This window comes from Vitreoscilla stercoraria DSM 513, assembly GCF_000382305.1.
GTDB lineage: Bacteria > Pseudomonadota > Gammaproteobacteria > Burkholderiales > Neisseriaceae > Vitreoscilla > Vitreoscilla stercoraria.
Genome location: NZ_KB908030.1, coordinates 13,454 through 71,124 on the forward strand (window position 1 = coordinate 13,454; position 57,671 = coordinate 71,124).

Annotated in this window: 54 protein-coding genes and 2 pseudogenes (1 of these 56 cut by a window edge); 36 read left to right on the forward strand and 20 right to left on the reverse strand. The window is 45.4% G+C overall.

Annotation, left to right across the window (positions count from 1 at the left end; translation table 11 throughout):
• The 5 genes from H150_RS0110030 to H150_RS0110050 all read left to right on the forward strand — a co-directional run.
• On the forward strand, positions 1–1,126 hold a 1,126-nt coding region (locus tag H150_RS0110030; RefSeq protein WP_169708876.1), incomplete at its 5' end, for a hypothetical protein.
• 76 nt (positions 1,127–1,202) lie between these two features.
• Complete coding sequence (gene phoU / locus H150_RS0110035; protein WP_019958929.1) at positions 1,203–1,913, forward strand: phosphate signaling complex protein PhoU; 711 nt, start codon at positions 1,203–1,205, stop codon at positions 1,911–1,913.
• Between the two features lie 101 nt (positions 1,914–2,014).
• Positions 2,015–2,269, forward strand: coding sequence for a DUF4031 domain-containing protein (locus H150_RS0110040; protein ID WP_019958930.1), 255 nt, complete (start codon positions 2,015–2,017; stop codon positions 2,267–2,269).
• Positions 2,270–2,312: 43 nt separating this feature from the next.
• Positions 2,313–2,633, forward strand: a complete 321-nt coding sequence (locus H150_RS0110045) for a YbjQ family protein (protein ID WP_019958931.1) — start codon at positions 2,313–2,315, stop codon at positions 2,631–2,633.
• A gap of 15 nt (positions 2,634–2,648) precedes the next feature.
• Positions 2,649–3,077, forward strand: a complete 429-nt coding sequence (locus H150_RS0110050) for a YbjQ family protein (RefSeq protein ID WP_019958932.1) — start codon at positions 2,649–2,651, stop codon at positions 3,075–3,077.
• Positions 3,078–3,665: 588 nt separating this feature from the next.
• On the opposite strand, the pseudogene H150_RS14230 reads toward H150_RS0110050, so the two are convergent.
• A pseudogene (locus H150_RS14230) lies at positions 3,666–5,015 on the reverse strand (DEAD/DEAH box helicase); the annotation flags it as partial.
• Positions 5,016–5,752: 737 nt separating this feature from the next.
• On the opposite strand from H150_RS14230, the gene H150_RS0110065 reads away from it, so the two are divergent.
• Together H150_RS0110065 and H150_RS0110070 are read left to right on the forward strand one after the other, a co-directional pair.
• Positions 5,753–6,706 (forward strand): class I SAM-dependent methyltransferase, encoded by a 954-nt coding sequence (locus tag H150_RS0110065; protein WP_019958935.1) that lies wholly within the window; start codon positions 5,753–5,755, stop codon positions 6,704–6,706.
• 59 nt (positions 6,707–6,765) lie between these two features.
• Positions 6,766–9,240 (forward strand): heavy metal translocating P-type ATPase, encoded by a 2,475-nt coding sequence (locus tag H150_RS0110070; RefSeq protein WP_026353638.1) that lies wholly within the window; start codon positions 6,766–6,768, stop codon positions 9,238–9,240.
• Between the two features lie 233 nt (positions 9,241–9,473).
• Here H150_RS0110070 and H150_RS0110075 read toward each other — a convergent pair whose 3' ends face one another.
• The 3 genes from H150_RS0110075 to rph all read right to left on the reverse strand — a co-directional run bounded on the left by H150_RS0110075 (position 9,474) and on the right by rph (position 11,841).
• Positions 9,474–9,701: a hypothetical protein gene (locus H150_RS0110075; RefSeq protein WP_019958937.1), complete on the reverse strand. Its 228-nt coding sequence runs from the start codon at positions 9,699–9,701 to the stop codon at positions 9,474–9,476.
• 76 nt (positions 9,702–9,777) lie between these two features.
• Positions 9,778–11,019 carry an aspartate kinase gene (locus H150_RS0110080; RefSeq protein WP_019958938.1) on the reverse strand — a complete coding sequence of 414 codons (1,242 nt, stop codon included), beginning with the start codon at positions 11,017–11,019 and terminating at the stop codon, positions 9,778–9,780.
• Between the two features lie 84 nt (positions 11,020–11,103).
• Positions 11,104–11,841: a ribonuclease PH gene (gene rph, locus H150_RS0110085; protein WP_019958939.1), complete on the reverse strand. Its 738-nt coding sequence runs from the start codon at positions 11,839–11,841 to the stop codon at positions 11,104–11,106.
• A gap of 175 nt (positions 11,842–12,016) precedes the next feature.
• Here rph and H150_RS0110090 point away from each other — a divergent pair, with 175 nt between their 5' ends.
• The 5 genes from H150_RS0110090 to H150_RS0110110 all read left to right on the forward strand — a co-directional run bounded on the left by H150_RS0110090 (position 12,017) and on the right by H150_RS0110110 (position 17,053).
• Positions 12,017–12,886, forward strand: coding sequence for a YicC/YloC family endoribonuclease (locus H150_RS0110090; RefSeq protein ID WP_019958940.1), 870 nt, complete (start codon positions 12,017–12,019; stop codon positions 12,884–12,886).
• 96 nt (positions 12,887–12,982) lie between these two features.
• Positions 12,983–13,966 (forward strand): 3-oxoacyl-ACP synthase, encoded by a 984-nt coding sequence (locus H150_RS0110095; RefSeq protein ID WP_019958941.1) that lies wholly within the window; start codon positions 12,983–12,985, stop codon positions 13,964–13,966.
• A complete protein-coding gene (locus H150_RS0110100) occupies positions 13,963–14,961 on the forward strand; it encodes an NAD-dependent epimerase/dehydratase family protein (RefSeq protein WP_019958942.1) in 999 nt (332 codons plus the stop codon). Before H150_RS0110095 ends, H150_RS0110100 begins: the two co-directional genes overlap by 4 nt.
• 8 nt (positions 14,962–14,969) lie before the next feature.
• Positions 14,970–15,776, forward strand: a complete 807-nt coding sequence (locus tag H150_RS0110105; protein ID WP_019958943.1) for an MBL fold metallo-hydrolase — start codon at positions 14,970–14,972, stop codon at positions 15,774–15,776.
• Positions 15,773–17,053, forward strand: coding sequence for a F390 synthetase-related protein (locus H150_RS0110110; protein WP_019958944.1), 1,281 nt, complete (start codon positions 15,773–15,775; stop codon positions 17,051–17,053). The genes H150_RS0110105 and H150_RS0110110 overlap by 4 nt, the downstream gene beginning before the upstream one ends.
• Before the next feature lies 1 nt (position 17,054).
• On the opposite strand, the gene H150_RS14235 is transcribed toward H150_RS0110110, so the two are convergent.
• The 4 genes from H150_RS14235 to H150_RS0110130 form a co-directional block, all read right to left on the reverse strand.
• Positions 17,055–18,173, reverse strand: a complete 1,119-nt coding sequence (locus H150_RS14235) for a hypothetical protein (RefSeq protein WP_019958945.1) — start codon at positions 18,171–18,173, stop codon at positions 17,055–17,057.
• 2 nt (positions 18,174–18,175) lie between these two features.
• Positions 18,176–19,294 (reverse strand): ATP-grasp domain-containing protein, encoded by a 1,119-nt coding sequence (locus tag H150_RS14830; protein WP_019958946.1) that lies wholly within the window; start codon positions 19,292–19,294, stop codon positions 18,176–18,178.
• A 62-nt stretch (positions 19,295–19,356) separates the two neighbouring features.
• The gene (locus tag H150_RS0110125) at positions 19,357–19,917 is read right to left on the reverse strand and encodes an rRNA large subunit pseudouridine synthase E (RefSeq protein ID WP_026353639.1); all 561 of its coding nucleotides are present in this window, start codon (positions 19,915–19,917) and stop codon (positions 19,357–19,359) included.
• Positions 19,918–20,182: 265 nt separating this feature from the next.
• Positions 20,183–20,884, reverse strand: coding sequence for a GntR family transcriptional regulator (locus H150_RS0110130; protein ID WP_019958948.1), 702 nt, complete (start codon positions 20,882–20,884; stop codon positions 20,183–20,185).
• Positions 20,885–21,125: 241 nt separating this feature from the next.
• Between H150_RS0110130 and H150_RS0110135 the strand changes: the two genes are divergently transcribed.
• The 11 genes from H150_RS0110135 to H150_RS0110185 all read left to right on the forward strand — a co-directional run bounded on the left by H150_RS0110135 (position 21,126) and on the right by H150_RS0110185 (position 31,886).
• The gene (locus H150_RS0110135; RefSeq protein WP_026353640.1) at positions 21,126–22,205 is read left to right on the forward strand and encodes a phosphotransferase; all 1,080 of its coding nucleotides are present in this window, start codon (positions 21,126–21,128) and stop codon (positions 22,203–22,205) included.
• Positions 22,202–23,461: an aspartate aminotransferase family protein gene (locus H150_RS0110140; protein ID WP_019958950.1), complete on the forward strand. Its 1,260-nt coding sequence runs from the start codon at positions 22,202–22,204 to the stop codon at positions 23,459–23,461. The genes H150_RS0110135 and H150_RS0110140 overlap by 4 nt, the downstream gene beginning before the upstream one ends.
• 242 nt (positions 23,462–23,703) lie before the next feature.
• Complete coding sequence (locus tag H150_RS0110145) at positions 23,704–24,819, forward strand: ABC transporter substrate-binding protein (RefSeq protein ID WP_019958951.1); 1,116 nt, start codon at positions 23,704–23,706, stop codon at positions 24,817–24,819.
• Between the two features lie 77 nt (positions 24,820–24,896).
• Positions 24,897–25,967, forward strand: coding sequence for an ABC transporter ATP-binding protein (locus H150_RS0110150; RefSeq protein WP_019958952.1), 1,071 nt, complete (start codon positions 24,897–24,899; stop codon positions 25,965–25,967).
• Positions 25,964–27,139, forward strand: a complete 1,176-nt coding sequence (locus H150_RS0110155) for an ABC transporter permease (protein WP_019958953.1) — start codon at positions 25,964–25,966, stop codon at positions 27,137–27,139. The genes H150_RS0110150 and H150_RS0110155 overlap by 4 nt, the downstream gene beginning before the upstream one ends.
• The gene (locus H150_RS0110160) at positions 27,139–27,915 is read left to right on the forward strand and encodes an ABC transporter permease (RefSeq protein WP_019958954.1); all 777 of its coding nucleotides are present in this window, start codon (positions 27,139–27,141) and stop codon (positions 27,913–27,915) included. Before H150_RS0110155 ends, H150_RS0110160 begins: the two co-directional genes overlap by 1 nt.
• Before the next feature lie 76 nt (positions 27,916–27,991).
• Positions 27,992–28,726, forward strand: coding sequence for an SDR family NAD(P)-dependent oxidoreductase (locus tag H150_RS0110165; RefSeq protein ID WP_019958955.1), 735 nt, complete (start codon positions 27,992–27,994; stop codon positions 28,724–28,726).
• Between the two features lie 69 nt (positions 28,727–28,795).
• Positions 28,796–29,548 (forward strand): class II aldolase/adducin family protein, encoded by a 753-nt coding sequence (locus tag H150_RS0110170; RefSeq protein ID WP_019958956.1) that lies wholly within the window; start codon positions 28,796–28,798, stop codon positions 29,546–29,548.
• A gap of 176 nt (positions 29,549–29,724) precedes the next feature.
• Positions 29,725–29,982, forward strand: a complete 258-nt coding sequence (locus H150_RS0110175; RefSeq protein ID WP_019958957.1) for a hypothetical protein — start codon at positions 29,725–29,727, stop codon at positions 29,980–29,982.
• Positions 29,983–30,120: 138 nt separating this feature from the next.
• Positions 30,121–30,963 (forward strand): SDR family NAD(P)-dependent oxidoreductase, encoded by an 843-nt coding sequence (locus H150_RS0110180; protein ID WP_019958958.1) that lies wholly within the window; start codon positions 30,121–30,123, stop codon positions 30,961–30,963.
• 95 nt (positions 30,964–31,058) lie between these two features.
• A complete protein-coding gene (locus H150_RS0110185) occupies positions 31,059–31,886 on the forward strand; it encodes a PhzF family phenazine biosynthesis protein (protein ID WP_019958959.1) in 828 nt (275 codons plus the stop codon).
• 41 nt (positions 31,887–31,927) lie between these two features.
• Here H150_RS0110185 and nusB read toward each other — a convergent pair whose 3' ends face one another.
• The 6 genes from nusB to H150_RS0110215 all read right to left on the reverse strand — a co-directional run bounded on the left by nusB (position 31,928) and on the right by H150_RS0110215 (position 37,822).
• Positions 31,928–32,356: a transcription antitermination factor NusB gene (gene nusB, locus H150_RS0110190; protein ID WP_019958960.1), complete on the reverse strand. Its 429-nt coding sequence runs from the start codon at positions 32,354–32,356 to the stop codon at positions 31,928–31,930.
• Between the two features lie 14 nt (positions 32,357–32,370).
• Positions 32,371–32,838: a 6,7-dimethyl-8-ribityllumazine synthase gene (ribH, locus tag H150_RS0110195; RefSeq protein ID WP_019958961.1), complete on the reverse strand. Its 468-nt coding sequence runs from the start codon at positions 32,836–32,838 to the stop codon at positions 32,371–32,373.
• A gap of 95 nt (positions 32,839–32,933) precedes the next feature.
• Positions 32,934–34,028, reverse strand: coding sequence for a metallophosphoesterase (locus H150_RS14245; protein WP_019958962.1), 1,095 nt, complete (start codon positions 34,026–34,028; stop codon positions 32,934–32,936).
• A gap of 28 nt (positions 34,029–34,056) precedes the next feature.
• The gene (locus H150_RS0110205; protein ID WP_019958963.1) at positions 34,057–34,719 is read right to left on the reverse strand and encodes an HAD hydrolase-like protein; all 663 of its coding nucleotides are present in this window, start codon (positions 34,717–34,719) and stop codon (positions 34,057–34,059) included.
• 76 nt (positions 34,720–34,795) lie between these two features.
• Positions 34,796–37,120: a YgiQ family radical SAM protein gene (locus H150_RS0110210; protein WP_019958964.1), complete on the reverse strand. Its 2,325-nt coding sequence runs from the start codon at positions 37,118–37,120 to the stop codon at positions 34,796–34,798.
• A 189-nt stretch (positions 37,121–37,309) separates the two neighbouring features.
• Positions 37,310–37,822 carry a hypothetical protein gene (locus H150_RS0110215; protein ID WP_019958965.1) on the reverse strand — a complete coding sequence of 171 codons (513 nt, stop codon included), beginning with the start codon at positions 37,820–37,822 and terminating at the stop codon, positions 37,310–37,312.
• Between the two features lie 202 nt (positions 37,823–38,024).
• Here H150_RS0110215 and gshA point away from each other — a divergent pair, with 202 nt between their 5' ends.
• From gshA to H150_RS14250, 3 genes and pseudogenes are all read left to right on the forward strand, one after another.
• Entirely contained in the window at positions 38,025–39,335 is a 1,311-nt protein-coding gene (gene gshA, locus H150_RS0110220; protein ID WP_026353642.1) for a glutamate--cysteine ligase, read from the forward strand.
• 246 nt (positions 39,336–39,581) lie between these two features.
• Complete coding sequence (gene trpS, locus H150_RS0110230) at positions 39,582–40,595, forward strand: tryptophan--tRNA ligase (RefSeq protein WP_019958968.1); 1,014 nt, start codon at positions 39,582–39,584, stop codon at positions 40,593–40,595.
• 202 nt (positions 40,596–40,797) lie between these two features.
• Positions 40,798–42,787, forward strand: a pseudogene (locus H150_RS14250) (UvrD-helicase domain-containing protein).
• Positions 42,788–42,902: 115 nt separating this feature from the next.
• Here H150_RS14250 and glnD read toward each other — a convergent pair.
• Together glnD and H150_RS0110245 are read right to left on the reverse strand one after the other, a co-directional pair.
• A complete protein-coding gene (gene glnD / locus H150_RS0110240; RefSeq protein ID WP_019958970.1) occupies positions 42,903–45,467 on the reverse strand; it encodes a [protein-PII] uridylyltransferase in 2,565 nt (854 codons plus the stop codon).
• Positions 45,468–45,478: 11 nt separating this feature from the next.
• A complete protein-coding gene (locus H150_RS0110245; protein WP_019958971.1) occupies positions 45,479–46,585 on the reverse strand; it encodes a tRNA nucleotidyltransferase/poly(A) polymerase-related protein in 1,107 nt (368 codons plus the stop codon).
• A gap of 270 nt (positions 46,586–46,855) precedes the next feature.
• Here H150_RS0110245 and H150_RS0110250 point away from each other — a divergent pair, with 270 nt between their 5' ends.
• From H150_RS0110250 to H150_RS14260, 5 genes are all read left to right on the forward strand, one after another.
• Positions 46,856–47,773: a branched-chain amino acid ABC transporter permease gene (locus H150_RS0110250; RefSeq protein ID WP_019958972.1), complete on the forward strand. Its 918-nt coding sequence runs from the start codon at positions 46,856–46,858 to the stop codon at positions 47,771–47,773.
• A gap of 11 nt (positions 47,774–47,784) precedes the next feature.
• Positions 47,785–48,879 (forward strand): ABC transporter permease subunit, encoded by a 1,095-nt coding sequence (locus H150_RS14255; RefSeq protein ID WP_019958973.1) that lies wholly within the window; start codon positions 47,785–47,787, stop codon positions 48,877–48,879.
• Positions 48,880–49,650 carry an ABC transporter ATP-binding protein gene (locus tag H150_RS0110260; protein ID WP_019958974.1) on the forward strand — a complete coding sequence of 257 codons (771 nt, stop codon included), beginning with the start codon at positions 48,880–48,882 and terminating at the stop codon, positions 49,648–49,650.
• On the forward strand, positions 49,647–50,357 hold the full coding sequence (locus H150_RS0110265; protein WP_019958975.1) for an ABC transporter ATP-binding protein: 711 nt from the start codon (positions 49,647–49,649) through the stop codon (positions 50,355–50,357). Before H150_RS0110260 ends, H150_RS0110265 begins: the two co-directional genes overlap by 4 nt.
• A 180-nt stretch (positions 50,358–50,537) precedes the next feature.
• Entirely contained in the window at positions 50,538–51,011 is a 474-nt protein-coding gene (locus H150_RS14260; RefSeq protein WP_019958976.1) for an HD domain-containing protein, read from the forward strand.
• Between the two features lie 107 nt (positions 51,012–51,118).
• Here the strand turns inward: H150_RS14260 and trxB are convergent, their stop codons facing one another.
• The 4 genes from trxB to H150_RS0110290 form a co-directional block, all read right to left on the reverse strand.
• Complete coding sequence (gene trxB / locus H150_RS0110275; RefSeq protein ID WP_019958977.1) at positions 51,119–52,072, reverse strand: thioredoxin-disulfide reductase; 954 nt, start codon at positions 52,070–52,072, stop codon at positions 51,119–51,121.
• A 100-nt stretch (positions 52,073–52,172) separates the two neighbouring features.
• The gene (waaF, locus tag H150_RS0110280; RefSeq protein WP_019958978.1) at positions 52,173–53,189 is read right to left on the reverse strand and encodes a lipopolysaccharide heptosyltransferase II; all 1,017 of its coding nucleotides are present in this window, start codon (positions 53,187–53,189) and stop codon (positions 52,173–52,175) included.
• Positions 53,190–53,192: 3 nt separating this feature from the next.
• Positions 53,193–53,381: a zinc-finger domain-containing protein gene (locus H150_RS0110285; RefSeq protein WP_026353644.1), complete on the reverse strand. Its 189-nt coding sequence runs from the start codon at positions 53,379–53,381 to the stop codon at positions 53,193–53,195.
• Positions 53,382–53,432: 51 nt separating this feature from the next.
• Positions 53,433–53,696: a hypothetical protein gene (locus tag H150_RS0110290; protein WP_019958980.1), complete on the reverse strand. Its 264-nt coding sequence runs from the start codon at positions 53,694–53,696 to the stop codon at positions 53,433–53,435.
• A 310-nt stretch (positions 53,697–54,006) separates the two neighbouring features.
• On the opposite strand from H150_RS0110290, the gene H150_RS14265 reads away from it, so the two are divergent.
• The 5 genes in view from H150_RS14265 to rfaD are tightly spaced (at most 23 nt apart) and all read left to right on the forward strand, a layout consistent with a single transcriptional unit that may run on beyond the window.
• Positions 54,007–54,348: a LapA family protein gene (locus H150_RS14265; RefSeq protein WP_081619579.1), complete on the forward strand. Its 342-nt coding sequence runs from the start codon at positions 54,007–54,009 to the stop codon at positions 54,346–54,348.
• A gap of 23 nt (positions 54,349–54,371) precedes the next feature.
• Positions 54,372–55,550, forward strand: a complete 1,179-nt coding sequence (lapB, locus tag H150_RS0110300) for a lipopolysaccharide assembly protein LapB (protein ID WP_019958982.1) — start codon at positions 54,372–54,374, stop codon at positions 55,548–55,550.
• A 5-nt stretch (positions 55,551–55,555) separates the two neighbouring features.
• Positions 55,556–56,299 carry an orotidine-5'-phosphate decarboxylase gene (gene pyrF / locus H150_RS0110305; protein ID WP_019958983.1) on the forward strand — a complete coding sequence of 248 codons (744 nt, stop codon included), beginning with the start codon at positions 55,556–55,558 and terminating at the stop codon, positions 56,297–56,299.
• A 20-nt stretch (positions 56,300–56,319) separates the two neighbouring features.
• A complete protein-coding gene (gene rfaE1 / locus H150_RS14270; protein ID WP_019958984.1) occupies positions 56,320–57,282 on the forward strand; it encodes a D-glycero-beta-D-manno-heptose-7-phosphate kinase in 963 nt (320 codons plus the stop codon).
• A 21-nt stretch (positions 57,283–57,303) separates the two neighbouring features.
• On the forward strand, positions 57,304–57,671 hold the 5' end (the start) of the coding sequence (gene rfaD, locus H150_RS0110315) for an ADP-glyceromanno-heptose 6-epimerase (protein ID WP_019958985.1). It continues 637 nt past the right edge of the window; only the first 368 of its 1,005 coding nucleotides appear in the window; it begins with the start codon at positions 57,304–57,306; the stop codon falls past the right edge of the window.

The window sequence follows — 57,671 nt, forward strand, 5'->3', positions numbered from 1 at the left end:
AGCTGAAACCGAAACAGCTGAAACCGAAACAGCTGAAGTGTCTAAGTCCACTCAAACATCTAATGAGATGGTATTTGCTTCGATACAAGAAGTGACCGATGATTTAAATCAATTGGTATTGGAAACCTTGGCGCAATCGAATGAAGCGGCCGTCGATGTGGTGGTGACTGCGGCACCTTTGATCGAGTCTAAGGATGTGCCAGCTGCGTTAAGTGCATCTAAACCCAAAGCCAAGCCGCAAACACAACCACTGATTAAATTATTGGTGGATGTTGAAGAGGTGGCTCAGCCACTGGTTGAACAAGAGCACCATTTGATTGAGCCAACTGCGGCGCCTGTGCGAACCGACTCTTTGCTATTGGATGAATCGGCTGGATTGTCTTTGCAAATGCAGATGAAACAATTGAAAGAGGCTGCTAAAAACGTACCGATTGATCCTTGGTATGTTGAACCAGCGCCATTGACCCCAAAAGCAATGAAACACGAGCCAACCGAAACGGATGAAATTGATCCTGCATTATTGGCTAAAGCCGAAGAGGTGGCACAAAAAACCGCGTTGACACCAGAAGAAAAAGTGACTTTGTTAGATGGCTTTTTGTCTTTGTGGCAAGACCGCCAAACATCGAAACACACCAAGGCAAGCAAAGCACACATTGTGTTTAAAGAAGATTGGCAGCAACACAATGAATCTATTTTGCAATCTGATGTGGCAACAGGCACCAATACTGAAACGGTCATGTGGCTGAAGACACAGCCTGAAGCGGTTGAGGGCGACGAAGCAGCAGTGACGGTTGTACCTGAAATTGTAACGCAGCCTGATGCATTGGCCCACAACGCCATGTATGCACCGATTCATGTGCATCTTCATATGCCAGTTGAAGAGGACGATGCCGTCATCAGTGTGATTAGTGAAGCGGATTTGTTGTCACAATTGACCGAACGCTTGCAGCCTTATTTTGTGGACATGTTAACCGGTTTGGTGAAAACAGAATTGACCAAGCAAACCCATTTCTTGGTTCAGCGTTTACAAGAAAATTTGGCCGCAGAAATTCCAACGATGGTGGATGAATTGTTACAAGAGAATTTGAGCAAAGCCTTAAATGACATCAAAAAACAACCTGCTTGATGGTCTGTCATAAATATGTCACTGAGTGTCCTTATACTGCCAAACAGTATTGAAACCATGCAAAGGGAATTTGAATATGTCAGAACACATTTCATCTCAGTTTAACCAAGAGTTGGAAACGGTGCGCACGCAAGTGATGAAAATGGGTGGCTTGATTGAGCAGCAATTGCAACAAGTGATGCACGGTTTGGAAACAGGTCAAATTGCCATCTTGGAGGAAGTTTCTGCTGCTGATGCCCAAGTTAATGCGATGGAAGTGAGTATTGATGACCAATGTCAATTGATTATTGCCCGTCGTCAACCTGCGGCAGGCGATTTGCGTTTGGTGTTGACGGTAACTCGCATCATCACTGATTTGGAACGCATGGGAGATGAAATCAAAAAGATTGCTTTGTATGGCAGAGATTTGCTTGCAAAACATGGTGTATTGCCGCATCAATTTCAAGATTTACAACGTTTGGCACAACGCTCATTGGGCATGGTGCACAGTGCATTGGATGCGTTTGCACGTTTGGACGCCACGGTTGTTGTGGCTTTGAGTAAAGAAGACATTGTGCTCGATCGTGAATATGACAATTTATTGCGTCAGCAAATCACTTATATGATGGAAGATCCACGCACTATTGGTACCAGCTTGGATTTGTTGTTCATGTTCAAAGCGATTGAACGCATTGGTGATCATGCTTTGAATGTGTCGGAACATGTTGTGTATTTGGCCAAAGGCATTGATATTCGCCATTCTTCGATAGAACAAGTGAAAAAAGTTTCGGGTGCCGTAGACGAATAAAGCACCAAGATGTTAAAGCGGCTTACAGGCCGCTTTTTTTATGCTTGTCGTTCAGCAAAACAGTGTGCCATGATGTGTTTTTAGCCAGAAAGGTGGTGTGTATGACGGTTTGGGTAGACGACATGCGCATTGTCAAAAACGGTCAAGATTGGTGTCATTTGTTGGCAGATTCTTGGGAAGAAATGCATGCATTTGCTTTACAGCAGTTGCAATTGCCCAAGCAACGTTTTCATGCGGCTTCACGTTTGCCGCATTATGACATTACTTGGGCCGAGCGTGATCGTGCCATCGCATTGGGAGCAATCTTGATTCATAGGCGCGAGTTGGTGAAAAAAGCCCATGTTTTATTGGCATAAAAGCCTTTTTTAACAGATGAAAATTAATCGTACAGGAGAGAACATGTTATTGAGCAATTTGGAAACCGTGCCGGGACATGAGATTGTCCGTCAGTTGGATGTGGTTTATGGCAGCACGGTGCGCAGCAAGCATGCGGGGCGAGATTTTTTGGCGGGACTGAAAAATATTGTGGGCGGTGAGCTGATGGCCTATACCGAATTATTAGAAGAATCACGCCAAGAAGCGATGGATCGGATGGTGGCCAAAGCGCAAACCTTGGGTGCCAATGCCATTGTCGGAATTCGTTTTTCGACATCCAATATTGCCCCGGGGGCATCGGAATTGTTCGTGTATGGTACGGCTGTCATGGTCACTGCACGTTAACATGGGAGAAGCCAGATGTTATTGGAAATCATTGTTTTTTTGAGTTTGTTTGGCATAGGTTGGTTTTTTGGTCGCAAAGCCGAACGAGACCATTGGCGCTCTTTGGATGAGCAAGAAAAAGCCTTGGCACACATCAGCATAGACACCAATAAATTCAGCCGCAGTGATGAAGCAGGTTGTTTTGTCAGTGGCAATGTGGTTTTGGCGAACGATTATTTCAAATTGGTTTTGGCCAATATTCGCAATTTTTTGGGTGGTCGAATCGGCAGTTATGAAACAGTGGTCGAACGAGCCAGACGTGAAGCCATTTTGCGCGTCAAACAAGATGCGCAAGCCGCAGGTTTAAACCACATTATGGGTTTGCGCTTAATCACCACGCAATTGACTGAAACAGGTGGTGTGGTTGAGGTGTTGGCATATGGTACGGCGGTGAGAAAGCAGTGATTTGAATGTTGGATGAATCATTCCATCGAAAAACAAGCGTCCTGTAAACATGAATAAGACGTTTTTTAGACAATACCATTCATCTTGGATTCATGTAATGGCTCGCTAACAACTGCTTTGGATACAGTTTTACAAGGAACGAAGACCCCATCAGGATTTGGGTATGAAAACGCCTATTGAGGTTTATTTTGTAAGCTGGTGACTGGTGCAGAAAGTGCTAGGTCATGGTATTTATGCGTGAACATATCAAAAAGCGTCCTGTAAATATTTACAGGACGCTTTTTAGATTTCAAACAGCCGTTTTAATTAACCGCGGTCAGAAGAAGGACGACGGTTGCCGCCTTTGTAGCCGCCTTCGCGTTTTTCACCGTTACCGCTGAAAGGTTTGCGTGCGCCATCACGTTGGCCGCCGAATGATTTGCGTGGTGCGCCGCCGTCTTCGCGACGACCTTGATAACCACCTTCGCTGCGGCGATTGTCTTCACGACGACCTTGGTAACCACCTTCGCTGCGACGGCTGTCTTCACGACGACCACCTTCGCGTTTTTCACCTTGGGATGACGGATGGTCATTGTTGTAGCTGCGACGTTCATCACCGCCACGACGCTCATCGCTGCTGCGACGTTCATCACCACCACGGCGTTCGTCACGACCACCACCGAAACCGCCTTGAGGACGTGAATCACGGTTGCCATCACGGCTACCGAATGAGCGGCGTTTGTCACCACCGAAACCACCATTAGGACGGCCACCACGACGACCATTACCACCAGCACCACCTGCTTTTGGTTTGCGGCGAGTGGGTTCCATGCCTTCAATCGCAGTTTCTGGCAATTGGCGTTTTAAGTAACGCTCAATTTTAGACACTTTCATGTATTCTTTGACTTCGGCAAAGCTGATCGCGATACCGCTGCGACCTGCACGACCAGTACGACCAATACGGTGAACGTAGTCTTCGGCTTGTTTTGGCAAGTCGTAGTTGATGACGTGAGTAATCGTTGGAACGTCAATACCACGGGCAGCCACGTCGGTTGCTACCAAGATTTTGGTGCGACCTGTACGCAAGTTGTTCAAAGTACGGTTACGCCAGCTTTGTGGCATGTCGCCATGCAAACATTCTGCTGCGTAGCCTTTTTCGTACAATTGGTCAGCCAATTGTTCGGTAAATGCTTTGGTTGCTGTAAAAATCACACATTGGTCGATGTTGGCATCGCGCAAGATGTGGTCTAACAAACGGTCTTTGTGGCGGAAGTCATCGCAATACATCAATTGTTCTTCGATGCGGCTTTCTTCTTGCACGCGTTCGATTTCGATGCTTTGTGGTTCGTGGGTGATTTTGCGAGCAATATTACCCACAACGCCATCCAAAGTAGCAGAGAACAACAAAGTTTGACGGTCTTCAGGAGTTGCAGCCACGATGGTTTCGATGTCTTCTACAAAACCCATGTCCAACATGCGGTCCGCTTCGTCCAAAATCAACAACTCTAAACGAGAGAAGTCAATACGACCTTGACGCATGTGGTCCATCAAGCGGCCTGGAGTGGCAACAATGATATCAATCGGACGGCTCAAGGCACGAGTTTGGAAGCCAAAAGAGGTACCACCCACCAAAGTCACGGTGCGCAACCATTTCATGTTTTCGCCGTAAACTTGGGCATTTTTTTCAATTTGTTGCGCCAATTCGCGTGTTGGCGTCAAAATCAATACGCGAGGACCTTTGCCGGGTTTGTCGCTGCGTGCTTGTAATTTTTCTAATGATGGCAATAAGAATGCTGCGGTTTTACCGCTGCCTGTTTGCGCAGAAACCAATAAGTCATGGCCTTCCAACGCAGCAGGAATCGATTTCATCTGTACTGGTGTTGGAGAGACGTAGCCAGCTTCAGTAATTGTTTGAACTAAGTTTGCGTTTAGATTTAAATCTGCAAATGTGATGGTCATAATACCATTCCTGTGTATAGAAAACAGCAAAAGCAAGGCATAAGCATGAAATGCTTAACCGAATGGTTTTTGCCGAAAAGCCCTATGGCTTTAGGTTACGAATGTCGGCGACAACCCATCGGTTGAGAGTTCAGCTTGCTCGAGAGTCTGATTTTTCTAAGAAAATCACGAGGAAAAGGCAGGCAGAGGTTGAAGACGACAGCTTCAATATGGAATTTGAGGGCAAATAGTAATGGATGTAGTCAGGCTTATCAAGTGTATTTGTGTAAAAAAGCAATATTTACTTAACTTAGCAATTGATTTTTTATTTTAATGGGATATAGGTATATTTCAAAAATATAAAAGTGGATTAAAAAATAACCATATAGAAAATGGATTACCTATAAATGTATGATTGCCGACTATGACATGTTGAGTTTTAACTGTACCGTTGTATGAAGTCATTACAAAGAAAGTTGCTTAAATTCTTAATTTATCCAGTGTGGAAAACCTCATTGCGGCAACTGTCATATATCTTTTTGTATCTATTTCGCGATGAAATATGTAATCGTCCATTTTTGGGTCAATAAGGCGTTTGCTTGGCTGAAAAAAAGAAGCTCAAAGACTTTGTGTCTAAGGTTGGTTTGGGCATATTGCAGCGTCCTGTAAGATGTGTATGGCGTTTTTCAAGCTGTTTTTTTGTGTCTTCAGGACGCTTACGTTAAAATAGCACACTCTTTTTTTGAAATAGATGCTACATGTCTGAAATCACCGCTTTTGCCAATCGTTTGGGGAAAAATGCCAAACATTTGATTAAATGGGCACGTCGCCAAAACATTGAAGCGTTTCGTTTGTACGAACGTGACATTCCTCAATATCCCTTGATTGTGGATGTGTACAAAGACAAAGTGCATTTGCAAGAATTTGACACGGGCTGGTTGATGCACAAAGACGACCACGATGCTTGGCTCAAAGAAGCCATTGAGGCAATTTGTTTCATCACGGGTTTTACGCCTGAAGACGTGTATGTCAAAGTGCGCAAACGTCAAAAAGGCGAAGAGCAATACGAAAAAACAGGGTTGGCAGGCGAAGACTTTGTGGTGGTAGAACAAGGTCGCCAATTTTGGGTGAATTTGGGCAAATATTTGGACACAGGTTTGTTTTTAGACCATCGCAATACGCGCAAAGCGGTGGGTGATGCGGCACAAGGCAAACGCTTTTTGAATTTGTTTGCCTATACCGGCAGCTTTACGGTGTATGCAGCCACAGGCGGCGCCATCAGCAGTGAAACTGTGGATTTGTCTAACACGTATTTGGCTTGGGCCAAACGCAATTTTGAACTCAATGGCATGGATGAAAACCGCCACCAAATTGTTCGCCAAGACGTATTTCAATATTTGGACGATGCATTTTTTGATCGCAAAGAGTTTGACATGATAGTGATGGATCCACCGAGTTTTTCTAACAGCAAAAAAATGTTGGAAATCTTGGATGTGCAGCGCGACCAACAACGCTTAATTGATGGCGCGATGAAATTGTTGGCGCAAGACGGTGTATTATATTTTTCAAACAATTTGCGCACGTTTGAGTTGGATGCGGTTTTGAGCGAACGTTATGTGGTCAAAGACATTTCCAAGCAATCTGTGCCTGAAGATTTTCGCAATAAAAAAATTCATCAGTGTTGGAAAATCCAACATCGCCCTAAGATATAAACCATCTTAGCCAAGACAAACACCCGCCGAGTGCGGGTGTTTTGACAAGTGAGTAAGCCATGACATCAACAGACTCTGTAAATAAAACCTTATCCTCCAATGCTTCTATCATCCAGTTACATGTTGAAGGTATGACGTGTGCCTCTTGTTCGGCACGAGTGGAGCGGACATTGAACCGTTTGCCCGAAGTAAGCCATGCCCAAGTGAATTTGACAACTGAAATGGCCACGATTGAAATGGATACCGCGCAACTGCCTCTTGCGGTTGATGCGATTGAGGACGCAGGTTACCACGTGGTGGTGCCGCAGATGATTTTGGATGTTGAAGGTATGACGTGTGCCTCTTGTGTGGCGCGGGTGGAGCGTGTGGTTAAGCGTTTGCCTAATGTGGTAGATGCCCAAGTGAATTTGGCGACTGAGCAAGCGGTGGTACAAGGCTGGGCAAGCCAAGCTCATGTCATCGCTGCGATTGAAGATGCAGGTTATGTTGCCAAGCCTTTACAGGCCGCTCTTCATCGTATGGACGAGGACAAGCAAGCACGCAAAGCGGCGGAACAACAACAATTGCAGCGAGATTTTAAATGGGCGTTAGGCTTGAGTGTGCCTGTGTTTGTTTTGGAAATGGGCGGGCATTTGTGGTCTGATTTTCACCATTGGATTTCACACCATATTGGCATGCAAACATCGTGGTTATTGCAATGCGTATTGACTGCTTTGGTTTTATTATTGCCAGGACGTCGTTTTTGGCAAACAGGCTTGCCTGCATTGTTCAAAGGCGCGCCTGACATGAACAGTTTGGTGGCAGTTGGTTCTTTGGCGGCATTTGGTTTTTCATTGGTCGCCACATTTTTGCCTGATGTATTACCGCCGCAAGCGCGACATGTGTATTACGAGTCGGCAGTGGTCATCATCACTTTGATTTTGTTAGGTCGGGTTTTGGAAGCACGTGCCAAAGGACGCACTTCTGAAGCCATTCGCCGTTTGGTCGATTTGCAATCTAAAACGGCCACGATTGAACGCGATGGACAAATATTGACTGTCGACATTGCTCAAGTGCAAAGGGATGATGTGGTGTTGGTGAAGCCAGGTGAGCGTGTGGCGGTCGATGGTGTGGTGGTGGGAGGGCAGTCGTGGGTCGATGAGGCGATGATTACAGGCGAGCCGATGCCAGTTGAAAAAAACTTGGGTGCAAACGTTACAGGCGGCACCATCAATCAGCAAGGCAGTTTGCGTGTACAAGCATCAGCAGTGGGTGACGCGACTGTGTTGGCGCAAATCATTCGCATGGTCAGCGAAGCGCAAGGCAATAAATTGCCGATACAGGCCGCTGTGGACAAAGTGACGTTGTGGTTTGTGCCTGCGGTGATGGTTTTGTCGTTGTTGACATTTGCGTTGTGGTGGTTATTGGGTGGCGAGGCGGCTTTGAGTTTGGCTGTGGTCAATGCGGTGGCGGTGTTAATCATTGCATGCCCTTGTGCCATGGGCTTGGCGACACCGACTTCAATCATGGTGGCAACAGGTCGAGGTGCTGAGTTGGGTGTTTTGTTCCGTCAAGGCTCGGCGCTACAAAGTTTGCAAGAAGTGAGCGTGGTGGCGGTAGACAAAACAGGCACACTGACCGAAGGCAAGCCGCAATTGACGGATATGGTGTTACAGGACGCTTTTGAGCGTGAACACGTTTTGTCATTGGTGGCGGCCGCAGAATCACCATCTGAGCATCCGATTGCTCAAGCTTTGTTACAGGCCGCTCAAAAAGCCCATCTTGATATACCCTCGTTGCGTCATTTTGAATCACACACAGGTTTGGGCATTGCCGCTTTAACCGATGCACACCACATTCACATTGGTGCAGACCGTTATATGCAGCAATTGGGTTTGGATGTGAGCGTGTGGCAAGTTCAAGCCAAGGCTTTGGCAGCGGCAGGCAAATCGCCTTTGTATGTGGCGATAGATGGGGTGTTGGCGGCAATATTGGCGGTGTCTGACCCGATTAAGCCCAGCACTCCTGCGGCCATCGCGGCTTTGCATGCACAAGGCTTAAAAGTGGTGATGGTTTCAGGTGACAATCGCGTCACAGCTGAAGCGATTGCCCGGCAATTGGGCATTGATGAAGTGGTGGCTGAAGTGATGCCTGATGGCAAAGTGGCGGTAATTCAAGACTTGCAGCATCAAGGCAAAGTGGCTTTTATTGGTGATGGCATCAACGATGCGCCTGCTTTGGCACAAGCCGATGTGGGTTTGGCTGTGGGAACAGGCACAGACATCGCCATAGAATCGGCTGATGTGGTGTTGATGAACGGGCGTTTGACAGCAGTAGCGGATGCCATTGCTTTGTCGCGCGCCACCATGCGCAATATTCATCAAAATCTATTTTGGGCGTTTGCTTATAATATCGCGTTGATTCCGATTGCTGCGGGCATTTTATACCCATTTTTCGGTATTTTGCTGTCGCCGATGCTTGCCGCTGGAGCGATGGCGTTGAGCTCGGTGTTTGTGTTGAGCAATGCGTTGCGCTTGCGCTGGTTTCAAGCTTGAGATTGTTTGGGTGAAACAAGCGTCCTGTAAAAAGTTTACAGGTCGCTTGAAACATTGAGTTTGAATCCAACCTAATGGGTAAGTTTGAACGCTGCGTTCATTTTGTGGTTGAATGTCAGTCTGTCTTATGTGTATTTTTGGCTGTAATGTTGTGATTCATTTTGAATCATTTGATAAGCGTCCTGTAAAAGTTTACAGGACGCTTATCAATATATTAAATGATACAAATGATATTATACCGTTTGTGTAAAATTGCCACCGATTACCAATAAAATGAGGCCTGCCAATTGCAAGAAAAAGGGGTTTTTAGCGTCTTGCCAATGCAATATTAAAAATACCAAACTGGCGGGTGCCAAAAGCAAGCAGGCCAAAAACCAACCAATATGCACTTTAAAAGCCGCAATCAACGAACCGATGCCGCCAATCATGAAAATGGCCAAACCAATATAAGCTAAAATCATTGTGAGTCTTCTGTGCACGAGTATAAAAAAACAGGGTTGCTTGTGTGTGAGCAACCCTGTTCGATTTTCATGTCAATTAAGCTTGAGCGACTTTTTCAGGGTCATCCAAACCAAAGGCAGAGTGCAACACGCGGGTTGCCAATTCCAAATATTTCTCGTCAATCAATACCGATACTTTGATTTCAGAAGTGGAAATCATTTGGATGTTGATGCCTTCTTCAGCCAAAGTACGGAACATGGTTGACGCCACGCCCACGTGTGAACGCATGCCCACGCCAACGATAGACACTTTGCATACGGTGTTGTCGCCGTCTACGGTTGCTGCGCCAATGTTTTTCTGAACTTCGTTCAAGATAGACAAAGTGCGTTGGTAATCGCCACGAGGTACGGTGAATGAAAAATCGGTTGTGCCTTCGTCACCCACGTTTTGGATGATCATGTCCACTTCGATGTTCGCGTCCGCTACTGCACCCAAAATTTGGTATGCAATACCTGGTTTGTCAGGTACGCCGCGTACATTGATACGTGCTTGGTTTTTATCGAAGGCAATACCTGCCACTGCTGCTTTTTCCATGTCTTCGTCCTCTTCAAAGGTGATCAAGGTGCCATCGCCACCTTCTTGTAAACTGCTCAATACGCGCAAACGCACTTTGTATTTGCCTGCAAATTCAACCGAACGAATTTGCAAAACTTTTGAACCCAAGCTCGCCAATTCCAACATTTCTTCAAATGAAATGGTTTTCAAACGACGTGCTTCTGGAACCACACGAGGGTCAGTGGTGTAAACACCGTCTACGTCGGTGTAAATTTGGCACTCGTCCGCTTTCAAAGCCGCTGCCAAAGCCACCGCTGAGGTGTCAGAACCGCCACGACCCAAAGTGGTGATGTCATTGTTTTCATCCACACCTTGGAAACCTGCCACAACAATCACACGACCTTCTTTTAAGTCAGCGTGAATGTGGTCAGCATCGATGCTATCGATGCGGGCTTTGGTGTGAGAAGTATCTGTTTTGACAGCCACTTGCCAGCCTGTATAACTCTTAGCGTCCAAACCAATGTTTTTCAATGCCATAGACAACAAACCAATGGTCACTTGCTCGCCTGTTGACAAGATGACATCCATTTCACGGGGATCTGGATACTCTTGCATGGCTTCAGCCAAAGCCACCAAACGGTTGGTTTCACCACTCATTGCAGACACGACAACGACAACATCGTGACCAGCTGCTTTGAATTTGGCAATGCGATTGGCGACATTTTTGATACGGTCGGTTGAACCTACCGATGTGCCACCGTATTTTTGTACGATTAATGCCATGTTTCTTTGCTTCCGTTTCTATGTGAGTCAAACGCACCAGACATGTGCCACACCAAGGGTATTGGTGTCGTTTCTGAAAATCTCTCAGGCAGCTTGTGACTGCAAGGCACGCTGTTGATGTTCCAATAATTCATTGATGCCACTTTGGGCCAATTGTAATAATTCGTTCAGTTCGTTGATGCTGAAAGTGGCACCTTCGGCAGTACCTTGTACTTCAACGATTTTGCCACTTTGTGTCATCACCACATTGACATCAGAATCGCAGCCTGAATCTTCTGGATAATCCAAATCCAACAAAGCCACACCATCGACCACGCCCACAGACACAGCAGCAATGGCTTCGATAATTGGATTTTCAGCAATCAAACCCTTGGCAAGCAAACCATTGATGGCCAATTGCATGGCGACAAATGCGCCAGTGATGCTGGCTGTGCGGGTGCCGCCATCGGCTGCAATCACATCGCAATCAATCAAAATTTGACGCTCGCCCAATTTAGAACGGTCTACCACCGCACGCAAAGAACGTCCAATCAAGCGTTGGATTTCTTGGGTGCGACCCGATTGTTTGCCTGCTGCAGCTTCACGGCGCATGCGTGAATGGGTAGAACGTGGCAACATGCCGTATTCTGCCGTGACCCAACCCAAGCCTTGCCCACGCAAAAAGCCCGGCACGCCTTCTTCAACCGATGCGGTACAAATGACCTTGGTATTACCACATTCAATCAATACTGAGCCTTCAGCATGCGGCATGAAATGAGGGGTGATGCAAATAGGGCGGATTTGATTTGCTTGGCGGTGTTGGCGGATAATGGCAGCATTCATACAAATGGCAATGGGCTTATGATAAATAGAGGCTTGGATTATAGCCCATTTCCATAATTTTTTGCGGCATTGCAGAAGAAAATTTTGCATTGCAACCGAATTTGTTTATTTTATGCTTAATAACGGCCGTGTTGATGTGCGACTCGGTTTTTGGATTGGGCATTAGAAAGTATTGATGATGATGAACAGCATGACGGGTTTTGCCAGCGCCCAACAAGATTTTGGCAGCGAGCGCATCAATTTGGAGTTGCGCGCGGTGAATCACCGTTATTTGGATTTGCAGTTCAAAATGATGGACGATTTGCGTGTGATTGAAGGCAAAATGCGTGAAAACATTGCCGCATCGGTGGCGCGTGGTAAATTGGAATGTCGCATTTACATTCAAGCTGTGGCTCAGCAAAATGGTTTGCATTTGAATCAAGATTTGGTGGCAGAATTGGCGAGCATCAACAGCGATTTGTCGGTGCAATACCCACATTTACAAGCTTTGAGCGTGGCAGATATTTTGCGTTTTCCGGGTGTGGTACAACAAAGCCAAACCGATGCAGAAGGTTTACAGGCCGCTGTCTTGGCTTTATTGCAACAAGTTTTGACAGAATTCAATCAATCACGCGTGCGTGAAGGTCAAAAATTGGCGCAACATTTGTTAGAACGTTTGGCGCAAATGACGCAAGTGGTTGACGATTTACAAGGTATTTTTCCAAGTTTGGTTCAAGCGCATTTGGAAAAAACCGAACAACGCTTGCGTGAAGCAGTAGAAAATATGGAAGACGATCGCATCAAGCAAGAATTTGCCATTTTCATGCAAAAAGCCGATGTCGATGAAGAAATGAGCCGTTTGAAAGGTCACATTGCTGAAGTGACGCGCATTGTGCGTGAGGGCAAAGGCGCTGTGGGCAAGCGTTTGGATTTCTTGATGCAAGAATTGAACCGTGAAGCCAATACTTTGGGCAGCAAAGCCATTGCCATTGAATGCACCAATGCATCGATGCAATTGAAGGTGTTGATTGAGCAAATGCGTGAACAAGTACAAAATATTGAATAGTGCAGTAGCAAAATATGCGGCTGGTTTGATGTGAATGACGGGATTTAAGGTATGCTATGGCATGATTAAATCCCGTTTTACATGTAAAGTCGCGCCATGAAACTGCCATTGTCCATTATCGCCACGGGCAAAGCTTTGCCCAGCGAACGCCTATTGTCTTCTGATTTGGATGCTCGTTTGGGCTTGCAAACAGGTACAGTTGCCAAAAAATCCGGCATACAGTGGCGTTATTTTGCCAGTGCTGAGCAAACCCAATCTCAGTTGGCCGCTGAAGCTTTACAGGACGCTTGTCAACATCATGGTATAGATACCAACAGCATTGATTTATTAATATGTGCCAGCGCCATTCCTGAGCAAGTGTTGCCCAATACGGCCAGCGCAGTGATTCAAGCTGCGGGTTTAAAAAATGGTTTGGCTGCATTTGATGTCAATGCCAGTTGCATCAGTTTCATGACAGCTTTGTTTCAGGCCGCAGCTTTGCTACAAACCAAGGTTTATCGGCGCATTGCCATTGTTTCGGCAGAAATTGCGTCGCGCGGCTTGAATTGGGATGACGCTGAATCGTCTTTTATTTTTGGTGATGGGGCGGCGGCAGTGATTGTTGAAGCGGGCGATGGTATTGCCGCTTGTGTGGCGCAACGCTTGGAAGTACATCCTGTTGGACGCACGTTTTGTCAAATCAAAGCAGGTGGTACGCAGCGCAATCCGCGCATGGGTTTGCTTGAAACCGACCATTATTTTCAAATGCAGGGCAAGCCTGTGTTCAAATTGGCTTCACAATTATTGCCTGCTTTCATTCACAATCTGTTTAGTGATTTGCCTTATACATTTCATGAGGTCGATTGGGTGGTGCCGCATCAAGCGAGCCATTTGTCTATGGAACATTTGAAAAATCGTTTGGGGCTAGACAGCCAAAAAATCATCGATATTTATGCCACACACGGCAATCAAGTGGCCGCCTCCATGCCAATGGCGTTACATGAATTGTACCGCTCCGGCAAAACCCAATCAGGTCAAAAAGTGTTGCTCATCGGCACTGCCGCAGGCTTTGCTATGGGAGGGATGGTGTTAAGCTTATGAAAAAAGTTTTGTTGACAGGTGCAAGCCATGGATTGGGTCGCAGTGCTTTGGATTTTTTAATTGAGCACAATATTGAAGTGGTTGCCATTGCCCGCCATATCGAGCATTTGCAGCATTTAAAAAGTGCCACCGTACACATTCACGCTGTTGATTTAACCCAAATGTATGCCCATCAAGCAGAAGCTTTGTTACAAGGCTGTGATACGGTGTGGCATTGTGCGGCTTTGTCATCGCCGTGGGGAGCTTATGATGATTTTTATGCCATCAATGTGCAAGCGGTAGAGACTTTGTTACAGGCCGCAGGCCGCCTGAAGATTTCTCGATTGATCCATATTTCTACGCCATCTTTGTATTTTGATTTTAGCCACAGACGGGGTGTGTGTGAAACACAATTGGCGCAACAATGGGCCAATCATTATGTTTCGACCAAATATTTGGCAGAGCAGGCGGTTTTAAAAGCAGTGGCGGCTTTTCCATACACGCAATATTTGATGCTACGACCACGTGCGATTTTTGGGGAATACGACAGGGTATTGATTCCACGCCTATTGCAATTGCATCAACAAGGCAAGGGCGTGCTGAAATTGCCGCGAGGTGGCGATACTTTGATGGATTTGACGTATGTGGGCAATGTCATCGAAGCGATGCGTTTGGCCAGCATCAGTCCACACATTGCCTCGGGCAGCGTGTTCAATATTACCAACCAAGAGCCGTGGTCTTTGCAGCAAGTGTTGCAAGAATTGTTTCAAGCTTTGGGTAAAGACATGCGCATTCAAAAAGTGCCGTATGTGTTGGCCAAACAAGTGGCGACTTTGGCGCAAGCGTGGGCCAATATCAGTGGCAAAGAACCTGTGTTCACCCCTTATTCTATCGGCGCCTTGTCGTTTGATATGGTTTTGGACAACACGCAAGCGCAAAATGTGTTGGCATACCGTCCTGTAAGCAATATGCATGATGCCATTGTCAAAACAGCGCAAGCTTTCAAAGCGGATTGAATTCAAATATGGCCAGCATTCAAACATTCAAAGCAGGATTTTGTACCCATGCGTCCTGTATGGCGGTGCGTGGCAGCGGCTTGGGTTCGTGTGAATTTCCAGCGCAAGTGTTTTTGATTCAAGCGCGTGGCAAAATGTGGCTGTTTGACACAGGTTATGCCCACCATTTTTTGGATGCTACCGCACACGGTTTGTTTGCTGTGTATCGCAAAGTCACGCCTGTGTTTTTCAATGAATCTGAAGCGATGTTGGTGCAATTGCGTGAGCGCGGCATACAGCCGCAGGATTTGAGCGGCATCATCGTGTCGCATTTTCATGGTGACCATATAGGCGGCCTGAAAGATTTTCCCAAAATTCCATTAATTGTTCATGGCAAAGGTTGGCAACAAGTGCGGCGTTTGCGTGGTTTGCGCGCGCTCATCAAAGGTTTTGTGCCCGATGTCATGCCTAGCGATGTTGAACAAAGGCTGTGGTATATGGAGCAAGGCAAGAAAATTGCTTTGCCGCAATCTTTGCGCCCTTTACAGGACGCTTATGTTGTGCCCGATAGCGGTGGCGAAGTGTTGCTGGTGGCCTTGCCCGGGCATGCGGCGGGGCATATGGGTGCTTTGGTATTGTGTGACGATGGTTGGCATTTGCTGGCGGCAGATGCTGCTTGGCATCAAGACAATTATCGTGAATGGAAATTGCCTGCGGCTCCGAGTTTTTTAATCATGGACAACGCTCAAGCTTTCAAACAAACCTTGCACACTTTGCGCCAATTGGATGAGCGTGCTGCGCTCACCATTCATTTGAGCCATCAGGAGGCAAGATGAAACTGTTGCGATTATTGTGGTCGTATTGGCAAACCAAGCGTTTGTCATTTCAAACTCGCCAAGCGTTAGAATCTTATCAACAACAAAAATGGCAACAATTTGCTCAGCGCACTTTGATTCACAGTCCGTATTTCAAGCCTTATGTCGGACAAGATTTGGCAGATTATCCGTTGATGAACAAAGCGGTGATGTTGCAACATTTTGATGCGATGAATACGGCAGGTCTGCGTTTACAGGACGCTTTTGCTGTGGCGATGCGGGCAGAAAAAGAGCGTGATTTTGCGCCGACTTTGCAAGGCTTTAGCGTGGGTTTGTCTTCAGGCACCAGCCACCAACGAGGGGTTTTTGTGGTGTCTGAGGCAGAGCAAGCCCATTGGGCGGGTGTGATTTTGGCCAAACTGTTGCCGCAAGGCTTGTTGGCAGGCGAACGAGTGGCTTTGGTTTTGCGGGCGAACAATAATTTGTATGAAACCATAGACAATCGCTTTATTGCATTTCAATTTTTCGACTTATTGCAGCCATTTGATAATATTTTGCAGCAATTGCAAGCTTATCAACCCTCTATTATCGTGGCACCTGCTCAAGTCTTGCGTGCTTTGGCTTTGGTCAAACAGCGTGGCGAGCATGATTTGAAGCCCAAACAAGTGATTTCTGCGGCGGAAGTGTTGAGTGAGCGCGATGCGGCATTGATCACAGAAGTCTTGGGTCATGTGCAGCAAGTGTATCAAGCCACAGAAGGTTTTTTGGCGGTGACATGCACGCATGGGCGGCTGCATTTGAATGAAGCTTTGTTGATGGTGGAGCCTGAATGGTTGGATGAAACCCGATTTATACCGATTATCACTGATTTTAGCCGCACCACGCAGCCGATTGTTCGTTACCGTTTGGACGACATTTTGCACAACGATCCTCGTCCTTGTCCGTGTGGGCAGGTGACGCGCGTCATCAGCCAAATAGAAGGGCGTTTGAACGATGTGTTGGCATTGCCTAAGGTGGGCGGTGGCGTGGTATCGGTGTTTGCCGATGCGTTGGAGCGCATCATGGCTCAAAATTTGCCATTAGTTTGTGATTACCAATTGACCCAAACAAGCGACAATAACGTGTTTTTGGCCGCAGAAGTGGTGGATATGCTGGCTTTAAACCGTTTACAGGACGCTTTAAAAGTGTTTTTACAACAGCAAGGCGTGAATGTGGCAGCCTTGCAATGGCAATTGAGTTTGACCTTGCCCGACATTCCCATGAGCCAAAAACGCCGCCGCATTCAAGTTCAAAGGTGAGTTACAAATCCATTTTTTCCAACATGGGTTTGCCAATGTAATGGCTGATGGCTTGCACCATTTTCAAAGCCTGTTGTTGCGCTATGGGTAAGTGTTTGGCATAAACGGCACTGTATTCAATGTGTGGCACCGCACCACGATTTTGCTTGAAGCGTCCTGCGCCTGCGCTCAAATTCAATTGTAAATTGTGTTCAATGGCATGGTCGCTAGCGACCAAATTATTCAAGCGGTATAAGCCTTGTTTGTGTGGCAAATCGGTATTGAAACCGAAAATTGGTGTGGTCAATTGTTGGGTATTGTGAATGCTGCCTGCAATGCCTTGTAAAACCTGATTTTCATCTTGCCAACCTTGCATATAAATTAAGCCTGCTTGATGCCATTGTTGTAAATATGTGGCTGTGTATTCGGGATTCAAACGAGAATATTTGTCCAAATATAATTGTGCATACAATGTCGCTATGGTTGCATAGTCCGCAGCACCAAATTCGTGATTTTGGCGCAAAGTCAGCTTGGTTTGGCGTTGTAAACGTCGGTCGTTGCGCCAATCTTGGTGTTGTGTTTGCGCGTGTTGCACATTGCTCAATAAGAAAATGCGCCTACTTGGAATCAACAAACAACCTTGTTGTTGCAAATAATGCAGCCATGGTGCGTGATGACAAAAATTCAACGAACGCCACCAAAGTGCATGATGCGGATAATGCCGTATGGCTTGATTCATGCAAGTATTGATGGCATCGGCATGAAATTCAGGGTACAAATTGGTGCTGACCAGCCAATTGTTCAACATCGCCGCCCGCGCAAAATGTTGGCGGCGCAAAAAGACTTTCAGGCCGCTTAAAACCGCTCCAATAGCGCGAGCGAGCAGAGGAGACAGATTGCGCAGGCTTTCTTCTTGCGCATAGTCAATGTAAGTACTCAAAGGCGACACCACCCAAGTTTGCGCGGCATCGCTGTGGCAAACCGTCATTGGCAACACATTTTTTTGGTATGGTAAAAACGCCATTTCCACTTGGTCGGTATTTCGAATCAGGGTATTTAAATCGTTTTTTAACATAATGCTTTTGAATGCTTCACTATGTTGGTGTAAACCCAATAATGAGGCAGATGGTATGACTTGCATATTCAATCTCCATTCCACGCAAAATCGACAGCCGTTGCAGCTTCCAAAGGGATGTTTTGTTGGCGACACACACGATAAAAATAATAAGCGTCCTGTAAACTGCCCACATGATGCGACCAATGTTGTAGAACATCATCTGCACGTTGGTAATCTTGATACCATTTTTTGAGCGTTCCTTGAGCCGCTGCTTGAGGCAAGGCATGTAAATACATCATGGGCAATAACATTTTTGCTTTGGGTTGATAATTGGCGATGGGTGTTTCATTTAATAACGCATTCAGCAAAGAACCATTGTGTGGCAATAAATGCAAACCGCTGGTGGCTCTGGGATTGCATTCCAAAACAAATGCTTGATTGTCTTCATTAACCATCCAGTCAAAACTGATTTGACCACTGAAATTCAAAGCTTCAACCACACGTTTTACTTGTTTTTTAATCCCATCATGGGCAACCGGATCAAAATAAAAACTGGCACCTTTTTTATAACGGTACAAACCTTGATAGCTTTGATGTGCCAGCAAGCGTCCTGAAAGCGCAAGGCTATAACTGCAATATTCTTGCCCTTGCACACATTCTTGTACCAACCAAGAACCGTCTAAAGGAATGTGTGCGGGAATGGGTTGCTGTGCTGCCAAAGCCAATACTTGGTGTCCAAAACGGCTGAACAATGGTTTGACAATGCGAGCGGTGTCGATTTCCCATGACAAATCATGACTGTTTTGCAAACGCACAGAAGCAGGCGCATACAGACCCAAGTTTTGAGCCAATTGATTAAAGGCATATTTATTGTGCAAAGTTTGCAAAGTTTCAAAATCTGCACACAAAATGCGACAAGATTGGGGCAATGAATCTTGAAACTTGGCAAGGTAGAAAATTTCTTCGCAAGTGGGAATTAACCAATCTATCTTATGAGTGCGTATGGCTTGCGCCAAAGTGTGAATATAGGCTTGGGGATTTTGGGCGGCTGCCGGGGTGGGAATGAAGGTGTGAGGCAAAACGTTTTGGCAGCTGAGCCGACCTGCTTGATGATCGGCTAAAAACACGCGCCACGAAGCGCCCTGAAAATGTCGCGCCCATTCTAAAGCCACTGGCGCGCGCGCGCTGAGTATCAAAACGTTCAAATGCCATTCCTATCTTGAAAAATGATGATGCCAAGTCTTTCAGGACGCTTAAATATGAATCGTTAGGGATGTTCAGAACTGTATTGCCATTGCCCCAGCTCTAAACCCAATTCAAACAAATGAATCGAACCAATACTGATACGCACCAAACGCAAACATGGCAAACCGACTTTGGCACACATACGGCGTACTTGGCGGTTTTTGCCTTCGGAAATTTGGATTTCAACCCAAGTATCGGGAATGGATTTGCGCACTCGAATCGGTGGATTGCGCTCCCATAATTGTGCGGCTTCTTCGTCTGTGACCAAACGTACTTTGGCAGGACGGGTCACAAAATCGCCCAAATCCACGCCACGGCGCAATTGATTCAAAGCTTCTTCTGTTGGTGTGCCTTCTACTTGCGCCCAGTAGGTTTTCACGGTTTTGAATTTTGGATTGGCAATGCGCGCTTGTAAGCTGCCATTATTAGTTAACAATAACAAGCCTTCGCTGTCGGTATCTAAGCGGCCTGCAGGGTAAAAATGAGGCACATTCACATATTGTTTTAAAGTGGGGTGTTTTTCATGTTCAGAAAATTGACAAATTACACCATAGGGTTTGTTCAAAACAATCAAATCATTCATATTGGCCATTCTATTTTTTCAGAGTAGCAAGACGAGACTGTTTTTGCATGGCCGATTGTAGCCTGCCAATGGCCTGGTCTTGCCAAGTATTCAATGGCACGTATTTTAACAGGACTTCTAAGATGCTTGAGGTCTTTGTGCTTGAAAAACGATTGGATGAGAGTGACGGATAGCGCAAGGTCGGAATGTATCACAGAGCGTTTTATGATTGACTAGATGCTCTGTGATACAAATGGATTCAAGTAAACGATTTTGAAGCGAGTTTTTAAATCATGGCTTGGTTTTCACTCAATTTGAGATTTTGTTCAGCCTCTTTCATCTGCAATAATAAGTGCCCGCCTGACATCAAATCTGCTTGTATTGCCACACGAGCCGCTTGTGGGTCTTTGTTTTCTAAGGCTTCTAGGATTAAATAATGGTAATTGATCATGTTGCGTTCACCATGTTGGTAAGCTTGGGCAATCAATGGACCAATGCGTACCCACAATTGCCTTAATACATTAATCAAAATCGGCATATTGGCAATGTAACACAGTTCAAAATGAAAGCTTTGGTTCAGCGCAATGCTCATTTTGTAATCTTTGTTGCTGAGGGAAATTTCATTTTGTGCGACCAAATGTTTTAATTTGTTCAAGTCTTGAACGGTGGCATTTAAAGCAGCATTGGCAGCCGCCAAACCTTCCAATTCAAAACGGATGCTGCGTATTTCCAAATATTCTTGTAAGCTTAAATTGCGCACGCGAATATCGCGTTGTGATGACAAACTCAAAGCCCCTTCATGCACCAAGCGCAACAACGCATCGCGCACGGGTGTGACACTGGTGCCCATGGCTTGTGCCAGTTCTCTGATTTTCAAACGCTCGTTAGGCAGTAAAACACCATTCATCAAATCTCGGGAGAGTTGGGTATAAATCCAATCCCCTTTGTTGTCATGCTCGTGTGACACCATATCAAGCGTATTTTCCATAGTTTTTCCCTATTGCTAAATTAGGCTCATTTGTAGAATTGATGCATCGGCTAAAAAATGCAAATTTATTTTTTGTTTTAAAACAGAATCTTAAATATTTAACTTTTGTTAAGGTTTTCATGTTTATTGCTTATGATGCATCAATTTGCCTATACTGAAAACACAGTAAGACAAAAAAAATTCTTTTTGATGCAAACAGGATTTTTTTGGTTTCCATGTTAATTCGATAGAGTGAAATTGAATGCCAGCTAAAAATGATGTTGTTTCGTATAGTGAAATTAGCATGAATGAGGGTGCCAAGCAATTTCTGATGCAAGCACCTCCAGCCGTTGATGAGAAGCAAGCTGCAAACATTGCACAGCAATATTACGATGTTGTGGCACAGGTTAAAAGTTTGGCTGGTGAGCGTGATAAAAATTTTTTATTGAAAACAGACCAAAATCACCTGTGGGTTTTGAAAATCATCAGCCAAAGTGAGCAATTGGCGGAAATTGATGTGCAAGTTCAAGTGTTAAAACATTTGCAAAAACAAGCATGTAAAGTTAAAACGCCAGTGGCTGTTGCGAGCAAAACAGGTCATGACTGGGAGCGTTACCAGCAAGGTGAACAGGCTTGGAATGTGCGTGCTTACACGTTTTTAGAGGGCATTCCTGTCAATCAAGTGGCGATGACATATGAGTTGCAACGTGCTTTCGGTGTGACTGCTGCGAACATTTCTACCGCTTTGCAGACGTTTGAGCATCCAATTTTGGAGCGAGTGATTTTGTGGGATGTGATGCGTTTGAATCATTTAGAGGCTTGGGCGCAAGAAGTTTCAGGTCGAGATGTATTGGATGTATTCATTTTGAGTTTTTTCAAACATTTCAATGTAGTGGTGTTACCAAAATTACAACAATTACCGCAATATGCCATTCATGGTGATTTATCGCAAAGCAATTTGGTGGTGAGTGCAGATAATGAGTGTGCGATTGATGGGGTTTTGGATTTTGGTGATATGGTCAAAGCACCGCGTGTGGTGGAATTGGGCATCGCTGCTTCATATGCGTTGGATACACATTTGGATATGCAAATTTCATTGCAACACATTGTGGCAGGATTTGAGTCTGTCAGCGCATTGGATGAGGTTGAAAAAGACTTGTTGATGGATGTCATCGTGGCGCGTTTGGTACAGCGCATTGTCATTACCACTTGGCGAGCGCAACGTTTTCCTGAAAATGCGGAATATATTTTACGTGGTACGGCTCATGCCAAAGCGGTGTTGGCAGCTTTGTTACAGCATGAGTTTGTGGCATCTCGTTACGCATCAGAAAGTACATCATGAGTGATTCAATAGAAAATTTGTTAGAGCGCCGCGCTATTTTAGGTCCAGCTTACCGCTTGTTTTACGATGAGCCTTTGTTTCCGGTGCAAGGCGAAGATGTATGGTTGACCGATCATACAGGCCGCCGTTATTTGGATGCGTATAACAACGTGCCAGTGGTCGGCCATTGCAATGGTGCAGTGGTGCAAGCGATGAGCGAGCAAGCGCAAACTTTGTGTACGCATACCCGTTATGTGCACGATGCGGTGTTGGATTATGGTGAGCGTTTGTTGGCACATTTTCCCAAATATTTGAATCGGGTGATGTTCACATGTACCGGCAGCGAAGCCAATGATTTGGCTTTGCGGATGGCGTTTGCCGTGACAGGTGGACAAGGTGTGATTGTGACAGCGAATGCTTACCATGGCGTGACGCATTTGTTGGCGCAATTGTCGCCGTCTTTGGGTGCGATTGGCGATTTCGTGCGTGTGGTGCAGCCGCCATTAACCCAAAGCGAGGATGCAGCGCAAGCGTTTGCGCAAGAGATTCGAGCGGCAATACAAAGTTTACAGGACGCTCATATCAAGCCAAGTGTATTGTTGTTCGACACGGTTTTTGCCAGCGATGGTATTTTTGCGCCTGATGTAGGTTTATTGGGTTTGGGCATTGATACGGCACGAGAAGCGGGTTTGCTTATTATTGCCGACGAAGTACAAGCAGGCTTTGGGCGTTTGGGCTCGGACTGGTGGGGCTTTGTCAGCGCAGGTTTCAAGCCCGATATTGTGACTATGGGTAAACCTATGGGCAATGGCTATCCTTTGGCTGGCGTGGTTGCCAAAGATGATTTGGTGCAAAAATTTGCCGATACAGGCCGCTATTTCAATACTTTTGGCGGCAATCCTGTGGCGATGAAAGTGGGTATGGCGGTATTGGATGAGTTAGAGCAACGCAATCTACCTGAGCAAGTGGATACATTGGGTGAAACCATGCAAGAAGCTTTGCTGGGTTTGAAAGACTTGGGCGTGGTCGAAGTGCGTGGCAAAGGTTTGTATTGGGGAGTGCAATTGGCAGCAACAGACACACAAACAGCCGCTGAACGTGTCAAACTTGTGGTCAATGAGATGCGTCAGCAAGGTGTGTTGTTAAGCCAATGCGGTCCGAATATGGACACGTTGAAGATTCGCCCTCCATTGACATTCACACAGCAACATATTGAGATTTTAATGCAAACATTGAGTGCTGCTTTGCAAAAACAGTGTTTGGTGAATGTGAAATAAAACCATGTCAATGGTTGCTATGGTTTGAAGGCATGTAGAAGTAAAAAAGTCAAAGAGCAAAATTGGGTTGGACTGTTATAAAAGTGGGCTTGCTTATCAAAATCACCATGAGTATCAATGATTTTTATTATCAAGCTTCCTAATAAGCACAGTGTATTTGTGCAATCAGCATTAAAGATGGATGTGTAATTTGTTTTGTAAATGGTTTTTATCTTTTAATTAAACGGGAAGGTAGCATTACAATGAAATTGACTCACTTAGCACTTTTAATCGGTACTTTGGCAACTGCGGTTGCTTGCGGTGGTGGTTCTTCTTCAACGCCAGCGGCGGCGACGTCTGACAGCAGTTCCGCTCCCGCAGCGGCCACAACTTCAGGCGGCAAGCGTGATTTGACTGTGGCTGGTTTCGGTGGCACAACGCAAGAAGTGTTCAAACAAATTTACTTCACACCATTTGCAAATCAAACAGGCAAACCTGTATTGGAAGAGTCTTATGATGGTGGTTATGGTATTTTGCAATCGAAAATTCAAAGCGGTAATCCAAACTGGGACATTGTACAAGTAGAAGTGGAAGAGTTAATCCGCGGTTGTGACGATGGTTTGTTTGAAAAATTGGATTGGGACAAACTCGGTGGCAAAGACAAATACATTGACGGTTCTGCAAGTGATTGTGGTGTAGGCAATATGGTTTGGTCTACTATCTTGACTTATGATGGTGACAAATTAAAAGAAGCGCCAAAATCATGGGCGGACTTCTGGAATGTGGAAAAATTCCCAGGCAAACGTGCTTTGCGCAAAGGTCCTAAATACACCTTGGAATTTGCTTTGTTGGCAGATGGCGTGAAAAAAGAAGATTTGTATACCGTCTTGGCCACACCTGAAGGCTTGGATCGTGCATTCAAAAAATTGGATGAATTGAAGCCGCATTTGATTTGGTGGGAAGCTGGTGCGCAGCCATTGCAATTTTTGGCTTCGGGTGAAGTGGTGATGGCATCCACTTACAGTGGCCGTATTCCTGGTTTGAACAAAACCGAAAACCGCAATTTCAAAATGGTATGGCCTGAAAGCATTTATGCCATCGATAGCTGGGTGATTTTGAAAGACGCTGCTAATAAAGATGCTGCGATGGATTTGATTGCATTTGCCAGCTTGCCTGAAAATCAAGTGAAAATGCCTATGAATAATATTGCTTACGGTGTGACCAATAAGGCTGCTATTCCTAACGTGCCTGCCGAGTTTTCTAAAGATTTACCAACCACGCCTGCTAACCAAAAAGATGCCATTTTCTTGAATGGTGATTTCTGGATCGATAACTCAGAAGAGTTGACTGAGCGCTTTAACGCTTGGTTGTCTAAATAATATAACACGACATAAAAATAACTTCCGACCGCCTCAGGTGGTTGGAAGAGTATGGTCACGCCTTGAAGGAGTCGATTTTGAGCGATTACCACATTCGTTTTGAAAACATTAGCAAGTCTTATGGTGATGTAAAAATCATTGAAAATCTTGAATTAAATATCGAAAAAGGTGAGTTTATCAGCCTGTTAGGTCCATCTGGTTCAGGTAAAACCACTTTGTTGATGATGTTGGCTGGTTTTGAAGGACAAACTGGCGGTAACATTTGGTTGAATGAAAAATCTTTGAACGATTTGCCTTCTTACAAGCGCAATATCGGTGTGGTATTCCAAAACTATGCTCTGTTCCCGCACATGAGCGTGGGTGACAATATTGCTTTTCCTTTGAAAATGCGTGGCGTTTCCAAAGCAGATATCCAAACCAAAGTGACCAAAGCTTTGGAAATGGTGCAATTGTTGCCAATGAAAGACCGCAAACCATCGCAATTGTCAGGTGGCCAGCAACAGCGTATTGCGTTGGCACGCGCTTTGGTGTTTGAACCTGAAGTGGTGTTGATGGATGAACCATTGGGCGCTTTGGACAAACAATTGCGCGAACAAATGCAATTGGACATTCGTGAACTGCACAAAACTTTGGGCTTGACCATTGTATTTGTGACGCATGACCAACAAGAAGCCTTGACCATGAGTGATCGCATTGCGGTGTTCAACAAAGGCAAAATCGAACAAATCGGTACCCCTCGTGAGATTTATGACCATCCTGCTACACGATTTGTAGCGGAGTTTATTGGTGAAACCAATTTGTTTGAAGGTGAAATTGCCGCTGTCAATGGCGAGTTGGCCACTGTGCGTACCAAACAAGGTCAAGATATTACGGTACAAGCACAAGAGCATTTCAAAGTGGGTCAAGAAGCTTTGGTGTCAGTGCGTCCAGGCCGCATTGATTTGAGTTCGTCTTGTAGCGGTGCACAAAACAGCTTGCATGCCAAAGTCAAAGACAGTGTGTATTTGGGCGACCATTTGCGCATTCAATTGGACGAACAAGCCCACAATTTTGTGGTGCATTTGGGTCGCAAAACCAGCGAATGGGATATTGGTTCTGAAGTGGTGGCCAATTTCAATGCCAACGATTGCTGGACCATGACATCATGAATATATTAGCCAATAAAAAAACCCGTGCGTACTTGCTCATTGCGCCACTGATTTTATTCATTTTGACATTTTTTATTTGGCCCATCACCGTTGTGATGAAACAGTCTGTGTCTGACGATGCGGTTTTGGTCGTTTTAAAAGAAACCACTGACATCATTGGTAATTGGGACAAACAATCGCCACCAACTTTGGAAATGAAACAAGGGTTGGTGACGGATTTAAAAGCAGAAACAGACCAACAAAAAATCGGTGACATGGTACGCAAACTCAACAGTGAGCAACCTGGTTTCCGTACTTTGTTTACCAAGACTTTGAATGTGGTGAAAGCTTCTGATACGCCACCGGATTTAGAGACGATAGACAAGCGTTGGAGTGAGCCTCAATATTGGCACGCGATAGATAAATTGTCTTCACCAGTGACAGACCGATTCTTATTGGCTGCAGTGGACATGGAGCGCAATGTAGAAGGCAAAATTGTCAGCATGCCTGATGGTAAATCGGCCAACCAAGAAATGTTGTTGCGCACGTTTTGGATTGCGGCATTGGTAACCATTTTCTGTGTGTTGATTGGTTATCCTTATGCAGTATTGTTGGCTTCAAGCAGTGGCTGGACCAAAGCGATTTTGTTTGGTGCGGTATTGTTGCCGTTGTGGACTTCTTTGTTGGTGCGTACTGCCGCTTGGTTCATCTTGTTGCAAGACAATGGTCTGATCAATGGCGTGTTGACCACTTTGGGATTGGCCGCTGAGCCTTTGCAATTGATTTTTAACCGCACTGGTGTGGTCATTGCCATGACGCATGTGTTGTTGCCATTCATGGTCTTGCCTATTTACAGCGTGGTGTCCAACATTCCTAAAAATTTAATGCCAGCTGCCGCTTCTTTGGGTGCTGCACCTTGGCGCGCATTTTTGAAAGTTTTGTTGCCGTTGAGTTTGCGTGGCATTTTGTCTGGCATGTTGTTGGTGTTCATGACGGCCATTGGTTATTACATTACGCCAGCTTTGATTGGTGGTGCGAGCGACCAAATGATCAGCTCGGTGATTGCTTACTACGCAATGGGAGCAGCCAACTGGGGCATGGCAGGCGCTTTGGGCATGGTGTTGTTGGTAGCGTGTTTGATTTTGTATTTTGTCTACGCTCGTATGACCGATGACAAACCAAGGAAAGCATAATGGGAAAAATCATTAAAATTTTATTTGCCATTGCAATCGTGACTTTCTTGATTGCACCTTTATTGGCCATCTTGCCATTGGGTTTTACTTCAGGCGGCTTTTTGACTTATCCCGTGCCTGAGTGGTCTACCCGCTGGTTTGAAGTGTTGTTTACCAATGAAGCTTGGAAGCGTTCTATCATCAATAGCTTGATTATTGGTTTTGGTACGACCATCTTGGCAACGGTATTGGGTACGATGGCGGCTTTGGGTTTGCGCCATCAAGGCATCATGTTGTCAGGTCCGATTCGTACCATCTTCATCTTGCCGATGGTGATTCCTGCGGTGGTTTTGGGTGTGGGTATGCAGTTGTTGTTCGGTCAATTGGGCTTGGCCAATACTTATATTGGCGTGATCATTGCACATACTGTGGTGGCGATTCCTTTGGTATTCATCAGTGTCAGCGGTTCTTTGGCAGGCATTGATACCCGTGTGGAATTGGCGGCAGAAAGTTTGGGCGCCAGTCCTAAAACGGTTTTGGCACGTGTGACTTTGCCTTTGGCAGGACCGGGTATTATTTCAGGTGGCGTGTTGGCATTTGCCACATCTTTGGATGAAGTGGTGTTGAGTTTGTTTGTGGCAGGTCCCAATCAACGCACCATCGCGCGCCAAATGTTTTCGACCATTCGTGAAAACATCAGCCCTGCGATTGCCTCGGCGGCTTTCTTGTTCATTGTTGGCACCATTATCGTGGGCATTTTGACTGTGTTGATTCAACGCCGAGTGAAAAATGCTTAAACCTTGTCTGAGTCATAAGCCAGTGATGTAACAATGAGGGCAGGGATGCCCTCATTTTTGATGAAAGGAATGAAATATGGATACCAAATACATGTTGCTCACAGGTGCCAGTCGAGGCATTGGACATGCGACTGTGAAAGTGTTTCAAGAACAAGGTTGGCGTATTTTGACCGTTTCACGCCATCCATTTTCAGAAGCGTGTCGTTGGCCTGCTGCGCGCGAAAGCCACATTCAAGCTGATTTGGGTGATTTGGACGGCATAGAACAGTTGGCGCAAATCGTGCGTGAAAAATTGCCCAATGGTCAGTTGGCGGCGTTGGTGAACAATGCGGGTATTTCACCCAAAGGTGAGGGCGGCAGTCGTTTGGGTGTGTTACATACTGACGCGACCACTTGGATGCAAGTGTTGAATGTCAACTTAATTTCTACCGCTTTACTGGCCAAAGCTTTGGCACCTGAATTGATTGCGGCCCAAGGTTCAATTGTCAATGTCACCTCGATTGTCGGTTCGCGCGTGCATCCGTTTGCAGGTGTGGCTTATGCCGCTTCTAAAGCAGGTTTGGCAGCGTTGACGCGTGAAATGGCGCATGAATTTGGACCTTTGGGTGTGCGGGTGAATGCCATTGCACCGGGCGAAATCAGCACCGATATTTTGTCTCCTGGTACCGATAAGTTGGTGAAAGATTTGGTGCCGATGCAGCGTTTGGGCACCACAACAGAAGTGGCCAAAACCATCCAATTTTTGTGTTCGGATGCTTCGTCTTATATCAATGGCGCAGAAATACATATTAATGGTGGTCAACACGTTTAAAGCGTCCTGTAAACCGTTACAGGACGCTTAAAGGGCTATTTTCACACCATAAAATCACAAAGGACACACATGTTAGCGCAACACATTTCAGAAGTTGAATGGCAAGCCCGCTGTGAGTTGGCGGCATTGTACCGTTTGATGGCACATTTTCGCATGACCGATTTGATTGACACGCACATCAGCATGCGTGTGCCGAATGAGCCGAACCATTTTTTAATCAATCGTTATGGCATTTTGTTTGACCAGATGAAAGCGTCTGATTTGGTCAAAATCGACCATGATGGCCATATTGTAGAAGCATATGATGAAGGCAAAAATGTCAATGTGGCAGGTTTTGTGATTCATTCAGCCATTCACCATGCCCGCCCTGAAATCCATTGTGTGATTCACACGCACACGGCCGATGGCATTGCGGTATCGACTCAAAAAGACGGCTTGGCGTTCATCAGCCAACACGCGATGAAGTTTTACAATCGCATTGCTTACCATGATTTTGAAGGTGTGGCGACAGATTTGGATGAGCGTGAACGTTTGGTGGCAGATTTGGGTGACAAGCGCACGATGATTTTACGCAATCACGGCTTGCTCGCTGCGGGCATCAGTACCCATCAAGCGTTTCACGACATGTTTTTCTTGGAGCGTGCGTGTCAAATTCAAGTCAAAGCTTTGTCTATGGGTGGACAAATGACTTGGCCGTCGCCTGAAGTGTGTGAGCACACGGCGCAACAATTTGACGAAGAAGACCATCCTGAATATGTCAAAATGGCATTTGAAGCGGCCTTAACTTTGATTGCAACACAAAAAGCGGATTATTGTTCTTAAGTCGATACTCAGCCAAAAGCGTCCTGTAAAGATTACAGGACGCTTTGTGTTGGATGATGGGTATGTTGTTTCATGTCTATTGCATATAGAAATCTGTGTTGCTGTACTTGTCAGCCACGATGGTGACACTTAATATTACATGGTAAAAATTGACTCCATACTGCCTAAGGAAAGCCATGTCTTTGTCTGCCATTGATATTGCATTTTTTGTGGTGAATAAAATGCACACATTGAAAGCGCCATTAATGTTTGCACGATTGGAAGAGGATGTCCAATGTCAGCATTTTTGGGATACCCATCATGCATCATTTGCCAAATTGATGACCACATATTTGCAAACACATTGCCAAACTTTGCGTTTGGACTTACACAAAAAAAACAAACTGTTGCGCTTTGCCCAAATCAAGCCTGCTCGCAATCGTACCATTCATTGATTGGTTGGATTGAAAACTGTTTGTATGCATTGAATCAATCTGTCACATGCGGCTTATCAATGGTTTACAGGACGCTTTTGACAACATATAAACCTTTCATCGTGCTCGAAAAAAAGCTATTGACCAAAAGGAAATGAAATGGGGCAAGAAACGCAAACGCTTTACAATCAAAAAGTCGTGATTACGGGTGCTGCGCGCGGCATGGGTGAATTGTATGCGCGCAAGGCGGTGGCACAAGGGGCAAAATATGTGGTGTTGTGGGATGTGGATGCGCAAGGTGCGCACGCGTTGGCAGCAGATTTGATGACACAAGGGGCGAAAGTGTTGGTGGTGTCTGAGAATTTGGCGCAATTGGATTCTATTCGAGCTGGGGCGCAGCAAGTGAAAGCGTTTTTAGATGTGCCTGATGTGTTGATTAACAATGCAGGCATAGTGCGAGGCAGCTTGTTTTGGGAACATGACAGTGAAAAAGACATAGAATTGACCATGCGCATCAATACTTTGGCACCGATGTGGTTAACGCGCGAATTTTTGCCTGAAATGTTACAAGACACGAGCCGTCGCAAACGCATTTTGAATGTGGCTTCTGCGGCAGGGACTTTGGCCAATCCCAATATGAGCGTGTATGCCGCGTCCAAATGGGCAATGATCGGTTGGAGCGATTCTTTGCGTTTGGAGTGTCAAAAAATGGGGCATACACATGTGAGTGTGACCACGTTTTGCCCAAGTTATGTGTCCACAGGCATGTTCGATGGTGCCAAAGGGCCGTTATTGACGCCTATTTTAAATCCGACCCAAGCTGTTGAACGTGCTTGGCGTGGTATGTTGCAAGGCAACGCCATGGTTTATACACCTTGGACGGTCAAATTGGCCATGGCATGTCGTGGGGTGTTGCCGCTGTGTGTTTGGGATTGGGTGGCTGAGAAAGTTTTTGGCGTGTATGCCAGCATGGACGAATTCAACGGCAAACCGACGGTGTAATGGGGTTTGATGTGACTCAAGCGTTCTGTAAACATTTACAGGACGCTTGAGTTGTGGCTGATAAAGTAAAAATAGATGACTTTGAAAGGGATGTCATGCAATTGAAGCAATATATAGTCGATGCGTTTACCCAAACTTTGTTTGGCGGCAATCCTGCGGCAGTGGTGGTGTTGCCTGCTTTTTTAAGCGATGATTTGATGCAGCAAATGGCAGTTGAAAACAATTTGTCTGAAACGGTTTTTGTGGTGCCACAAGGGCAGAAATATCAAATTCGTTGGTTTTCGCCGCTGACGGAAATCGAATTTTGTGGCCATGCCAGCTTAGCGAGCGCGTATGTATTGCACCATTTTTATGGCGCAGGCGAACACATTGTGTTTGAGTGTGCTTTATTGGGTGAATTTACCATTGAGGTGCAAGCCGATGGTTTAATCCGTATGGCGTTTCCAAAACGTGAAGCGGCGGCGGTGGCGTCTGTGCCTGAGGCGTTGTTAAACGGTTTGTCACATCAGCCGCAACAAGTTTTGCGCAGCGCACAAGCTTATTTTGCCATTTATGATGATGAACAAGCAGTGCGCGATGTGACGATTAATGCGGCATTGTTAAAAACCTTGGCGCCTTATGATGTGGTGGTTACCGCAGCCAGTACGCAAGAATTTGACTTTATATCGCGTTATTTTTGGCCTGCCAATGGAGGTGATGAAGACCCTGTGACAGGTTCGATTTATGCAGGCTTGTTTCCTTATTGGTCGGAGCGTTTGGGCAAAACCAACCTTTGTGCCAAACAAGTTTCCAAACGCGGTGGTGTCGTGTATGGAGAGGTGCAAGCGCAAAAAGTGTTGGTGAGCGGTTATGCGTGTTTGTTTGCACAATGCGAGTTGTTTGTGCAAACTGCGGTATCTGTGAATGAAACAAGTGTCCTGTAAAGGTTTACAGGACGCTTGTTTGAACCGAATGGTTAAAAAGATTATTTGCGTGGTGGGTCGTTAGGACGCAATTGTGGTGCCAATTTGTCTAAAATGCCATTGACGAATTTGTAGCCATCGGTGCCACCAAAAGTTTTGGTGATTTCGATGGCTTCATTGATGATGACAGGGTAAGGTGTTTCTGGCATTTCACGCAATTCGTAAGTGGCCATCAACAAAACCGCGCGTTCAATTGGGCTGACTTCGTCCAAAGCACGGTCTAAGTGTGGCAACATCAAGTTCAACAATTCTGTTTGGGTTTCAAACGCATTTTCAAATACTTGGTTGAACAAAGGTTCATCGGCTTTGAAAAATTGTTCGTTGTCCAATAAGTTGTTGCGGATGTTGGTCGCGGTCAATTCGCTGTTTAATTGCGCTTGGTACAAGCCTTGTACCACAAATTCACGCGCGCGGCGGCGGGCAGTTTTCATAAATAAATTCCTTGTTATTCTTCGTTGTCTGCCACATTGATTTGTGCCAACAAGTTCGCCAATTCAACCGCTACCACAGCAGCTTCTTCGCCTTTGACGATGCGAGCAATCGCTTGTTCATCGTTTTCTGTGGTCAAGATGGCATTGGCAATGGGGATGTTGAAATCCAAACCCACGCGGGTAATCGCCGCGCCTGATTCGTTGGCAACCAATTCAAAGTGGTACGTTTCACCGCGAATGATGACGCCCAAAGCAATCAAAGCATCATAATCGCCAGTGGCTGCCAGATTTTGCAAAACCAAGGGTACTTCCAAAGCACCTGGTACAGTCGCAACAGTGATGTTGTGTTCTAAAACACCCAATTCCAATAATTTGCTGATACACGCTTGGCGCAATGGCGTGCCGATTTCATCGGTGAAACGGGCTTGAACCACGCCGATACGCAAATGACTGCTTTGATGGTTGACTGCTAAGGTTTGCATTTAAAATCCTTTCTGAGCAAACAACGGCGCTTCAAATGGGCGCCGTTGATAAACGAATGACGTATTATAGCCTGAATATGGGCAGTTCGCTGCCCCTATTTGCCTGTGATGTGGATGATGACCACTTCTGAACGGGTACCCAAACGAAATGGCAAGCCCCAAAGCCCCAAGCCTGAGGTCACAATCAATTGATTGTTGTCTATATGGTAATGCCCATAAGGATAGGTTTGAAAAAAGCCAATCAAAGCCGTCATCGGGAAAATTTGTCCGCCATGGGTATGTCCTGACACCGTCAAATCTGCGCCTGCATGAGCCAAAGCTTGCATTTGTTCGGGGACAGGTTGGTGGTCGATGACTACCACAGGCATATCACTTTGCGGCAACAATTGGGCAGCAGGCAAGCGTGGCTCGACTTTGTCACGCCGCCCAATTAACACCAATTGTTCACCAATTTGTACACGCTCATCACGCAAAACAGTGAAACCAGCGTCCTGTAAGTCTTGTACGATGTCTGCTTGTACTTGGCGATAATTGTCATGATTGCCTAAAACCACATATTTCCCCAACGGTGCTGACAGTTGTTGCATGTATGGGTGCATGTTCAGCGTGCGATAATCATCAGGCAAATCATCCATCACATCGCCTGCCAATAATAAAATGTCTGCTTGTTCGCGCTGTAAAATCTCATTTAAGGCTTGTAAATGGTGTTTGCCTATGAATTTGCCCAAGTGCGTATCGGCAACCAAAGCCACTTTAATGGGTTCAGACATGGGTTTGTCGAGTTTGACTTGGTAATGTACCGTGGTGGGTGAATATGCTCCATACAAACCGGCTGCAATCACCGCCATCCAACTCAGTGGCATGGCGATGAGCAAGCTGGTGTGGAGGATTTTGGCAGACATGAAGCGTTTGCCTATTGAATACCATGCGATTGCTGCCACGACAAACATCACCGCGTAAGAGGTGAACAACAACAAACCCATTGTGCCACGCCAGCGCAAGGTGGGCATGGCGGCATTGAAAACCCACATCAACATATCGCCTATCACAACAGCAGCGAGCATAAAGACCCAAGCATGCTTGCATTGAGGCTTGAATAGTTGAACGTAGCGGTAAAATCCCCAACCGACAAACAGCCAAAGAAATTGTAATAAGGCGAGGCTGCCCCAAAAAACCAAAGGATTTCTCATATTTGAATATCAATAATAGAAGGAAGATTTAAGCGTCCTGAAAGTGTTCTAACACGTTCAATAAGTCGGCAAAAGTGTTCATTTGAGCATCGGCAGGCGATTGTTGCCATTCTGCTGTGCTGCCATAGCCATAAGACGCACCGATGACAGGCATACCATTGGCACGCGCACCCAAGACATCAAATTCTCGGTCACCAACCATAATGCACTTATCGGCAGACAAATCATGGGTGTGTAATATATGTGCAATCAATTCGCCTTTGTTGGTGCGTGTGCCATCCAGTTCGCTGCCATGAATGGCGGTGAAATAGGGCGACAATCCGAAGTGTTCCAAAATGCGTTTGGCGTAAACAGTCGGTTTTGCCGTTGCCAAAATCAAGGCATAACCTTGTTGTTGTAGGGTGTTTAAGGTTTCAGCAACGCTGGGATAGACTTCGTTTTCAAACAAGCCGATATCACCAAAACGCTCGCGATAGCCTGCCAAGGCTTCTTCGGTGAGATGTTGGTATTCAGGTGGTAGCAATTGTTCTAAAGAAGCGTGTAAGGGTGGACCAATACACCAATCCAAATCTATTTCTTCATGAATCGGATGACCCACTTTGGCCAAACCGTAACGGATGCAAGTGGTGATGCCGATTTTAGGGTCGGTCAAAGTGCCGTCTAAATCTAATAAAATGGTGTGTACAGACATGATTTTTGATGAATGAATGGGGTAGAAAAAACACCATAGCATGCTATGGTGTGGTGTAGGTTAAGCTTAGCGTTTATTAACGGGCTTTTGGCTTGCTAGGTTTGGCGCGGCGACTGCTGTTATTGCCATTGCTGTGTGCGCCTTTACCAGCGTCCTGAAAACGCTCGCTTGGGTGCCAAGCGGTACGTGCGGTTTGGGTTTTGGTCTTGCCGCCTGCATGGTTTGGACGGTTGTTGCCTAAGACTTTTTTACCGCCATTACTGGCTGTGGGTTTGTGTTCGTGCCCCGTTGTCGACAAGCGTTTGCTACCTTTGCTTGGCGGTTCCCAGCCTGCAGGTTGTGTCGGTGGAATCAGATGTTTTTTGCTGTAACCTATCAAATCTTCACGACCCATCTCCACCAAAGCTTCGCGTATTAACGGCCAGTTGTCAGGCAGATGATAACGCAAGAAAGCTTTGTGCAGTTTACGACGCTTGCCTTCTTTGACGATGTCGACTTTATTAGAGCTGCGAGACAATTTTTTCAACGGATTGCGACCGGTATGCCACATGGTTGTTGCCAAAGCCATTGGGGTTGGCATGAAGGTTTGCACTTGGTCGAGGCGGAAATTATTGTCTTTGAGCCACAAAGCCAAATTCATCATGTCTTCGTCTGATGTGCCAGGATGCGCCGCAATGAAATACGGAATCAAATATTGCTCTTTGCCTGCTTCTTTACTGGCTTTTTCAAACAACTCTTTGAAACGGTCGTATTTTTTCATTTCAGGCTTCATCATCATCGACAATGGACCCGCTTCGGTATGTTCAGGCGCAATTTTCAAATAGCCGCCAACATGGTGCGTCACCAATTCTTTGATGTATTCAGGGCTTTCTACCGCCAAATCGTAACGCAAACCCGAACCGATGCTGATTTTCTTGACGCCATCAATCGCCCGAGCTTTGCGGTATAACTCAATCAAAGAAGTGTGGTCAGTGTTCAAATTAGGGCAAATATCAGGCCATACACAAGACAATTTACGGCAGTTTTTTTCGATGTCGTGTGATTTACACGCCAAACGGTACATATTGGCAGTCGGACCGCCCAAATCGGAAATATAGCCTTTGAAACCGTCAACTTTATCGCGAATTTCTTCAATTTCTTTCAATACCGATTCGTGTGAACGGCTTTGAATGATGCGGCCTTCGTGTTCGGTAATCGAGCAGAACGTACAACCACCAAAACAGCCGCGCATGATGTTGACCGAAAATTTAATCATTTCCCAAGCAGGGATGTGGGCATCGCCATAGCTTGGATGGGGATTGCGTGCGTACGGCAAGCCAAACACATAATCCATTTCCTCGGTAGTTAATGGAATAGGAGGGGCGTTAAGCCACACATCGCGCTCGCCATGCAATTGCACCAAAGCGCGCGCATTGCCTGGATTGGATTCCAAATGCAAAGTACGGCTGGCGTGAGCGTACAATACAGGGTCATAAGCTACCGCTTCAAAGCTCGGAATGCGCACCACTTGTTGGTGGCGTTCTTGGCGACGGGCTTCGGCACGTTCTTTGGCCGTCATGAATACCACTGGTTTGGCGTGTTCTTTAACGTCGTTGTCGCGAGCGGCCAATTCTTCAGGGCTGAGCTCTTGATAAGGATTTAAAATTGTATCGACTTTACCTGGTACGTCAACAGTGGTGGAATCGATTTCAATCCATTCTTGGTTGTCTGGCGTTTTGCCATGTGGCACTAAAAATGCCGTACCACGCACGTCGCGAATGTCTTTAAAACGTTCACCTGCCGCACGGCGGTGGGCAATTTCGACCACCGCACGTTCGGCATTGCCATATAGCAACAATTCAGCTCGTGCATTGATGAGGACAGAGGGACGTACTTTGTCCGACCAATAATCGTATTGGGCAATGCGGCGCAAACTCGCTTCAATGGAGCCTATCATGACGTCCACGCCAGGATAAGCCTCTTTACAGCGTTGTGAATACACAATCACCGCGCGGTCAGGACGCTTATTGGGTGCAGCATGAGGTGTATATGCATCATCGGAGCGGGGTTTTTTATCAGCCGTGTAACGGTTGATCATCGAATCCATATTGCCAGCGGTCACGCCGAAGAACAAATTCGGTTCTCCCAATTCACGAAATGCAGCCGCAGAAGTCCAATCAGGTTGTGAGATGATGCCAACACGGAAGCCTTGGGCTTCTAGCAAGCGACCAATCAAAGCCGAACCAAAGCTAGGATGGTCAATATAGCAGTCGCCTGAAACCAAAATGATGTCGCAAGAATCCCAACCCAATTCGTCCATTTCGGCGCGGGTAGAAGGTAAAAAAGGCGCAGTGCCAAAGCGTTTGGCCCAGTATTTTTTATAAGAAAAAATCGGCTTTTGTGCCGAAGGATGTGTGTTCATGGATTTGTCTGAATCTAGGTCTTTTTAAGCAAGCGCTATTTTCGCACAAATCGCGCTCAAAAGGCAGGATGGATGCATGCAAAGATTGAAAATAAACGTGATTTTTTAAATTGAAAGCGTTTAAAAATCCGAAACTTACGTTTCGGATGTGGAATTGATATATAAATGCTGCGTTCAAAAAGAGCGGCCTTAACGCCAATTCACGCCATTGTCTTTGCCCAAAGCTTGGATTTTTTGGTGGGTAATTTGGATGTTGTCATCAGCTTGTTGTATTTGTCGTTGTGAGCGCTCTATGGTTTGTGTGGCACGTTGATGTTGGTCGGGGCTTAAGGCAATTCCTGTGCGCAGGTTCAATTGCAGTATTTGATCTAAAGCGCTGATCATTTGGCGATTGTGATCGCTCAACTCGTTGCGCAAAGTGCGCACTTCATTGGATTTAAAATCCAATTGGGCGATGGCTTGATTGTAAACTTGAAACTGATGGTGAATCTCTTTTGCCACTTGCATTTGTGTTTCAATGCTTTGGGCTTGTTCTGCTTGCTGAATCAGTTTTTGGCTATTGCTTGCAGTCATGCCTGATTCATACATTGCTTGGTCCAAGGCAATCAAATCTTTTTTGATGTCATTGCCACAAGCGGACAGAACAAAAACGGTGAAAAGCAGACAAATCCATTTGTATGGGTATGATTGAGAGATATTCATATACTTTTTTTGCATGAGTTAATGACGATAAGGTTTTGCGTCTGTGGCCAGTTACTGCCATGATACAGTCTAATTTGTGTCGCTTTATTGCGATAGTATCAAAGGTAAGCTGTGTTAGAATCCATCCCATTTTGTTGGTTTTTTGCTTGTTTCCCACCACAAAAATAATGATTTTGTTAATTTTTCAGAAAGCATAACGCTTATGAATATCTCGATGTTCGATCAATTTGAACAACATGCTGCCGTGTTTCAGCAAGTGATTTTGGACAAACAAAGTGAAATTGAAGCTTGGTTTCGTACCAAATGGCAACAACACCGTCCACCATTTTACGGTTCGGTAGATTTGCGCAACGCAGGTTACAAAATGTCTTCAATCGACATGAATTTGTTTCCAGGTGGCTTCAATAATATCAATGCTGATTTTTTGGCCGCGGCTGTATTGGCAGCGCAAGACGCAGTAGAGCGTGCTTGTCCTACGGCAAAATCCATTTTGTTGATTCCTGAAAACCACACTCGCAATACGTTTTATTTGCAAAACGTGTATGCATTGAGCAAGATTTTAGAGTCGGCAGGCTTTGTCGTGCGCATAGGTTCTTTGAATGCGGAAGTAACCGAAGCAACCGCTTTTACCACTGCTTTATGTGATGAGCTGGTCTTAGAACCTGTGGTGCGTACAGGCAATCGTTTGGGTTTGGCTGATGGCTTTAACCCATGTTTGGTGTTGTTGAACAATGATTTGTCAGGTGGCGTGCCTGAAATTTTGCAAAACATTGAGCAAGTGATGTTGCCACCGATTAAAGGGGGTTGGACCACACGCCGTAAGACACAACATTTTGCCGCTTACAATCAAGTGGCTGATGAGTTTGCAGCCGTCATTGGCATTGATGCTTGGGATATCAATCCTTATTTTGAGCAAGCCAATGGCTTGAATTTTCATGAGCGTGAAGGTGAAGACCAATTGGCAGACGTGGTGCAGCGTTTGTTGGATAAAATCCAAGCCAAATACGATGAAAAAGGCATTACCGACACGCCATTTGTGATTGTCAAAGCCGATGCGGGTACTTATGGTATGGGTGTGATGAGTGTGAAATCTGCCGAAGAAGTACGCAAACTCAATCGCAAAAATCGCAATAAAATGGCGGTGATTAAAGAAGGCTTGGAAGTGTCTGAAGTGATTGTGCAAGAAGGCATTTACACTTATGAAAAAGTTGGTGAAGCAGTATCTGAACCTGTTGTGTATATGATGGATCGCTTTGTCATTGGCGGTTTTTACCGTGTCAATGAAGCGCGTGGCATGGATGAAAATCTTAATGCCACAGGCATGCGCTTCATTCCTATGGATCAAGAAGTGCCGTATCAATGTGAAGATGCCGACAAACGCCATTTTGAACAATGGCAAAATGTGGGCGTGGCAGACCACAGCTTGCCTGCGACTGCTGAGCGCAATCGTTTGTATGTTTATGGTGTGATGGCACGTTTGTCTTTATTAGCGGCGGCAATTGAATTAGAATAAGCAACTCTTAAGTCGATGAATCGGAATTGGCATCACATGAACACAGCATTAATCACCCATAATTTGCCTGAGCGCCCAATTGTTTTGGTGGCTTTGGTGCGTGCTGCTTGGCAGCAGGGTTGGCGTGCGTGCGTGCGTTTCGGTTGATGTAAAGACTTACACCAGTTTCAAAGCCTTTAAAGCGTCCTGTAAGTTGTTTACAGGACGCTTTTTATATCTGAATATCTCAAGAAAGAAGAAAACGTCATGACTGAACAAAAACGTGTTTTAACCGGTGTCACCACCACAGGCACGCCGCATTTGGGTAATTATGTGGGTGCAATTCGCCCTGCGGTTGCTGCAACGCAAGAGGCGGGCGTGGACTCGTTCATTTTCTTGGCAGATTATCATGGCATCATCAAATGCCACGAGCCTGAACAAATTCACGAGTCGACTTTAGCCGTGGCGGCAACGTGGCTCGCTTGTGGTTTGGATGCGGACAAAGTCACGTTTTACCGTCAATCGGATGTGCCTGAAATCATGGAGCTCAATTGGATTTTCAACTGCATTTGCGCCAAAGGATTGATGAACCGCGCCCACGCTTACAAAGCGGCAGTACAAGCGAATGTGGATGCAGGTGTGGAAGACACCGATCACGGCGTGGAAATGGGTTTGTATTGCTATCCTGTGTTGATGGCGGCGGACATTTTGATGTTCAACGGCACGCATGTGCCTGTGGGACGCGATCAAATCCAACACATTGAAATGGCGCGTGACATTGCAGGCCGCTTTAATCACCGTTTCAAAGAATTGTTTGTTGAGCCTGTGGCAATGGTGGACGAACACACGGCGATTTTGACGGGCTTGGATGGTCGCAAAATGAGCAAGTCATATGGCAACACGATTCCATTGTTTGAAAGCGAGAAAAAATTGCGCAAATCAGTGATGAAAATTGTCACCAATAGTTTAGAGCCGGGCCAACCTAAAGAAGTGGAAGGCAGTACTTTGTTTGAAATTTACCAAGCATTTTCAAGTGCGGATGAGCAATTGCAAATGCGCCAAGCTTACGCCGATGGCATCGCTTGGGGTGAGGCCAAACAAATTGTGTTTGAAGCCATCAATGCGCAATTGGCGGAAAAACGCGAACGTTATGCTGAGTTGACTGCCAATCCTAGCCAAATTGAAGAAGTTTTGCAGTTTGGTGCAGCCAAAGCGCGCAAAGTGGCGCAAGAGCGTTTAAACCAAGTGCGTGATGCTATTGGTATTCGTGCTTTGAAATAATTCTTTGTACATTGCAATAATATAAAGCGTCCTGTAAGCATTGACAGGACGCTTTTTTAGATTCAATTCATAATTAATTCTTAATTAAACATAACGCATTTAAAATATATTTTCATTTCAATAAACATAAACAAAATCATCACACCTCACCCAAACCATCTAAAAATGTTAAAATTCTGACCTCTTCAAAAAAAATGTCAACATGCAATTAAACCAACAACAACAGCAAGCCGTTTTGTATCTTGATGGTCCTTTATTGGTCTTGGCAGGTGCAGGCAGTGGCAAAACCAGTGTGATTACCAAAAAAAATTGCCCATTTGGTGAATCATGCTCATTATCCTGCGCATCAGATTGCGGCGATTACTTTTACCAATAAAGCTGCCAAAGAAATGCAAGAGCGTGTGGCAGGGCTTTTGAGCAAACAGCAATGCCAGCAATTGACTGTGTCGACGTTTCACTCATTGGGCATGCGTATTTTGCGAGAAGAAGCGCCTTTGGTAGGCTTGAAGAAAAAATTTTCTATTTTTGATTCAGGTGACAGCGCCAAGATTTTGCAAGAATTGTTGCAAACCAGTGGCAAAGATGCTTTGTTTCGGGCCCAACAATGCATTTCATTGTGGAAAAATGCGTTCAAAACCCCTGAGCAGGCTTTGGATGATGCTGCCAATGAGTGGGAAAAGCAAATTGCTTTGGTTTATGCGTCTTATCAAGAAACCTTGTTGGCTTATCAAGCGGTGGATTTTGATGATTTGATTCGCATCCCCACTTTATTGCTGCAAAACAATGCTGAAGTGCGTTACAAATGGCAAAGCTGTTTGCGTTATTTGTTGGTCGATGAGTGTCAAGACACCAATGAATGCCAATATGCTTTGCTCAAATTGTTGATAGGTTCGGATGGAAAATTCACGGCTGTGGGCGATGACGATCAAAGTATTTATGCTTGGCGTGGTGCCAATTTGGAGAATTTGCGTTTGTTGCAGCAAGACTATCCAAATATGAAAGTCATCAAATTAGAACAAAATTACCGTTCAACTTCGCGCATTTTGCGCATTGCCAATAAAGTTATCAGCCACAATCCCAAATTGTTTGAAAAAAAATTGTGGAGCGAATATGGTTTGGGCGAAATGGTGCAAGTGTTGGCGTGTAAGGACGAAGAACACGAAGCCGATACGGTGGCCAGCAAGATTGCATTTTTGAAAAACAGCCATCCAAATGTCAAATTGTCGGATTTTGCCATTTTGTATCGTGGCAATCACCAAGCCAAACGGTTTGAAGAGGCTTTGCGCAGCAGTCGTTTGCCTTACAAAATGTCAGGTGGACAAAGTTTTTTTGACCGTGCTGAAATCAAAGATGTGATGGCATATCTGCGTTTACTCAATAATCCAGATGACGATCCTGCATTCATTCGTGCTATTACCACGCCCAAGCGTGGTATCGGTGAAAGCACTTTGACACGCTTGAATGAATTTGCGCGCGATCATAATTTGAGTTTGTACCAAGCTGCTCAACAATTGGGTGCTTTGTCGACTTTGAACAGTCGTGCTAAGCAAGATGTGCAAGCGTTTATGCTGGGTTTTGCCAAATGGCAAGATTTGGCTGAACATCAAGATGCAGGCGAGTTTTTGTGGCAACTTTTGGATGAGATTCATTACGAAGCCCATTTGTTGATGTTAGAAGAAGGCAAAGCCGGTGAAATCAAATGGCGCAATGTGGTGGAATTACAGCGTTGGATTGCCAATAAAGGCGAAAAAGATGGTAAAAATATTTTGGAGGTGGCACAAACCATTGCTTTGATGACGCTGCTGGAAGGCAAAGACCAAGAAGAAGTGGATGCGGTGAATATGATGACGTTGCATGCATCCAAAGGTTTGGAATTTCCGTGTGTGTTTTTAGTCGGTTGTGAAGAAGGCGTGTTTCCGCACCGTGACAGTGTGGATGAGGGCATGCTCGATGAAGAACGCCGTTTGATGTATGTGGGCATTACTCGTGCCAAACGTCAGTTGTTTGTGACCCATTGTGTCAAACGTAAAAAAGCGGGCGAATGGCAATTTATGCCGCCGAGCCGCTTTATTGATGAAATGCCATCTGATGACATTCAAATTTTAGGGCGCAAAAATACTGCTCCGATTGTATCCAAAGCCGAAGGCAAAAGCCGCTTATCGGGCATGATGAACATGCTCAAAGACAAATAAATTACCATCCGCCCAAAAAACCTTACAGGACGCATACAAGCGTCCTGTGAGGGTTGGGTTGTCATACTGTTGACAAATATGCAGTGGCTTGGTGGCTCATGCATCAAGCTTATTGTTATGTTGTTAATACCTCTAACAAAGTTTGTTTTAATGCCAATTGGGTTTTGGTATCTTCTAAACTGGCCGATTTGATTAAGAAGGTGTCTTCTACGCGCGCATCCAAAGTCATGATATGAGCATGTATTAAGCTGATTTCAAAATCTGACAATACTTTGGCAATATTGGCCAGCAAGCCACGGCGGTTGGCGGTGATGATGTTCAACACATAAACATGCGCTTGTTTGCCGCTGTCTTCTTCATACAGTTGAATTCTGGGGGCAATTTGCGTGTGACGAATGCGGCGTGAAGCGGGGCGTGGGGCTGGAATGTTAATGTATTTGCCCAAAATAAAATGCCCTAATGTGGCCTGTAACATCGCTGCAATATCAGGATATTCATCTTCGTCAAAACCATCTGGAATCAGCAAATAAAACGTGTCCAAAATGAATTGGTGGTTGGTGACATAAGCGCGGGCGGTCAAAATATCCAAATTTTGTTGGTTGAAAATGGCACACAATTGCGCAAATAGTTTTGGTGCATTGGGCATGAAAACCATGACTTTCAAGGCTTTCAAAGCGACATCAATCTTAATGCTCGCTTGTGGCTCGTTTTCGCGGCTTATCAATTGGCTGACATGCCATTGGATGTCTTGTTTTTCATGCCGCACCCAATACGAAGGTCCTAAAATATGCCACAAAGCACGTTGATTTTTTTCAGAATGCCCTTGCTGATCTAAGATGGTAATGGCTGCTTGTTGGCGGCGGCTGATGGTAATGCGTTGGTTGCTGCCTAAGCCTGACAAAGTTTTTAAAGCGGCCTGAAACAGGTTTTCCAATAATCCTGCTTTCCAATCGTTCCAAATTTTTGGATTGGTACCGCGTATGTCTACCACCGTCAATAAATACAAAGCCACCAAGCGGTCACGGGTTTTGACATGTTGGCAAAAACGGTTGACGACTTCAGGGTCGGAAATGTCTTCTTTTTGTGAAGTGGTTGACATAATCAAATGGTCTTCTACCAGCCAACACAACAAATCGGTTTCATAATTGGTTAAAAAATGGTCTTTGGCAAAAGTACGTGCATCGTCCACGCCTAATTGAGCGTGATCGCCGCCACGACCTTTGGCGATGTCGTGGAACAATGCCGCCAAATACAGGACGGTTTTGTAAGGGAAGCTTTCCATTAAGCCTGAGGCAAAAGGCAGTTCGTGGCTGTGTGCGGTCAAAGCCAAGCGGCGCATATTGCGCACCACCATCAAAATGTGGTCGTCGACAGGGTAGATATGGAACAAATCGTGTTGCAACAAGCCGACGATTTTGCCCCAAGGTTTGAGGTAGCGCCCTAAAATGCCATATAAGTTTAAAAAGCGCAAAATGTGGGTCACACCTGTACCATGGCGGAAAATGGAAATGAACATCAAACGGTTTTCGACATCGGCATAAAACGAGTCATCAATTTTTTGCGCTGCCAACCACCAAGCCCGCAAAGTGCGTGGGGCAATCAAATCCAAATCAGGATGGTTTTGTATCACGCGCAAAATATTGAAAATCTCACGCGGTTGTTGCTGAAACAGTTTGATGTTGCGTACGGCAATGGCCGTGCCGACTTGGTAATAATGTTCGTCAATATCATGAACGATGCGCGGCAAGCTAGAAAACACACGACCTTTGAGCATGGGCAGCAAAATACCGTTGAGCTGTTTAACGGTTTTGATGGCACGATACAATTGTTTCATCAATTGTTCGCTTTTCATGCTCGAATCATTGTCTTTGAAGCCAAGTCGTTCGGCTACTTGGCTTTGCAAATCAAAAATCAAACGGTCTTCTTCACGTCCTGCCAATAAATGCAATTCAATGCGCATGCGTGCCAATTGTTTGTGGCTGTGCATCAATAAGCCCGCTTCAGGACGGGTCAATATGCCTTCGTGCACCAAAGTCAAAAAATGTGGTCGCAAGCCTTGTGCTTTGGCCAACCACAACATGGTGTGTAAGTCGCGTAAGCCACCAGGACAAGTTTTGATATTCGGTTCTAATTGGCTGGTTGCACCGCGTGATTTGTTGTGGCGTTGAGATTTTTCCAGCAGTTTGCCATCAATAAAAGTGGCAATATCACGTTGCAAATTGAGTTTGGCTAAAAAGTCATCGGCCACTTTGTGATTGCCACACACAAAGCGTGCCTCTAGAAATGCAGTATCGCTGGTCAAGTCTTCTTGTGCTGACAATAACAATTGGCGGATGCTGCCGATTTTAGCAGCAGGTGCCAAGCCGACATCCCATAAGGTTTGTACAAAACGAGCGACTTGCTGTTCTTCTGCCTCGCTTAAAATATGCGTGCTGACAATGGCCAAATCCACATCAGAATGCGGATACATTTCTTGGCGACCGTAGCCGCCGGTGGCAATCAGGCAAATGGGCATATTGATAAAAAACTCTTGCCACAATCTGCCCAAACAACGGTCTAGTTCCGCGCCATAAGCTTCAAAAAAGCGTGAAGGATGGCGATGGCTTAAATAGTCTTGAGTGATGTCTTGTTTGCGTGAGCGCAATTCTTGGCGCAGGCAGTTAATCAGTTCAGCATTCATGGTGTGTTTTCTTATTGTAAACTTTGAGTAATGGCAGCTAAGCGTGCAGTGTGTATGGTATTGGCAATCATGCGTTTGTCTTCACATTGTAAAGCCAATTGGGCAGTGTTGACTGCCAAACAAGCCGCCAGTGCTTGTGGCCAAACCGATGGTGGTGGAGTTTGTGATGTGAGGGCAGCAAGTGTGATACAGGTTTGCCACAATTGTTGCCAGCGTTCAGGTCGTCGCCATACATCACAACGTTGGAATACTGACAATATTTGTTCGGCACTTAAAATCTCTGTTTGCATGAGTATTGGATAAGCGTCCTGTAAAATATTGGCAGCGTCAGCACAATCTTTTGGCACTCGCAATGATTGGTGAATGGTTTGTAAAGGTGGGGGCAGGTGCAAACACAATATCGCATAACTCATGCTTAAATGTTGATATGGACTGAAGCCTTGTAAATTTTGCAAAGTGTTTTGCCACAAATCAGGCGCTTGCTGTTGCAAAGTATCAGCGGCCTGTAAAATTTTATGCAGCGCATGGCTGTGTGACAACACTTCAAAAAAGCGTTGTGGCTGCGGCTCTAACAAGGCTTTGGACAATTCTTGCCATACCCGTTCGGGAACCAATGCATCGACTTCGCCTGCATCAACCATCTTTTGCATCAAAACCATGGTTTCGGCAGCCACTTGAAAATCAAAGCGAGCGGCAAAACGACCAACGCGTAAAATGCGCACAGGGTCTTCGCTAAACGCGGCGCTGACATGGCGCAACATACCTGCGTGCAAATCTTGTTGCCCCAAATAGGGGTCGGTGATGTTGCCATCGGCATCTTGAGCCATGGCATTGATGGTCAAATCGCGTCTTTGTAAATCTTGTTCTAAGGTGACATCGACCGCGGTATTGAATTGAAAACCATGATAACCTGCGCCAATTTTGCGCTCGGTACGCGCCAAAGCATATTCTTCTCGGCTTTTGGGATGTAAAAACACCGGAAAATCTTTGCCTACCGCTTCAAAACCCAAATCCAGCATTTCTTGTGGCGTGGCACCGACCACTACCCAATCCTTGTCTTTTATGGGCAAACCTAATAAGCCATCTCTGACGGCACCGCCTACCAAATACACCTGCATGGTCATTCCTATATATACTCAAAGTATGAAAACATCTTAGCACACCTGTATTTTATGCAAAAATAATCTATTTTTTGCAGAAAACAGCAAAAACTGCCGATATCTGCCAAATTACCTTGGTGAATTGGTTAAATTCATTTTAATTATGCAAAAATTTGTGCTATTTTCCCTAGCTGATTGAACGTGAAAAAATGGCTCGTTTTGATAGCCATAGGAATAAATAACCATAAAGCACAGAAGAAGGAGCAAATTTTGACATCGGAAATTTTCATGCAATTGCTGTTAAACGGGCTTGTTGTTGGCTCGATTTACGGTTTGATTGCACTTGGCTATACCATGGTGTATGGCATTATGGGTTTAATCAACTTCGCCCATGGTGAAGTGGTTATGTTTGGCGGCATGATTTGTATCAGTATTCTGTCTGCGTTTATCAGTATGGGCATCGATTTGCCTGGTTTTGCCATGGTGTTGTTGGCCATGATTTGTACCATTCCTGTGTGTATGGCTTTGGGCTTCAGTATGGAGTTGATCGCATACCGTCCACTGCGTAAGGCGCCGCGTTTGGCACCTTTGATTACGGCCATTGGTTTGTCAATTGTATTGCAACAAGTGGCCGTGATTATTTGGGGCACTTCTTATGTGAAATTCCCTGCTGTTTTAGACCACACGCCCATTAACATCATGGGCGCAGTCGTAACCAAAATTCAAATTTTGATTGTGGTTTTGTGTTTTGCGGTGATGTTTGGCATGTTGGCCTTGGTGAACAAAACCAAATTGGGTCGCGCTATGCGTTCGACCAGCCAAAAACCTGATGTGGCTCGTTTGATGGGCGTAAACGTGAACTGGATCATTTCTTTGACCTTTATGTTGGGTTCAGGTTTGGGTGCCATCGCTGGCGTGATGCATGCTGCCAATTATGATCAAATCCATTACACCACTGGTTTTATGATTGGCTTGAAAGCATTCTGTGCGGCTGTTTTAGGCGGTATTGGTAATTTGACAGGCGCTGTGGTGGGCGGCTTGGTTTTGGGCATTGCAGAGAGCTTTTTTGCAGGCACGATTTCCAATATTACCAATGGCTTTTTGGGTTCCAATTACCAAGACATCTTCTCGTTCTTCGTGTTGATTATGGTATTGGTATTCCGTCCAAGCGGTTTGTTGGGCGAAAAACAAGCTGACCGTGCGTAAAGGGGGAAAAGATGACAAAAAATAATCCCGCCTTGAATATAGGCATTAACATCGCTTTATTGGCTGCTTTAGTGGTCTTGCCATTCATCATTGGTACTTCATTTGGCAATTCATGGGTGAACTTGCTTAACTTCGCCTTGATTTACGTCATGCTGGCTTTGGGTTTGAACTTGGTAGTGGGTTTTGCAGGTTTGCTCGATTTGGGTTATGTGGCGTTTTATGCAGTCGGTGCTTACACGTTTGCTTTGCTGGCCTCGCCACATTTTGGCATCCATTGGCCTTGGTATGTCACCATTCCGATTGGTGCCTTGCTCGCTGGTTTGTGCGGCATTATGTTGGGTACGCCGGTATTGCGTTTGAAGGGCGACTATTTGGCAATTGTGACTTTGGGCTTTGGTGAAATCATTCGAATTTTCATGAATAATTTGAGCCAACCTGTCAACATTACCAACGGTCCCCAAGGCATCAGTGCCATTGATCCTATCATGTTTGGCGATTACAAATTAAGCTCAGGCATCGACATTTTTGGTCAGTCGTATCCTAAAGCGTATGCTTACTATTATTTGTTCTTGTTATTGGCTGCTTTGACAGTGCTTTTTTGTAGCCGCTTGCAACACTCGCGTATTGGTCGTGCTTGGGAAGCGATGCGTGAAGACGATGTGGCTGCACAAGCGATGGGTATTAACATTCGCAACATGAAATTGTTGGCATTCTCTTTGGGCGCTTTGAGCGGTGGTATGGCAGGTGGCTTGTTTGCTTCGTATCAACGCTTCGTATCGCCTGAATCGTTTGTGTTGCTTGAATCTATCATGATTTTGTGTATGGTGGTTTTGGGCGGTATGGGCAATATTCGCGGTGTGATTGTTGGTGCAATTTTGATTACTTTTATTCCTGAAGTTTTGCGTGAATTTGCTGAGCCTGTGCAAATGATGTTGTTGGGTAAAGTGGTATTGCCAACTGAGAATGTGCGCATGTTGGTATTTGGCTTGGCGTTGATTTTGATGATGTTGTTGCGTCCACAAGGTTTGTTGCCGGGTAAACGCCGTGCTTCAGGCTTCAAAGTGGCACAAAATACATCTGCATCCAAACCAACAGGAGACGCATAAATGTCTGAAACATTATTGAGCATCAATGGCATCGTCAAACGCTTTGGTGGTTTGACTGCTTTGAATGAAGTAGGCTTGTCAATCAACAAAGGTGAAATTTATGGTTTGATTGGTCCTAATGGCGCGGGTAAAACCACTTTGTTCAACGTGCTGACAGGTCTTTATATGCCTGATGAAGGGCAGTTCAACTTTGATGGTCATAATTTGTTCCGTGTTAAACCTGACCGTGTGGTGAAAGCAGGCATTGCGCGTACGTTTCAAAACATTCGTTTGTTTGGAGAAATGACGGCTTTGGAAAATGTCATGGTAGGTCGTCATACTCGCAGCAAAGCCAATGCCATTGGTGCTGTATTTCGCACGCCTGCTGCCAAACGTGAAGAGCAAGAGATTTTGCAAAAATCTTATGATTTGCTCAAATACGTGGGCATTGAAGATGTGATTGATGAGCAAGCTTGCAATTTGTCTTATGGTCATCAACGCCGTTTGGAAATCGCGCGTGCTTTGGCGTGTGAGCCAAAACTATTGGCTTTGGATGAACCTGCGGCAGGCATGAACCCATCTGAAACCGAGGGTTTAAAAGAGTTGATGAGTAAAATCCGCGACGATGGTGTGACCATTTTGTTGATTGAACACGATGTGAAATTGATGATGGAATTGTGCGACCGTATCGCGGTTTTGGATTATGGTCAAAAAATTGCCGAAGGTTTACCAGAAGAAATCCGTACCAACCCGCGCGTGATTGAAGCGTATTTGGGAGCTGCACACGAATGAGTATTTTGAAAATTGAGAATTTGAATGTCAATTACGGTGGTATTCAGGCCGTATCGGATTTGAATTTGCACATTGAGCAAGGCGAGTTGGTGACTTTGATTGGTGCCAATGGCGCGGGTAAAACCACCACTTTGCGTACCATTACTGGTTTGGTGAAACCCAAATCAGGTACTTTGTTATACCAAGACCAAGACATTCGCAAAACCGAAGTGCATAATTTTGTGCGTCAAGGTTTGGTGATGGTGCCTGAAGGTCGCGGTATTTTTCCTAAGTTGACCGTGTTGGAAAACTTGGAGATGGGTGCATATTACCGCCATGACCATGCTGCTATCAAAGATGAAATCGATCATGTGATGCAATTGTTTCCACGCTTGAAAGAGCGTGCGACGCAATTGGCAGGAACGCTTTCAGGTGGTGAACAGCAAATGGTCGCAATGGGCCGGGCGATGTTGTCTAAGCCTAAACTGCTGTTGCTTGATGAGCCGTCTATGGGTTTGGCGCCCATCATTGTGCAGCAAATTTTTGACATCATTCAAACCATTCACAGCCAAGGCGTGACCATTTTGTTGGTAGAACAAAACGCCAAATTGGCTTTGCAAATTTCAGATCGCGGTTATGTGATGGAAAGTGGCAAAGTGACGATGGCAGACAAAGCCGATGTCTTATTGAACGACCCGCGCATCTTGAGCGCATATTTGGGTGGTTAAGCCTATGTGAAGCCTATAAGCGTCCTGTAAAGTTTACAGGACGCTTTTTTTGCGTTGCAGCAATTACCCGTATAAATATAGTTTTTTCATAAATGATTCGGTTATACTGAAAAACCAATCATGATAAAACAGACTGATAGCATGGATACAGTCGATAACAAAAAAAGCAAGGAAGCGAATATGGAAACCAAGACCTTGAACACAGCGTTTGATGTGCAAGACAAAAATCTACAACAATTGGTGGCTTTGGCCACGCAAGCACATGAAGGTCAAGTTGATAAAAATGGTGTGGATTATATTCACCATCCCGTCAGCGTTGCCAATCATTATTACCGTTTGTTTGGTCAAGATTATGCTGGCATCGCCACAGCTTTATTGCATGATACTTTAGAAGATACTTCTTTGAGCGCGCATGATTTGAGTGCTTATGTCCCGCAAACCATTATTTATTCAATTTCCTTATTGACTAAAAACAAAGGTACGGATTATTTAGAATATGTTAAAAATCTGATTGCCACAGGCGATAAAACGGCCATTCGGGTTAAATATTGCGATTTGCTGCACAATACTGACCCCAATCGTGGCAGTGAACCGCCTGCGCACAAAGCAGCTTTATACCAACAAGCGTTGAATCTTTTACGTGAGCATGTTTGAAATGAAAATCAGTAATGACCAAGCGTCCTGTAAAGTTTACAGGACGCTGATAAACACAAAACGCTTAACCATTTGGTTAAGCGTTTTGTGTTTCAAATACCGAACAATCAGTTCAAACCATCCAAATAACGTTCTGCATCCAAAGCCGCTTGGCAACCGCTGGCTGCGCTGGTAATGGCTTGGCGGTAGGTGTGGTCTTTGACATCGCCAGCTGCCCACACGCCTGCAATATTGGTCAAGCCAACATTGTCTGCGGTGCCACCTTGGGTAATCAAATAACCTGTTTCGTCCATGTCCAATTGGCCTTTGAAGATATCGGTATTGGGTTTGTGACCGATTGCGATGAACACACCTGCCAAAGCGATGTCTTCGGTGCTGCCGTCATTGTTTTTCAAACGTGCGCCAGTCACACCTGAAGCATCGCCTAAAATTTCGTCTAAGTTGGCATTCAATTTCAATGAAATTTTGCCTTCTTCCACGCGTTTCATCAATTTATCAATCATGATTTTTTCAGCACGGAAAGTTTCACGACGGTGTACCAATGTCACGTGTTCGGCAATGTTGGCCAAATACAAAGCTTCTTCAACCGCCGTATTGCCACCGCCTACAACAGCGACTTTTTGACCTTTGTAAAAGAAACCGTCACAAGTGGCACAAGCTGAAACACCTTTGCCTGCAAACGCTTCTTCGCTAGGCAAACCCAAATACTTGGCCGATGCACCTGTGGCGATAATCAATGCGTCACAAGTGTAAGAACCCATGTCGCCTGTCAAAGTGAAAGGACGATTTTGTAAGTCCACTTGGTTGATTTGGTCGAACAACATTTCTGTGCCAAAGCGTTCTGCATGTTCTTGAAAACGCACCATCAAATCAGGACCTTGTACGCCGTTGACGTCAGCTGGCCAGTTGTCTACTTCGGTGGTGGTCATCAATTGACCGCCTTGTGCCAAGCCTGTGATTAAAGTTGGTTTTAAGTTGGCGCGCGCGGCATAGACTGCAGCAGTATAACCGGCAGGACCAGAACCTAAAATAATCAAACGGCTGTGTTTGATGTCAGACATACGAAAACTCCTTGGTGTTAACAGCTGGGATTGTTGCAATAAATAAGAGAGGATTGTCGTTAACTTTGCCGACACAGTCTAATTTATATAAGTAATCTACTTATAGTGATGTCATTAATTCTTGTGCCGCCAAATACACAGACAACGGTGTCAATTGATTCAAGCAATTGGTATGTCCTAATGGACACACTCGCTCAAAACAAGGGCTGCAATCGAGGTTAAGACTAACAATTTTGGCTTTTTGACTCAGTGGCGGTGTGTGGTGAGGACTAGATGAGCCAAACACACTGACCACCGGTGTACCGACGGCAGCGGCAACATGCATCAAGCCTGAATCGTTACAAACCACTACTTTGGCGGTCGCAATCAAATCAATGGCTTGGTCTATCTTGGTTTTACCACATAAATTGATGCATTGATTAAGGCTTAGTTGGTTGATTTGTTCGGCAATGTCATGGTCTTTTTGCGAGCCAATCAACCAAATTTGTTTGCCTTCTTTGATAAAGCGTTGTGCCAAATCCGCATAATGTTCAGCAGGCCAGCGCTTGGCAGGACCATATTCAGCGCCAGGGCAGAACACGACGGCATCTTTGGTGCTCAATTGCAAATCTTGTAAGGTTTGCTGTTGTTGCGCATTGTTCACTTGCAACCGTGGGTAGGCAATGGGGCGTTGCAAAGCTTCGATAGGTGATTGTGCCAACTTAGCATAGCGTTCCACCATCAACGGCAAAGCCATTTCATCCAATTCGTGGATGTTGTTGAGTAAGCCGCGACGTGATTCGCCCAAAAAGCCTGTGCGACGTTTGATGCCACTGAAAAAAGGCACCAAAGCCGATTTTAATGAACCAGGCAAAACCACCACTTCTTGATAATGGTTTTTGGATAAAGCTCGACCTTCTCTAAAGCGTGCACGCAGTTTGACATCTCCATGACCAAAAGGGTTGGTAATGATGTTGTTGACTTCGGGCATGCGACTGAAGACGGCTTTAGACCAATTGGCGGCATACACATCGATGATGGTATGGTCTTGACGTTGCTTTAAGCGAGCCAATAAAGGCTGGGTCATCACACAATCGCCTATCCATGAAGGTGCGATGACCAAGATGCGATACGTCATGGTTTAGTGATGACCGCCAGCTTCGCCTTCTAAACGGTAAACTGTACCGCAATATGGGCAACGGATGCTGCTGTTAGATTCGATAGGCAAAAACACACGAGGGTGATTGTTCCATAAAGCCACATCAGCAGTTGGGCAATGCAAAGGCAAATCATGAGGGGTAATGGTGATTACTTTTTCGTTGTTGCTCATTTTAAAGTCGGTTCCTGTTTTGAAAATCAATGGTGACATTGAAAAATGTTTTTATTTGTCTGTCGCCGCCTCGATGGCCCAAGTGGCCTCTTGCCACGATGGACACGCCGATTTATCTACAATGTGAAAAAACGCGCCATCATCGTAAAACCAAGCCGAAATTTTCGGTGTCATCAAAATCAGCCAAGCTTTGGCATAATTCCGACTGTATAACCGTGTATTTCGTGCTTGTACAATCGCAGCATCTAATGCGTTACTCAGGCGTACATCGTCCCCATAAAAATAAATTTCATGCGGAAAAGTGACTATGTTCATTTTGATGTCCTCGCAGTGGTCACTGATAAGGGTGAGCTACATCGTGTGCATCCATCACAACACATCCAAGACTTCAGAATGTTGATGGCGTGGATTTGATTTAAATCAAATGTGTGTTTAGCTCAGAATCAAAATGTCCATATTTAGTTCGATTATACACATGAACTTCAATGCGCCGCAAAGCCATATAGCATTGGCTTTGGTGCCTGATTGTGTTCAGGTGAAGCTTGTCATACATAGATGATACCTTAAAGTGTTAAAATCGTATAAACTGCGAAGCAAATAGAACTTTATTAAAAGGACAAGACCCATGCTTAAATGGCTTTCAATTGTCATGATGTTCATCGTTTTCATTGCTTTGTTGGCAGTGACTTTGGGCAATACTCACAGTGTTGACTTTAATTTGGTCGGTCTGCCGACTACCACTTGGCCATTGGTTGTGTTTTTATGGATGGCTTTTGTGATTGGTGCTTTGGTAGGTGTTTTATCGATGTTGGGTCGTTTGCTGCGTTTGCGCGGTGAAGCAGCTGATTTGAGTAAAAAATTGAAAAAAGCACAGCAAGCCAATGTTGATTTGCAAGCACAATTGGATCAGCAGGGCAAACCAGTGGCCATGAATACGGCTGATGTGATTGTGCCTGTACAACCATAAAAAAGCCAAACAGAAAGTAAGACATGGATACAGCAGTATGGTGGTGGATTGTACCGGTATGTTTGTTACCGGTATTTTTTGCCATGGGATGGTTCGCCGCACGGGTGGACATGAAAACCGTCCTGAAACAAGCCAAAACCGTCCCATCTGATTTTTATGCAGGTGTGGATGCTTTGGTTGATAAAAACACCGATGTGGCAGTGCGTGCGTTTGGTGATGTGGTGGCCAAACAAGAAGGCTCGATCGAGTCTTATGAATTGGCAGTGAGTATGGGCAAGTTATACCGCAATCGTGGTGAAAATGACAAAGCCATTGCCATGCATCAAAAATTGTTAGAATCGCCAGACTTGATTGGAGAAAAACGCCAACGTGTTTTGTATGAGTTGGGACAAGATTTTCAAAATGCAGGTTTGGTTGATCGCGCTGAGCAAATTTTTCAAGATTTAAAAGAAGGCAATGCAGGCAAATTGGCGCGTGAGGTGTTGCTTAACATTTACCAACAAGACCGAGATTGGGAGCAGGCCATTGCCATTGCGCAAGAGTTAAGCCACGATGCACAAACCTATCAATTTGAAATTGCACAGTTTTATTGTGAGTTGGCGCAGGCATCGTTGTTTCGTAGCCAATTTGAACAAGCCAAAAGTCACATTCAAAAAGCTTTGGATTACAATCGAAAATGCACGCGTGCCAATATGTTGCGTGGCGATGTGGCGATGGCGGAAAATCGTTTTCAGGATGCTATAGAGGCGTATAGTGCCATCGAACAACAAAATCATGCTTATTTGAGCATGGTGGGTGAAAAAATATTCGATGCGTACCATGCACAAGGTCAAGCGGAACAAGGCTTGAATGTTTTGATTGGTTATATCCGTACTTTCCCGCAATTAGATTTGATTGATGTGATTTATGAAAAAGCTTTGATTTTGCGTGGCGAAAGCGAAGCGGCGTCGTTGGCGGCAGATTTGGTGCGTGTGAATCCTGATTTGCGTGGTGCTTACCGTTTGCTAGGCTTGCAATTGTCGACCTTAGACCCAGCTTGGCGTGCTGATGTGGACATGATGCGTGGTGTGGTGGGGCGTTATGCACGCAAAGCTTTGATGTACCGTTGTCGCCATTGTCATTTTAAATCTCAAGTGTTTTTCTGGCACTGTCCTGCTTGCAATAAGTGGGAAACCTTTACCCCAAATAAAATAGAAGTTTGAAGAATATGAACCCATTGATTTTACCTGAATACCAAGCTGTGACCCCAACACCTGTCATTGTGGCTTTGGATTTTGACAATGCCGAATCAACTTTGTCGTTTGTACGTCAATTAGACCCAAGTTTGTGTCAAGTCAAAGTGGGCAAAGAGTTGTTTACTGCTACAGGACGCTTTTTGGTCGACAGTTTGGTCAATCAAGGCTTTAAATTGTTTTTGGATTTGAAATACCACGACATTCCCAATACGGTGGCGTCGGCGTGTCGTGTGGCCGCAGACATGGGTGTGTGGATGGTAGACATGCACGCGTGTGGCGGTCGTCGTCAAATGGAAGCGGCAGTGGAAGCGGTCGCCAATTACACTCACAAACCTTTGTTAATTGGCGTGACAGTGTTAACGAGCATGGACGAAGCGGATGCGCGCGAAGTGGGTATCACTAAGCCTATTGCTGAGCATGTTGTTGATTTGGCAAGCTTGGCAAAATCTTCAGGCTTGGATGGCGTGGTGTGTTCGGCACAAGAAGCGGGCATGTTGCGTCAAGCTTTAGGAAAAGAATTTTTATTGGTTACACCGGGCATTCGTTTGCCTAATGCACAAAACAGCGATGATCAACGCCGCATCATGATACCGCAAGACGCGTTAACAGCAGGCTCGAGTTATTTGGTGATGGGTCGTCCTGTTACTCAAGCTCAAAATCCTGTCGCAGTGATTCGTGATGTGAATGCCATTGCTATGGCGATGAATGCGCAATAAAGCGGCCTGAAAGGATGGCAATGAAATTATTGCAACAATTGGAAATGGCTGCAGATGATTTGAGCCAACGCTTTGCTGCTGCCAAAATTTTGGTGGTGGGCGATGTGATGTTAGACCGTTATTGGTTTGGCGATACACACCGTATTTCTCCTGAAGCACCTGTACCTGTAGCCAAAATTGAAAAAATCGACCAACGTGCAGGCGGTGCGGCCAATGTGGCGCGCAATATTGCTTGTTTGGGTGGTCAAGCGAGCTTGCTTGCCATTACGGGCGATGATGAGCCTGCTGATGCCTTGGCACAATTGATGCAAGACGAGGGTGTACAAAGCCATTTGGTGCGTGACAGCGGCATTGCCACTACCATCAAATTGCGTGTGGTCGCCCGCAACCAACAATTGATTCGTTTGGATTTTGAAGACGAACCTCAAACAGCGGCCTTGCAACAAAAATGGCAGCAATATCGAGATTTGATTCAAGACTGCGATGTGGTCGTGTTAAGCGATTACGGCAAAGGTGGTTTGGCGCAGGTGCGTGACATGATTTTGGCGGCCAAAGAGCTAGGCAAGCCTGTATTGGTGGATCCTAAAGGCAACGATTACATGAAATACGAATCGGCAAGTTTGATTACGCCGAATCGTTCTGAATTAAAAGAAGTGGTCGGGGCTTGGCATTCGGAAGACGAATTGATTGAAAAAGCACAGCGCTTGCGTGACAAATTGCATTTGGATGGCTTGTTGCTCACTCGCAGCGAGGAAGGCATGACTTTATTCAAAGAAAGTCATACCGAAAACCAAGACACGCGCGCGCAAGAAGTATTCGATGTCTCGGGCGCAGGCGACACCGTGATTGCGAGCATGGCTTTGTGTGTGGCGGCAGGATTGAGCCACAGCCAAGCGATGCACGTTGCCAATACCGCCGCTGGTGTGGTGGTGGCCAAACTCGGTACTGCGGTGTGTACGCAAAAAGAATTGTTTGACGCTTAAAGCGTCCTGAAAGGTTGAATCATGACGATTATTGTGACTGGCGCAGCTGGTTTTATTGGTAGTAATTTGGTATTGGGCTTGAATAAATTGGGTTATACCGACATTGTGGCGGTAGACAATTTGAGCAGCGGCGATAAATTCCGCAATTTGGTCAATGCCGACATTGTGCATTATATGGACAAATTGGAGTTTATTGATTTGGTGCGCAATCATCGCTTGCCATTTCGCCATATTGAAGCGGTCTTTCATCAAGGTGCGTGTTCAGACACGATGAACCACGATGGTTTGTATATGATGGAAAACAATTACCAATACACTTTGGATTTGTTCGACTGGTGCCAAGACCAAGGTATTCCGTTTATTTATGCCTCCAGCGCTGCCGTTTATGG

Bases quoted from the DNA above. Each gene is read 5' to 3' on its own strand.
- phoU (WP_019958929.1), top strand. From the start codon at position 1,203: ATGTCAGAACACATTTCATCTCAGTTTAACCAAGAGTTGGAAACGGTG.
- H150_RS0110040 (WP_019958930.1), top strand. From the start codon at position 2,015: ATGACGGTTTGGGTAGACGACATGCGCATTGTCAAAAACGGTCAAGAT.
- H150_RS0110045 (WP_019958931.1), top strand. From the start codon at position 2,313: ATGTTATTGAGCAATTTGGAAACCGTGCCGGGACATGAGATTGTCCGT.
- H150_RS0110050 (WP_019958932.1), top strand. From the start codon at position 2,649: ATGTTATTGGAAATCATTGTTTTTTTGAGTTTGTTTGGCATAGGTTGG.
- H150_RS0110065 (WP_019958935.1), top strand. From the start codon at position 5,753: ATGTCTGAAATCACCGCTTTTGCCAATCGTTTGGGGAAAAATGCCAAA.
- H150_RS0110070 (WP_026353638.1), top strand. From the start codon at position 6,766: ATGACATCAACAGACTCTGTAAATAAAACCTTATCCTCCAATGCTTCT.
- H150_RS0110075 (WP_019958937.1), bottom strand. From the start codon at position 9,701: ATGATTTTAGCTTATATTGGTTTGGCCATTTTCATGATTGGCGGCATC.
- H150_RS0110080 (WP_019958938.1), bottom strand. From the start codon at position 11,019: ATGGCATTAATCGTACAAAAATACGGTGGCACATCGGTAGGTTCAACC.
- rph (WP_019958939.1), bottom strand. From the start codon at position 11,841: ATGAATGCTGCCATTATCCGCCAACACCGCCAAGCAAATCAAATCCGC.
- H150_RS0110090 (WP_019958940.1), top strand. From the start codon at position 12,017: ATGATGATGAACAGCATGACGGGTTTTGCCAGCGCCCAACAAGATTTT.
- H150_RS0110095 (WP_019958941.1), top strand. From the start codon at position 12,983: ATGAAACTGCCATTGTCCATTATCGCCACGGGCAAAGCTTTGCCCAGC.
- H150_RS0110100 (WP_019958942.1), top strand. From the start codon at position 13,963: ATGAAAAAAGTTTTGTTGACAGGTGCAAGCCATGGATTGGGTCGCAGT.
- H150_RS0110105 (WP_019958943.1), top strand. From the start codon at position 14,970: ATGGCCAGCATTCAAACATTCAAAGCAGGATTTTGTACCCATGCGTCC.
- H150_RS0110110 (WP_019958944.1), top strand. From the start codon at position 15,773: ATGAAACTGTTGCGATTATTGTGGTCGTATTGGCAAACCAAGCGTTTG.
- H150_RS14235 (WP_019958945.1), bottom strand. From the start codon at position 18,173: ATGCAAGTCATACCATCTGCCTCATTATTGGGTTTACACCAACATAGT.
- H150_RS0110125 (WP_026353639.1), bottom strand. From the start codon at position 19,917: ATGAATGATTTGATTGTTTTGAACAAACCCTATGGTGTAATTTGTCAA.
- H150_RS0110130 (WP_019958948.1), bottom strand. From the start codon at position 20,884: ATGGAAAATACGCTTGATATGGTGTCACACGAGCATGACAACAAAGGG.
- H150_RS0110135 (WP_026353640.1), top strand. From the start codon at position 21,126: ATGCCAGCTAAAAATGATGTTGTTTCGTATAGTGAAATTAGCATGAAT.
- H150_RS0110140 (WP_019958950.1), top strand. From the start codon at position 22,202: ATGAGTGATTCAATAGAAAATTTGTTAGAGCGCCGCGCTATTTTAGGT.
- H150_RS0110145 (WP_019958951.1), top strand. From the start codon at position 23,704: ATGAAATTGACTCACTTAGCACTTTTAATCGGTACTTTGGCAACTGCG.
- H150_RS0110155 (WP_019958953.1), top strand. From the start codon at position 25,964: ATGAATATATTAGCCAATAAAAAAACCCGTGCGTACTTGCTCATTGCG.
- H150_RS0110160 (WP_019958954.1), top strand. From the start codon at position 27,139: ATGGGAAAAATCATTAAAATTTTATTTGCCATTGCAATCGTGACTTTC.
- H150_RS0110165 (WP_019958955.1), top strand. From the start codon at position 27,992: ATGGATACCAAATACATGTTGCTCACAGGTGCCAGTCGAGGCATTGGA.
- H150_RS0110170 (WP_019958956.1), top strand. From the start codon at position 28,796: ATGTTAGCGCAACACATTTCAGAAGTTGAATGGCAAGCCCGCTGTGAG.
- H150_RS0110175 (WP_019958957.1), top strand. From the start codon at position 29,725: ATGTCTTTGTCTGCCATTGATATTGCATTTTTTGTGGTGAATAAAATG.
- H150_RS0110180 (WP_019958958.1), top strand. From the start codon at position 30,121: ATGGGGCAAGAAACGCAAACGCTTTACAATCAAAAAGTCGTGATTACG.
- H150_RS0110185 (WP_019958959.1), top strand. From the start codon at position 31,059: ATGCAATTGAAGCAATATATAGTCGATGCGTTTACCCAAACTTTGTTT.
- nusB (WP_019958960.1), bottom strand. From the start codon at position 32,356: ATGAAAACTGCCCGCCGCCGCGCGCGTGAATTTGTGGTACAAGGCTTG.
- ribH (WP_019958961.1), bottom strand. From the start codon at position 32,838: ATGCAAACCTTAGCAGTCAACCATCAAAGCAGTCATTTGCGTATCGGC.
- H150_RS14245 (WP_019958962.1), bottom strand. From the start codon at position 34,028: ATGAGAAATCCTTTGGTTTTTTGGGGCAGCCTCGCCTTATTACAATTT.
- H150_RS0110205 (WP_019958963.1), bottom strand. From the start codon at position 34,719: ATGTCTGTACACACCATTTTATTAGATTTAGACGGCACTTTGACCGAC.
- H150_RS0110210 (WP_019958964.1), bottom strand. From the start codon at position 37,120: ATGAACACACATCCTTCGGCACAAAAGCCGATTTTTTCTTATAAAAAA.
- H150_RS0110215 (WP_019958965.1), bottom strand. From the start codon at position 37,822: ATGAATATCTCTCAATCATACCCATACAAATGGATTTGTCTGCTTTTC.
- gshA (WP_026353642.1), top strand. From the start codon at position 38,025: ATGAATATCTCGATGTTCGATCAATTTGAACAACATGCTGCCGTGTTT.
- trpS (WP_019958968.1), top strand. From the start codon at position 39,582: ATGACTGAACAAAAACGTGTTTTAACCGGTGTCACCACCACAGGCACG.
- glnD (WP_019958970.1), bottom strand. From the start codon at position 45,467: ATGAATGCTGAACTGATTAACTGCCTGCGCCAAGAATTGCGCTCACGC.
- H150_RS0110245 (WP_019958971.1), bottom strand. From the start codon at position 46,585: ATGCAGGTGTATTTGGTAGGCGGTGCCGTCAGAGATGGCTTATTAGGT.
- H150_RS0110250 (WP_019958972.1), top strand. From the start codon at position 46,856: ATGCAATTGCTGTTAAACGGGCTTGTTGTTGGCTCGATTTACGGTTTG.
- H150_RS14255 (WP_019958973.1), top strand. From the start codon at position 47,785: ATGACAAAAAATAATCCCGCCTTGAATATAGGCATTAACATCGCTTTA.
- H150_RS0110260 (WP_019958974.1), top strand. From the start codon at position 48,880: ATGTCTGAAACATTATTGAGCATCAATGGCATCGTCAAACGCTTTGGT.
- H150_RS0110265 (WP_019958975.1), top strand. From the start codon at position 49,647: ATGAGTATTTTGAAAATTGAGAATTTGAATGTCAATTACGGTGGTATT.
- H150_RS14260 (WP_019958976.1), top strand. From the start codon at position 50,538: ATGGAAACCAAGACCTTGAACACAGCGTTTGATGTGCAAGACAAAAAT.
- trxB (WP_019958977.1), bottom strand. From the start codon at position 52,072: ATGTCTGACATCAAACACAGCCGTTTGATTATTTTAGGTTCTGGTCCT.
- waaF (WP_019958978.1), bottom strand. From the start codon at position 53,189: ATGACGTATCGCATCTTGGTCATCGCACCTTCATGGATAGGCGATTGT.
- H150_RS0110285 (WP_026353644.1), bottom strand. From the start codon at position 53,381: ATGAGCAACAACGAAAAAGTAATCACCATTACCCCTCATGATTTGCCT.
- H150_RS0110290 (WP_019958980.1), bottom strand. From the start codon at position 53,696: ATGAACATAGTCACTTTTCCGCATGAAATTTATTTTTATGGGGACGAT.
- H150_RS14265 (WP_081619579.1), top strand. From the start codon at position 54,007: ATGCTTAAATGGCTTTCAATTGTCATGATGTTCATCGTTTTCATTGCT.
- lapB (WP_019958982.1), top strand. From the start codon at position 54,372: ATGGATACAGCAGTATGGTGGTGGATTGTACCGGTATGTTTGTTACCG.
- pyrF (WP_019958983.1), top strand. From the start codon at position 55,556: ATGAACCCATTGATTTTACCTGAATACCAAGCTGTGACCCCAACACCT.
- rfaE1 (WP_019958984.1), top strand. From the start codon at position 56,320: ATGAAATTATTGCAACAATTGGAAATGGCTGCAGATGATTTGAGCCAA.